Here is a 56,178-nt window from a genome sequence, read left to right on the forward strand (position 1 = left end):
CGAGTCCGTTCCTCCAGGTAGGACCACCAGCCGCTCATGAGCCGAACGTATCCCACCCGCGACCGCCCCGGTGAGCCGGCCGCCCCGGCAGGCGCGGTCCCGGCAGGCGCCGCCCGAAGGCCCCGGTGTCTCAAGGGACTTCACGGTCGCGGGGTCCGGCTCCTCGGCATCGCGCGGCGCGTGCCGGGCAGCGCCGTGGAGGCCGGGGACACCGCCCGGGAGGCCCGGACGCGGTGGTGGAGGGCCGCGGCTCGGCGGTCCGGGTGACGGATCCGCCGAACGGTGCAACCATTCGGCCAAGCGGGCTGTCTCACCTGATAACAGTCACACGCTCCCTCAGGGGTACATCATGGTGCGAACCAGAACCATTTGGGTCACCGCCGCCGTCATGACGGCCACGCTCGGGGCCGCCGCGGTCCCGGCGCAGGCCGCGACGCCGAGCGCCCCGGCCGCCGCCTCGCGGGCGGCCGCCGCCTGTCCCACCGGCTGGGGCAGTCTCGACAAGGCGTACAGCGCCGGCACGGCGACCCCGGTGCGCGACGCGCGGACCGGACGGCACGACTGCTACGACCGGCTCGTCATCGACGTCCCGGGCGCGGCCGCAGGTGAACTCGGGTACTCGGTCCGTTACGTGGACCGCGTGTACCAGGACGGTTCCGGCCGGCTCATCCCGGTGGGCGGCGGGGCGATCCTGGAGGTGCGGGTGAGCGCGCCCGCCTACGACCCCGACACCGGGACCCCGACGTACCCCGCGCGTGTCGCCCAGCCGCTGCCCGGCGTGAACGTCGCCGGCTACCGGACCTTCCGCGACACGCGGTACGCCGGCAGCTTCGAGGGCGTGACGCAGATCGGGCTCGGGGTGCGGGCACGGCTGCCCTTCCGGGTGCAGCGGCTCGACGGCCACCTCGTCGTCGACGTCGCCCACGGCTGGACGGCCGCCCGCTGACGCGGGCCGCGGCCGCCACCGTCGGGGGCGGCCGCGACGGGAGCCGACGACGGGGAACGGGACACGGCAGGGGTGCGCGCCTTCCGGGGCGGGCCGTACGCCCCGGTCCGCTCACGGCGTCGTGCGCGGCTCACACGGGAGTGGTGCCCGGCAGCGCGTACTCGTCCCTGCGGCCGCACATCCCGAAGCCGCCGCGCCGGGCCGGCGCGGTCTCGTACGCGGTCGCGCCGGCGAGGTACGACGGCTCGCCGGCCGCCAGCGCGTCGAGCTGGGCGCCGGTGCGTTCGGCCGCGGCGAGCGCACCGGCCCGCCACAGCTCGCGCCACGCCGGCACCCTCTCGCGCACCAGTGCGGCCGCGGCCCGCTGGAAGGCCAGGAGGGGCCCCGGGTCACCGGCGACGAGGGCCTTCCGGAGGTCGACGTACCCCTCGACCGCGAGGTCCCGGCGCCGGCGCGCGGCCGCGGCCGCCTCCGGGCCGGTGCCGGGCGGGAGCTCCGCGGCGGCCGCGTACCGGCGCGGATCGGCGAGCACCTCGGGCGGGAACGTGAAGACGGCGTCCCCGGCCTCGGGCAGGCCGCCGTTCTGCATCAGCACCGTGACGCGCAGGCCGCCGCCCTGCACCATGCGGTGCACGGTGCCCGGCGTGAACCAGGCCACCGATCCGGGTTCCAGGGGGACGTCCCGGTAGCCGTCGGGGCTCAGGGTCTGCACCGCTCCCCGGCCGCCGGTGACGACGTACGCCTCCGTGCACACCAGGTGCAGGTGCGGGCTGCCGCCGCAGACGCCGTCGGCGGCCTCCCAGTCGTACGCGGTCAGGTGGGACAGGCCGACGGCACCGGGCAGCGGGTACGGCGGTGCGGACCCGGACTCGCTCACCACGACGCACCCTTCATCGAGAAAGCGCTTGCTCGACGGTGAGCCTAGGCCGGGAGGGCGGGCCGGTACAAGGCCGGGCCGCCCGTTAACCGGCGGCGCCCGCCGGCCGGCACGCGTCGGCCGGCACGCGTCGGCCGGCGAGGGTCCGGTGCCCCCGCCGGCCGACGGCGACGGGGTCGCTCAACCGGTCGTGCAGGCGGTGCCGTCGAGGGTGAAGGCGGTCGGCGCCGTGTTCGCGGCGCCCTTGGTGCCGATGAAGCCCACGGTCACCGAACCGCCGACGGGGATCGTCGAGGTGTACGACGCCGCGGCCACGCTCACCCTGCTCCCGCTCTGGGTGGGGGTGCCGCCCCACATGTTCGCCACCGTCTGGCCGTCCGGGAAGGCGAAGGCGAGCGTCCAGCCGTCGACCGCCGCCGTGCCGGTGTTGCGCAGGGCGATCTCGGCCTGGAAACCGCCGGACCACTGCCCCACCACGCGGTAGCCGACCGAGCACGCCGCACCCGGGGTGCCGCCGTCCTCGCCGGTGGTGACGTCCACCGTGGCCGAGCGCGCCGAGCGGTTGCCGGCCGCGTCACGGGCGTAGACGGCGAACGTGTACGCCGTGTCCGGGGTGAGGCCCGTCAGCGTGAGGGTGTTCGCCGTGGACGCGGCGACCTCGGTCTCGGTGCCGCCGCCGATGCGCACGACGTCGTAACCGGTGACGCCGACGTCGTCGGTGGACGCGCCCCAGGTGAGGGTCGCGGAGGTGGCCGAGACGGCGGAGGCCACCGGGGCGCCGGGAGCGGTCGGCGCCCGGGTGTCGCCCGGGGTGCCGCCGAAGACGGTGGCCTCCTTCGCGGTTTGGGCGATGCCGTCGGCGCCGTTGAAGATCCGCTGCCCCCAGGAGCTGAGGCGGGTCGGGTCGAAGTCGGTGGCGAGGTCGAGGACCGGGTCGGTGTTGCCGCTCCAGGACCAGGCCAGATAGCCGAGGCCGAGCCGTTCGGCGGTGGCCATCATGGTGTCCTCGTCGGGGTCGCCCCACTGGTCGGCGGGCCCGCCGAACTCGCCTATGAGCAGGGGGAGTTTCGCGTCGACGAAGGCGTTGAGGTAGTCGGTGACCTCCGCCGCGGTGTCGAAGACGCTGTACATGTGGATGGAGAAGATCAGGTTGCCGGTGGGATCGGCGTCGTAGACGGTCCGGGCGTTGGCCCGCATGACGCCCTGCCAGTCCTGTCCCCAGTTGGGGGCGTCGACCATGATCGTGTGCTGGAGGCCGGCGGCGCGCAGTTTCCTCACGGCGGCGATCGTCGGGTCGGTCCAGCCCTCCGGGGCGGTGTTGCCCCAGGGCTCGTTGCCGATGTTGACGATGACGTAGTCCTCCTGGCCGGCCAGCACGTCCTTCAGGCCGACCCAGTAGTCGGCGGCGTGGTCGAGGGTGCCGGCCGCGCCGTCCTCGCCGTAGCCCGTGGTGTCGTGCACCTCCAGGACGCAGATGAGGCGGTTGGCCTTGCACCGGGCGATGACGGCGGCCACGTCCTCGGGGGTGTTCCGGGTCCAGCGGTGGCCGTCGGAGAGGACGACGCGGACGGTGTTGGCGCCCAGCGCCTTGACGTCGGCGAGGGACTGCGTCTCGCCGGGATACCAGGTGTGGGCGTGGTTGACGCCGCGCATGACGAAATCGTTGCCGTTGCCCTCCAGCAGACGGCCGCCGCTGATGTGCAGGCCGGTGGCGAGGGCGCGCGGGGCGTCGGCGGCCCGCGCGCCGGCCGGGGCGAGGAAGCCCAGGGCGACGGCGAGTGCGAGCAGAGCGGCCAGGACGGGAGCGGGGGCGGGGACGGAGGCGAAGGCGGGCAGGAACCTCTTCCGGGTCGTGCTGCGTGCTCTTCTCACTGCGACTCCAGGAGTGCGCGCCAGGAACTCAGGCATCGGGAGGATGGGGTGGGAGCGCTCCCATGAAGCCATTGCGACAAGTACACGTCAAGACATCGCGCACGGGTCGGGCGCACGGGTCGGGCGCACGGGTCGGGCGCACGGGCCCCACGCACGGGCCGTCGGCACCCGTCGTCTCGACGTGATGCCGACGTGGTGCCGACGGCCCGTCCCCGCGACGGCTCTCCCCGCCGCAGTCCGCCGACGTCCGCCGCAGTCCGCCGACGCCGCGGCGTCCCGGCGTCCCGGCGCGTCCGCGTGCCGACCGCTCAGCGGTTCACGACGTGCCGCTCGTCCGGCACGCAGTGGGTCATGGTGAGGCCCTCCACGTCGCGGGGCGGGTTCTTGCCCAGGTGGGCGAGCCGGTCGCGGTCCTCCTCGGTCAGGTCCTGGCTCGCCAGCGGTTCCAGGTCCGCCACGTCCTCGGGGGTGATGCCGAGCCCCTCGCCGATCCTGAGGCCGAGGTCGTTCTCCACCAGGAGGAAGTGCCACACCATGCGCTCCTGCACCGGCCGGTCGCACTCGGCGAGCGCCCCCGTGAGGTTCTTGACCAGGTCGTCGCGCTCCCACTGCTCCATCAGCAGGTAGCGCTGACCGGCCTGCTGGTAGTCGTTGGTGCGCGGGATGCGCCTGCGGGTCAGCCGGCCGCGGATCTCCGGGCCCTGTTCGTCGTGCGTGGGGTACCGGCCCTCCCGCAGCCCGCCGGTGATCGACGGTTCGTAGTTGACGCTCGGGTTCTCGCCGCCGCCGTCCACGTGGTACGTCATCTGCCCGTCGCGCTGGTTGGTGCGCACGTCGGCGTTCTTCGCGTGGTTCACCGGCAGCTGGAGGTAGTTCGGGCCGACCCGGTGGCGCTGCGTGTCGCTGTAGGAGAAGGTGCGGCCGACGAGCATCTTGTCGTCGGAGAAGTCCAGGCCGTCGACGAGGACTCCAGTGCCGAAGGAGATCTGCTCGTTCTCGGCGAAGAAGTTCTCCGGCATGCGGTTCAGCACCATCTTGCCGACCGCCTTGGGCGGGAAGTCCTGCTCGGGCCAGGTCTTGGTGTCGTCGAGCGGGTCGAAGTCCAGCTCCGGGTGCTCGCCGTCGTCCATCATCTGCACGAGCAGCTCCCACTCGGGGTGCTCACCGCGCGCGACGCTCTCGTAGAGGTCCTTGGTGGCGTGGCCGAGGGAGTCGGCCTGCACGTTGGCGGCGTCCTCCTCGGTCATGCTGCGCACCCCGGCCTTGGGCATCCAGTGGTACTTGACCAGCTTGGTCCCGCCCTCGGCGTCGACCCACTTGTAGGTGTTGACCCCGAAGCCCTGCATGTGGCGGTAGTCGGCGGGGATTCCGCGCGGGCTGAACAGGTTGACCAGCATGTGCATCGCCTCGGGGGTCTGCGACATGAAGTCGAAGATGCGGCGCGGCTGCTGCTCGAAGGTGACCGGGTCGGGCTTGAGGGCGTGGATGACGTCCGGGAACTTGATCGCGTCCCGGATGAAGAAGACGCCGAGGTTGTTGCCGACGAGGTCCCAGTTGCCGTCCTCGGTGTAGAACTTCACGGCGAAGCCGCGCGGGTCGCGGGCGGCCTCGGAGGAGTCGCGCCCGCCGATCACCGTGGAGAAGCGGACCGCCAGGTCGGTGCGCTTGCCGCGCTCCTGGAACAGCTTGGCGCGGGTGTACCGGCTGATCGGCTCGTCCCCCCAGGTGCCGTACGCCTCGAAGTAGCCGTACGCGGTGACGCCGCGGGCGTGGACGACGCGCTCGGGGATGCGTTCGCGGTCGAAGTGGCTGATCTTCTCGAGGAACTGGTAGTTCTCCAGGGTGGCGGGGCCGCGGGCGCCGACGGTGCGCTGGTTCTGGTTGTCGTGGACCGGGTGGCCCTGCCGGTTGGTGAGCACCTTCCGGTCGTCGCCGCGATCGGGCCCCTTGCTCGATACGTCGGTCATGTCCATGCGCTCCTTCGCGTGGGTTCCCCGCGGTCACGGGGCGCGGGGCTGCCGCGCAGCCACCGCCGGGGTCTCGGACGGACGGCCCGGGTACCCGAGGGGCCGGGACGAGTCACACGAGTCAGCTTGGGGCCGGGCGCGGCGGGCTGCATCCGGACACGACGGGGACGCCCGCCCGTGAACCCGCTGGACAGCCGCCGGACCATTCACCTGGAACGAGCGGCAGGTGTGCGGTGAGGATGCGTCCGGACGAGGTCGACGGGGACGCGGCGCTGGTACGGCGGCTCGTCGCCGGGCAGTTCCCGCGGTGGGCGTCGCTGCCGGTGGAGCGGCTGGAGTCCTCGGGGACGGAGAACGCGGTGTTCCGGCTGGGCGCCGACAAGGTGGTGCGGCTGCCCCGGTGTCCGGGGGCGGTGGAGAGCGTGGCCCACGAGCGGCTCTGGCCGGAGCGGCTGGGGCCGCGGCTGTCCGTCGCCGCGCCGGTGCCGCCGCACCGGTGCAGCTGGGACAGGGCGCTCCCGGTGCGGTCGACGCCGAACGGGCGCGCGGCCGGGGGCGGGCGCTGTCGATCTCGCTGATCCAGCTGCCGTTCTCCTGGGACACCGATCCACCCCTGGCGGAGAACTCCCGGCACGTGATCAAGGAGATCCTGGCGGAGGCCGGAGGCCGGAGGCCGGAGGCCGGAGGCCGGAGGCCGGCGGGCGGCGGGCCCCGGGCCGGCGGGTGAGGGGGCCCGGGGCCGCAGGGGGCGGCCCCTCGTCCACCTACTCCCCCTCCCCCTCGTAGGCCTTCCGCAGGGCGGCGATGTCGAGCTTGCCCATGGCGAGCATGGCCTTGGTGGCGCGGGCGGCCTTCTCCTGGTCCGGCGAGGTGAGCATCCGCATCAGTTCGGTGGGCACGACCTGCCAGGACACGCCGTACTTGTCCTTGAGCCAGCCGCAGGGGCCGGGCTCGCCGCCGCCCTCGACGAGCTTGTCCCAGTAGTGGTCGACCTCCTCCTGGTCGGCGCAGTCGATCTGGAACGAGACGGCCTCGTTGAACGTGAAGTGCGGGCCGCCGTTCAAGGCGACGAACTTCTGGCCGTTGGCCGTGAACTCCACGGTGACCACGGAGCCGGCGGGCCCCGGCCCGGCCTCGGTGTAGCGGGTGACGGTGCCGACGCTCGAGTTCTTGAAGATCGACGCGTAGTGGTGGGCGGCTTCCTCCGCCCGGCCGTCGAACCAGAGGCACGTGGTGAATCCGTCGGTGGTCATGCTTCCTCCAGGAGCGCGAGGGTGCGAGGAACGCGGTCATCAGTGTCGACCGGCGCGACGCCCGTGACTCATCGCTCGACGGCACCCCTGTTTCGGTCCGGGCCAGGCCGGTCAGGTCCGCGGCCGTCCGGACCGGTCAGGTCCGCGGCCGTCCGGGAACCGCCCGCGACGGCACCGGCCGAAGGCCTCTGCTGTCGGCGAATCTGCCCAGGGCAGGGGAATCCGCCACGGGGGCGGTCCCGTGCCGAGAGTGGAGTGGCACGGCGGCCGACGCCGCCGCACTCCCCCTCGACAAGGAGCACCCATGTCCCGACACCTCGCCGGTCCCGCGCCGGCCCTGCTGCCACGGGCCCAGGAGGGCGACACCCCTCACAGCGGCTTCGACGACCAGCTCGCGGCCCACCTGTTCGACCGGCGCATCGTGTTGCTCGGCACCCAGGTCGACGAGGTGTCCGCCAACCGGGTCTGCGCGCAGTTGCTGATCCTGTCGGCCGAGGACCCGCGCACCGACATCAGCCTGTACGTCAACAGCCCCGGCGGCTCGGTCCACGCGGGCCTGGCCGTCTACGACACGATGCGGCTCATCCCGAACGACGTCTCGACGCTGGTGATGGGGTTCGCGGCCAGCATGGGCCAGTTCCTGCTGAGCGTCGGCACGGCCGGCAAGCGGTACGCGCTGCCGAACGCGCGCGTCATGATGCACCAGCCGTCGGCCGGTATCGGCGGCACCACCGCGGACATCGAGATCCAGGCCGAGAACCTGGAGTTCACCAAGCGGACCATCGAGCGGATCACCGCCGAGCACACCGGTCAGAGCCCCGAGACCATCTCCCGGGACGGGGACCGCGACCGCTGGTTCACGGCCGAGGAGGCCAGGGAGTACGGCATCGTCGACCGGGTGGTGGAGTCGCTGGCCGACATCCGCCCGGCCGCCTCGAAGCGACGGACGGGGCTCTGACATGGGGACGTACACGATCCCGAACGTGGTGGAGCGCACCCCGCGGGGCGAGCGGTCCTACGACGTCTACAGCCGGCTGCTGGCCGAGCGGATCATCTTCCTCGGCAGCGAGATCGACGACGGCGTCGCCAACGTCGTGATCGCGCAACTGCTCCACCTGGAGTCGTCGGCGCCGGAGAGCGAGATCGCGATCTACATCAACTCCCCCGGCGGCTCGTTCACCTCGCTGATGGCCGTCTACGACACGATGACGTTCGTCCAGGCCCCCCTCGCCACGTTCTGCGTCGGCCAGGCCGCCTCCACCGCGGCCGTGCTGCTGGCGGGCGGGGACCCCGGGCGGCGGTTCGTGCTGGAGCACGCGCGGGTGCTGCTCGGGCAGCCCGCCAGCGGCGGGCGGCAGGGCACGGTGTCGGACCTGGCGCTCCAGGCCAAGGAGATGGTGCGCGTCCGCGCCCAGGTCGAGGAGGTGCTGGCCCGGCACACGCACCACGACACCGCGACCCTGCGCGCGGACATGGACCGCGACAAGGTGTTCACCGCGCGGGAGGCCGTGGCGTACGGCCTGGCCGACGAGGTGCTGAGCCGGCGCCCCGTACGGGGCTGAGGCACCGGCCCGGTCGTGCCGTCAGGCGGCCAGGCAGAGTCCGTCGAGCGAGGACGTGGTCGTCGTCGTACGGCGCGGGTGCGAGGTCCGGGCGGTGAGCCGGACCAACTCGCCCTGGGCGCGCGCCAGCAGGTCGCCGAGGCTCAGGCCGAGCGCGCGGGCGGCGGCCGCCAGGACCTCCGAGGAGGCCTCCTTGCGGCCGCGCTCCACCTCCGACAGGTACGGCATGGAGATACGGGCGGTGTCGGCGACGTCCCGCAGCGTGCGCCCCTGGGACCGGCGTTCGCGGCGCAGGACGTCGCCGACGAGGTCACGCCAGAGGGGTTCTCTGAGGGACTCCCCGGGGGTGGGCGGCCGGTCGGCGGGGCGGGCGGTGGCGGCGCGCTCCGCCGGGGGGCGCAGCGGGATCACGCGGGCGTGGTTCGGCGCTTGGTTGCTCACCGTCCCAGCCTAGGAGGACCGGCCGCCGCGGGAAGACCTCCGGCGTTCCGCCCTCAGGGAAATCACGCCCGGACCCCCGGCGGGGCACGGCGGAAAAAACCGGTACGTTTTCATGTGCATGGGTGCGCCGACTCGGGGTAGTCGCCCTCGCGTGGGCCTGCCGCACCCGGTTCGCTCACACCGTGCGCACAGAGAATGTCGAACCGTGACTTTCGTGGGAGAGGTAATGCACACCGCCGTGATCGGGTCGCAGGCACAGGTCGTCGAGGACACCGCCGGGGCCGGCACGGGTGGTGCGCCACTGCCGGGAATCGAGGACCCCGGGCGCGTGGCCCCCCGCGACGCGCGTCAGCTGTCGCGCCAGTTCTTCCGGCGGCTGACGGAGCTGGAGGAGGGGACGCACGAGTACCAGTACGCGCGCAACACCCTCATCGAGATGAACATGTCGCTGGTGCGGTTCGCGGCCGGCCGGTTCCGGGGCCGCGGCGACGACATGGACGACGTCGTCCAGACCGGGATGATCGGCCTGATCAAGGCGATCGACCGGTTCGAGATCTCGCGCGAGGTCGAGTTCACCTCCTTCGCGCTGCCCTACATCGTGGGGGAGATCAAGCGCTTCTTCCGGGACACGACCTGGGCCGTGCACGTGCCGCGGCGGCTCCAGGAGCTGCGGGTGGAGCTGGCCAAGGCCCGCGACGAGCTCTCCAGCCGCCTCGACCGGGACCCGACCGTCGCCGAGCTGGCCACGCTGATGAACCTCACGGAACCCGAGGTGATCGAGGCGCAGATCGCCTCCAACGGCTACAACTCCTCCTCCCTGGACGCCGCCCTCACCGGCGACGGGCCCGAGGGCGGCGAAGCGGTGCTGGCCGACTTCATCGGGGTGGAGGAGGAGGGCCTGCGGCTCGTCGAGGACTTCCACTCGCTGGCTCCGCTGATGGCGGAGCTGAGCGAGCGCGACCGGCAGATCATCCATCTGCGGTTCGTGGAGGAGGCCACCCAGGCGGAGATCGGGGAGCGGCTCGGCTGCTCCCAGATGCACGTCTCCCGCCTGATCAAGCGGATCATCGTGCGGCTGCGCGAAGGGATGCTGGGCGAGCTCGGCTGCGCCTGAGCACCCGCTGCCGTGGGGCCGCCGGGCACCCGCTGCCGTGGGGCCGCCGGCCCCACGGCGTGTCAGCCGGCGGCGACCCCGAGGACGGCGCGCACGCGCTTGCCGACCGGGACGCGGTCGACGGTGACCTCGGTGGCGATGGCGTGCACGATCTCCAGACCGTGGCGGCCCACCCGGCGGGGATCCTTGGGGAAGCGCAGCGGCAGCCGGTCGCTGCTGTCGTACACGGCGACCGTCACCGAGGTGTCGGTGCCCTCCAGCTCCAGGATGTAGGGGCCGTTGCTGTGCCGGTCGGCGTTGGTGACCAGCTCGCTGACGACCAGCATGACGTCGTCGCCGAAGCGGTCGTCCATGCCCGCGCACCACTCCGTCCTGAGCTGGTCGACGAAGTGGGCGGCGAAGTCCCGGGCCTCGGCGATGGAGCCGGTTTCACCGGTGTAGTGCGCCGCGCGGCGGAGCGGCTCCACGGGTACGTCGAAACCGGTGGGTATCACTGCCCCGTCCAGGTGCTTGATCATGCTGTTCTCTCTCGGAGGCCGGCCTGGCCGGACGCTGCTGCACCAGTGCTGTTACCCCGAAGTGGGCCGTGCAGTCCTCCGGCCCCGGTCCGGCCGCCATGGGCTGCCTCACAGCAGAGGTGAACGGCTCGGGGACCGGTCGGCCGAGGGTGGCTCGGAGCGGGACGCGGTGCCGGCCGCCGCGGAGGACGGGGAGCCGTCGGTCCGCGGTTCGCCCGACGGCCCCGAGTCCTGCGGGGGTGGCGCGGGTTCCGAGGGCCCCGGCGAGGAGGGCGGCTCCTCGGAGCCGGGGGGCGGCGAGGGGCTGGTCGACTCCGGCGGTCCGGGGCTGCGGGAGGCCGGCGGTGAGGTGGACGGCGACGTGGGCGGTGTGGGCGTGGTGACGCTCGCGGACGGTTCGGGCAGGGCCGCCGGGGGCTCGGCGGGCCGGTCCTTGCCGCCGGTGTCGCCCCGCTGCCGGGCGAACCAGCGCTCGGCGCCGGGATCGTACAGGACGAAGACGTCCACCACGGTCGTCGACGGGGTGACCACGACGACGTTCGCGGGCTGGTACGACGGCCAGGAGTCGCCGGTGCGCTTCGGGGTGGTCCGCTGCGCGACGGGCGGGGTCAGCGGGTTGCCGCAGGCGCAGCGCACCCGGGGCACGCCGCGGCCGTCGACGAGGACGGCGGTGCCGGACTGCAGGACGGCCTGGTAGGAGGTGGCGGCGCCGTCGCGGTAGCCGTGGTTGGTGACGCGGGTGTCCATGCGCAGCTGGACGGGGGTGAGGGAGCGGAGGTAGGCGGGGACCTCCGCCGGGTCGATGCCGGGGACGGACGCGAACGCCCGGTTCTTGTCGGGGTCCGCCCCCAGGGCCGTGACCTGCTTCTCCACGTCGCAGACGGTGACGTCCCGGGTACCGCCGTACAGGCCGGGGGCGCCGCCGTCGACGCCCCGTAGGGCGTTGGCGGGTGCGGAGGCGGTCGCCGGGGCCGTGCCGGCGGGTGGGGGCGGGCTGCCGGTGGCGGCGGACTCGGTGAAGGGGTCCGGGCCGGTCGTGCCCGCGGCCTGGAGGAAGACCTCGCTGCCGCCGCCGGAGCCGCCACCGCCGGAGCGGGTGGCCAGGACGATCGCGACGGCGGCCGCGACGACGAGGGCGGTGGCGAGCAGTGCGACGCGCGACGCGGATCTCCACCACGGCCTGTTCGGCCCGGGCGCGCCGCCGGGCGAGGTCGAGCCGCCCGAGGTGCCGCCGGGCGGCGGGGCGGGCGGGCCGGAGGGCGGCTGCGAGGGGCCGGACAGGGGGCCGGAGGGCGGGCCGGAGGGGCGGCCGGAGGAGGGCGGTTCGACACTCACGAGCACTCCCGACGGGATCTCCCGCGACGCCGCCTGCGCAACACCGCACGCCGCTCTGGTCCACTACCTCTTCATTGTGTGCCCTCGTCCTCCTTTCTCCGCAAGTGGACGCGGACGGCCCTCCCGGCAGGCGTGCGGGCCGGGCCCTGCCTAGCGTGGCGGGGGTGAGCCCGAACCTCCCCCCCGGCCAGGCGCCGTCCCGTCACGGCTGGGGGCCGGCGGTCGCCGTGGCGCTGGCCGCGCTGATCACCATGGGGGTCACGGCCGCGCTGGGCCTGTGGGCGGCCGGCGCCACCGACCTGCCCGGCGGGGCCTACCCGAGGGTGGTCGCGGCGACCGTCGTCACCGCGGTCGGGGGCGTGGTCGAACTCTCCGGCGATGCCGGGGGGATCGCCGGCACGCGGGCGGACCTCACGGTGATCCCGCTGTCCGTGACGCTCGTCGGCGTCCTGGTGGCCGCCGCCGGGTTCCTGCGGCCGCTGCGGCACCGGGCGGTCGCCTCGGCCGCCGAACTCGGCGGCTGGGCGGCCCGGATCGCCGTGGTGTGGCTCCTCGGCCTGGCGGCGGTGGCCTTGGCCGCCCGCCGGACGTTCGCGGTGTCGCTGGGCGACGACACGCTGAACGACCTCGGGGAGGTGTTCGGCGTGACCCCGAAGGCCGGTTTCACCACCGATGTGCCGCTGACCCTGCTGTTCGGGCTGCTGTGGCTGGCCGGCGTGCTGGTGCTGGCGCTGCTGGTCTCCCGCGGGGCTCCGCTGCCGCCGCGGCTGCTGCGCTTCCAGGAGTCGGTGCGCCCGGCGGCGTACGCGATGGTCGTGCTGCTGCTCGCGTGCGTCGCGCTGGGGGTGGTCGTCGCGCTGGTGACCGCGGCGGTGCGCGGCCGTGCCGCGCAGACCCTCGCCGTGGTGCTGCTGGGTCTGCCCAACCTGGTGTGGCTCGCGTTCACCGTCGGGCTGGGCGCCACCTGGGAGGGGCGGGTGCGGGGGCCGTTCGGGCTGCCGGTGCCGCACGTGCTGGACGAGGTGCTGCGCGGCTCGGACACCGCCGTGCTGAACCTGCGCACGCTCGGGGAGCAGGACGGCCGGGTGTGGTGGCTGGTCGCCGTGGACGCGGTGCTGCTGCCGGCGGCGGCGTTCGTGACGGCGGCCCGCTCCCCGGCCCGGACGCCGGCCTGGCGGCACGCGGTGCACATGGCGGTGGCCCTGGTGCTGACGGTGCTGACGATCTGCCTCGTCGGCCGGGTCTCCGCGCACTACGGCCTGACGCTGTTCGGCATCAGCGACCTGGGCGGCACGGGCCTGACCGGTGACCTGTTCCTGCGCCCCGAGGTGTGGTCGGCGCTGGGCCTCGCCGCGCTGTGGGGGCTGGTCGCCGGCTTCCTGGTCGGGCTGTGGGCCCGCGGGAGAGCCGGCCGGGGAAGGACGGACCTTCGTTAGGGCACGTCAGGCGCGGTCGTCCCGGGCGCGGTCGTCCCGCGGGGTGAAGACCGGGGCCGCCCACCGGGGCGGGGGTTCGGGGCGGTCCGGCTCCGCCGCCGCGGGTCCGCGGGCCGCCTCCGTCGGCGGGTGCCGGCGGGGTGAGCCGGACAGCAGGGCCGTCCTCAGGGCGGCGACGAACGCGAGGCAGGTGGGGTGGCGGGCGTCGGGGGACTTGGCGAGGGCCCGCGCGAAGACCTCGTCGACGGCGGGCGGCAGGTCGGGGCGGGCGGTGGTGAGCGGGGGCGGCTCGTCGTACTGGTGGGCCCACAGCAGGGCCATGTCGTCGTCGCGGCGGAACGGCGGGTGGCCCGTGAGGGTCTCGTGGACGACGCAGGCCAGCCCGTACACGTCGCAGCGGCCGTCGACGGGGCGGCCGGAGATCTGCTCGGGGGCGACGTAGTCGAGGGTGCCGACGAACTGGCCGACGGTGGTGAAGCCGGTCAGGGACAGCGACTTCTTCGTCAGGCCGAAGTCGGTGAGGTAGACGTGTTCGGGGTGGTCGCTGTCGGTGCCGCGGTCCACGAGGATGTTGCCGGGTTTGACGTCGCGGTGGACGAGGCCGTGCTCGTGGGCGGCGTCGAGGGCGGAGGCGACCTGGGCGGCGATCCGGGTGGCGGTGGCCGGCTGCAGGGGCCCGTGGTCGTCGAGGAGGTGGCGCAGGTCGCCGCCGGGGACGTAGCGCATGGCGATGTAGAGGAGCCCGTCGGTCTCGTCGGCCTCGAAGACCGGCACGATGTGCGGGTGGTCGATCGCGGCGGCGACCCGGGACTCGTGGGTGAAACGCTTGCGGAAGGTGTCGTTGCGGGCCAGTTCGGGGGCGAGCAGCTTGAGCGCGACGGTCCGTTCCAGGCGCAGGTCGCGGGCGCGGTACACGACGGCCATGCCGCCGCGTCCGATCTCCTGCTCGATGCGGTAGCCCGCCACCTGGCGGCCGATCAGCTCGGAGGGCCGGCCGGAGAAGAGGCTCGTCGTCTCGCGGGTCATCGGCGCTCACCGTCGGGCGTCACGACCCGGGTCGGGGCGTGGCCGATGTCGGGGACGCTGTCGGGGCCGGCGTCCGGGCCGGCGTCGGGGCCGCCGTGCGGACCGGCATGCGGACCGGCGTCGGGGCCGCCGTCCCGGACCGCGGCGGGCGGGTCGTCGACGGCGTAGGTGCTCAGCCGGCTGCCGTCGCCGTACACCCAGCGGTGCTGGGCGGGGTCGTAGAGCCAGACGGACTCGCCGTCGACGACCGCGCCGATCCGCAGGCCCCGGGTGCGGCGCCGGAAGGTCTCGCCGTCGAGGCCGCCCGTGGCGAGTTCCTCGACCGCGGCCCGGTAGCGGGCGAGGGCCTGTTCGGTGCGGCCGAGCAGGGGGCGCGGGTCGGCGGTGGTGGCGAGGGGGTCGTCGGGGAGCGGCGGGTCCTGGGGCACGGCGACGAGGCAGCGGCCGTCCACCCAGGCCGACCAGCCGTTGGAGCACAGCACGTGTCCCCAGTCGCCGCGCCGCTCGACGAGCCGGACGGGCAGCAACGGGTCGAGGGGGACGGTGGGCCGGTCCGGGTCGGGGGTCTCCCAGGCGGGCATGCCCTGCTGGGGGACGACGTGCGTGGGCCGGAAGCCGGGGTGCGTCATCGCGGTCCTACTTCCGCATCACGGCGGGTTCGTGCCGGCGCAGCAGCCGGGAGACCGCGAATCCGAAGACGGCCGAGAGCACGACGAGCATGCCCACGTCGAGCAGCCACACTCCCGCCGAGTGGGCGAACAGCGGGTCACCGGTGAGGCCGCCGGGCACGATCCGGGCGAGGTCGAGGGTGCCGGCCATGGCGGCGAACGCCCAGCGGGAGGGGACGAGCCAGGCGAGCTGTTCGAGGCCCGGCACTCCGTCCAGCGACAGCAGGGCGCCGCAGAAGACGACCTGGACGATGGCGAGGAGCACCAGCAGCGGCATGGTGACCTCCTCCTTGCGCACCAGGGCGGAGACCAGCAGGCCGAGCATCATCGCGGTGAAGGAGAGCAGGGCGACCGCGACGGTGATCTCGGCCAGCGGGGGCATCAGCACGCCCTGCCCGCCGGGGGCGCCGAGGTCGACGCCGAGCAGGGCGACGAGCGTGAGCACGACCGCCTGCACGACGGTGACCGCGCCCAGCACGACCACCTTCGACATCAGGTACGCCGATCTGGACAGGCCGACGGCGCGTTCGCGCTGGTAGATCACGCGTTCCTTGACGAGTTCGCGCACGGCGTTGGCGGCGCCGGTGAGGACGCCCCCGACGCACAGGATCAGCAGCGCGTTCATCGCGGTGTCCCGGGTGAGCCGGTCGCCGGCGAGGGCGCGGGCCATGGCCCCCATCACGAACGGCAGGGCGATCATGATGACGAGGAAGGTGCGGTCGGCGCTCAGCGCCGCCGTGTAGCGGCGCACGAGGGTGCCGAGCTGGGCGCCGCGGCTGCGCGGGCGGGGCGGCGCCGGTACGGCGACCGCGTCGGAGTGGGGCAGCAGCGGCTGGGCGCTGGAGTCGACGACGTAACGGCGGTGGAGGGGGGAGGCGGCGTACTCCCCGGCCCAGTCGCGGTCCCGGTCCCGTTCGAAGGCCTCGAAGGCCTCGGGCCAGTCCGCGAACCCGAAGAAGGCGAGGGCGTCGTCGGGCGGACCGTAGTAGGCGATCCGGCCGCCGGGCGCGAGGACGAGGAGACGGTCGCAGACGTCGAGGCTGAGGACGCTGTGGGTGACGACGACGACCGTGCGGCCGTCGTCGGCGAGGCCGCGCAGCATGTGCATCACCGAGCGGTCCATGCCGGGGTCGAGTCCGGAGGTCGGTTCGTCGAGGAAGAGCAGGGACGGCTTGGTCAGCAGTTCCAGGGCGACGCTGACGCGTTTGCGCTGGCCGCCGGAGAGGCTGTGCACGCTCTGGTCGGCGCGCTGTTCGAGGCCCAGTTCGCGGATGACCTCCTCGACGCGCGCCCGGCGTTCGGTCCTGGCGGTGTCCTGGGGGAAGCGCAGTTCGGCGGCGTAGGTCAGCGCGGCGCGGACGGTGAGCTGGGCGTGCAGGATGTCGTCCTGCGGGACCAGGCCGACGCGCTGCCGCAGTTCGGCGTAGTCGTGGTAGAGGTCGCGGCCGTCGTAGACGACGGTGCCGTGGTCGGCGGGACGCTGTCCGGTGAGGGCGCCGAGCAGGGTGGACTTGCCGGCGCCGCTGGGGCCGACGACCGCGAGCAGGCACTTCTCCCCCACCGGGAAGGACACGTGGTCGAGGAGGACCTTGCGGCCGCGGTCGACGGCGACGGTGAGGTCCTGCACGTCCAGGGAGACCTCTCCGGTGTCGACGTACTCCTGGAGTTCGTCGCCGATCAGGCAGAACGCCGAGTGGCCGATGCCGACGATGTCCCCGGCCCCGAGGGGGGCGGCGGTGACGGGCAGGCCGTTGAGGTAGGTGCCGTTGTGGCTGCCGAGGTCGGCGATCTCGTAGGTGCCGTCGGGCAGGGCGCGCAGCTCGGCGTGGTGGCGGGAGACGACGAGGTCGTCGAGGACCAGGTCGTTGTCGGGGGCGCGGCCGACGCGGACGGTGCGGGTGGGCAGCGGGCGGACGGTGGTGGGCCGGCGGAACGTCCCCGTCACGGCGGGGTCGGCCACCGCGGAGGGGCGTGGCGGTGCGGGCGGCGGGCGGCCGGTCAGGACGGCGCACGGGCCGTCGTCCGGGCTGCCGAAGCGGATGACGCTGCCGGGGCCGATGCTCCGCTCCCGGACCCGGCGGCCGTCGGTGTAGGTGCCGTTGGTGCTGTGCTCGTCCGCGAGGGTCCAGTGGTCGCCGTCCGGCCGCAGGACCGCGTGGTGCCAGGAGACGCGGGCGTCGTCGAGGACGATGTCGCTGAGCGGGTCGCGGCCGACGTGGTAGTCGTGGCTCGGGATCATCACCGTGGTGCCCGTCTCGGTCTCCAGCACGAGTTCGGGCGCGGTGGACGTGATCGGCGACTCCGCCATGCCGGAATTCTATCGATTCGCACCCTCGTGCGCCGTGCGGGAGATCCGGCGGGAAGCCCGGTGGAAGGCCCGGCGGGAAGTCCGGTGGGAGGTCCCGCGGCGGATCCGGCCGCGGGCCGCGGACCGGCGGCGCGGGGTCCGGCGCGAGGCCCCGGACCGGCCGGCGGGCACCGGTCAGCCGACCGGCATCACCAGCGGCGGGACGGTGCGCTGCATGCGCAGGGCGTCGACGGACTCGGCGAGCAGTTCGTACTCGGTGGTCTCGTCGCTGGCGGCGACCCGCACCAGCCGGCCCGCCCCCAGTTCGTCGGCGATCAGTTCCTGCCGGCCGACGTCGGCGCACCAGGCCCGCAGCAGGCGGGGGACGTCCGGCGCGGTGTCGGAGACCGGGACGAGGGCGCTGGGCGGGATGCTCGTGCTCTCCGGCTGCGGGTCGAGCCGCTCGGCGATCCAGGAGGCGCGGTCCCTGAGCCACCACAGGGCGAGCGCCAGCGTCGGAGCCCGGTAGGTGCCGAGCGGGACGCCGATGCGGCGCCCGTCGCACACCCCGTACGCGGTGACATGGCACAGGAATTCGTCGTGCACGTCCTTCTCCCCGTCGCTCGCTGCCGGTGCGGGCCTCGCTTTCCGTGCGGCTCCTGCGGGGTGAACTGCCCCATACGTTTGAGTATGTTGACTACTGAAACAGTGTCACCATGCTTTTTTGGCCAGTCTCCTGGCATATTCCCCGCTGTTCATGGCCGAAATGCGGCGGGGCCTGCCCGGCGCCGCCATCACCCGCCGGGCGATCGACCGGCCGGGCGGGCGCGGGCAAGGCGGTCACACCGGATCGGTGAAGTCCGCATCCGGTTCCTGACCAGGATCGACGACCTGTCGGGGGCTGATTTCCCCTGTCCGCGCAGACCGGGCAGACCGGGCAGACCCAGCAGACCGATCGCCACGAGAACGCCGCGGTCCGCCGCCCGGAAAGCGGGGGCGGAAAAGCGGGGGCGGAAAAGCGGGGCCGGAATTCACCGCCGTCCCGTGCGGGAGATCCGGGAAGGAGCGGGCGGATCCGCCGCCGTCCGGCCGGTGGAGCGGCTCAGCCGTTGATCACCGCGTCGATGCGGGCCAGTTCGTCCGCCTCGAACTCCAGGTTGTCCAGGGCGCCGACACTGTCCTCGATCTGCCGGGCGCTGCTCGCGCCGACCAGCGCGGAGGTGACCCGGCCGCCGCGCAGCACCCAGGCCAGGGCGAGCTGGGCCAGCGACTGGCCGCGGGACCTGGCGATCTCGTCGAGGGCGCGGAGCTTGCCCACCAGTTCCCCGGTGAGGGCGTCGGAGTTCAGGAAGGGGCTGTCGCTCGCGGCCCGCGAGTCCTCCGGGATGCCGTCGAGGTAGCGGGCGGTGAGCACGCCCTGCTCCAGCGGGGAGAAGACGATGGAGCCGACCTGGAGCTCGTCCAGCGCGTCCAGCAGGCCCTCGCTCTCGGGCCGCCGGTCGAGCATCGAGTAGCGCGGCTGGTGGATGAGCAGCGGGGTGCCCAGTTCGCCCAGGATGCGGGCGGCCTCACGGGTCTGCTCGGCCGAGTAGTTGGAGACGCCGACGTACAGCGCCTTGCCCTGCTGGACCGCGGAGTGCAGGGCGCCCATCGTCTCCTCCAGCGGAGTCTCCGGGTCGGGGCGGTGCGAGTAGAAGACGTCGACGTGGTCCAGGCCCATCCGCCGCAGGCTCTGGTCCAGCGAGGACAGCACGTACTTGCGCGAGCCCCACTCGCCGTAGGGGCCCGGCCACATCAGATAGCCGGCCTTCGTGGAGATCACCAGTTCGTCGCGGTACGGCGCGAAGTCGGTCTTCAGGAAACCGCCCAGGGCGGACTCGGCGGCGCCGGGCGGCGGGCCGTAGTTGTTCGCCAGGTCGAAGTGGGTGATGCCGAGGTCGAAGGCGCGGCGCAGGATGGCCCGCTGGGTCTCCACGGGACGGTCGGGCCCGAAGTTGTGCCACAGTCCGAGCGACAGCGCGGGGAGCTTCAGGCCACTGCGTCCGGTGCGCCGGTAGGGCATGTGCGCGTAGCGGTCGGGGTGTGCGGTGTACAACGCGACTCCAGGAGGGGGTTGGCTCGGAGGACCGGTCCCGGCAACCGTAGGCCGGTCAGGGGACCGTCACCCACTCTCGCCCCGCCCGCGGGCAGTGGTCCAACAGAAGAATCCGATGGAATTCAGCGGATAGGCTTCTCAATCATGGAACTGCGCCACCTCCAGCACTTCGTCGCGGTCGCCGAGGACCAGCACTTCACCCGGGCCGCCGAGCGCCTGATGGTCTCCCAGTCGGGGCTGTCGGCGTCCATCCGCGCGCTCGAACGGGAGCTGCGGGCGCCCCTGTTCGTCCGTACGACCCGCCGGGTGACGCTGACCGAGGCGGGCCGCGCGCTGCTGGCGGAGGCGGAACGGATCCTGGTGCAGGTGCGCGCCGCGCACGAGGCGGTGGCGGCCGTGCAGGGCGTGGTGCGCGGCACCCTGTCGGTGGGCACCGAGCAGTGCATCGCCGGGGTGCACGTGGCGGGGCTGCTGGCCGCGTTCCGGCGGCGTCACCCGGACGTGGAGATCCGGCTCCGGCAGTCCGGTTCGGGCGCGCTCGCCGAGGAGGTGGCCGCCGGGCGGCTGGACCTGGCCTTCGCCTACCGCACGCAGGCGGACAGCGACCAGCTGCGTTCCGCCTCGCTCACCGGTGAGCCGATGTACGTGCTGTGCCATCCCGACCACCGGCTCGCCGGCGCCGCGGCCGCGCCGGCCCCGGCCGACGTCGCCGACGAGGTGTTCGTCGACTTCCACCCCGACTGGGGCCCGCGCCGCGCCACCGACGCGGCCTTCGCGGCGGCCGGGGTCCGCCGGACGGTCGCGCTGGAGGTCAACGACGTGCACAGCCTGCTGGACCTGGTGGACGAGAACCTCGGCGTCGCCGTCGTACCGCGCCACTTCCGGCACAAGCGGGAGGCGCTCACCGCGCTGCCCCTGAAGGGGACGGGCGAGGTGGTGTACGAGACGGTCGCCCTGCTGCCGCCCGCCCGGGCGACCAGCCCGGCGGCACGCGCCCTGATGGCCCTGCTGGAGACGGAACGCGGCGGGTAGGACCCGCCGGGCGGGCCGTACCGGACGGGCCCGGGGCGAGGGAGGGGGGCGGCGGGGCGACGGGTGCGCGATGGTGGACGTATGCATGCCAAAGACATCCTCATCGACGGCTACGGCCGCGTCCGGGAAGAGGTCCACGCCGCCGTCGCGGACCTCGGCTCGGACGACCTCGCCGCCCGGCCGGCCGCGGGGGCGAACACGGTCGCCTGGCTGGTCTGGCACCTCACCCGCGTCCAGGACGACCATGTGGCCGACGCCTTCGGGCTCGACCAGGTGTGGCTCTCACAGGACTGGGAGGAACGGTTCGGTCTGCGTCTGCCGCGCCGGGACACCGGGTACGGGCACAGCGCGGCGCAGGTCGCCGAGGTGCGGGTCGCCGACGGCGGCCTGCTGACCGGGTACCACGACGCCGTCCACGCGCAGACCCTGCGGGCGCTGCGCGGGGTGGGCGCGGCGGACCTGGAGCGCGTCGTGGACGAGCGCTGGGACCCGCCGGTCACGCTCGGCGTGCGCCTGGTCAGCGTCCTGTCCGACGACCTCCAGCACGTCGGACAGGCCGCCTACGTGCGCGGGCTGCTTCAGAGCGCGGCCGCGTAGCCCGGCAGGACGACGTCCTCGATGAGGGCCTCGCGCTCGTCGAACGGGAGGAAGGCGCTCTTGAGGGCGTTCACGGTGACGGTGCGCAGGTCCTCGACCGTCCAGCCGGCCTCCTCGACCAGCAGCGACATCTCGCGCGTCATCGTCGTCCCCGAGACCAGACGGTTGTCGGTGTTGAGGGTGACGCGGAAGCCGAGGTCCTTCAGCGCGGTGATCGGGTGCTCGGCGATGGAGGTGGCGGCGCCGGTCTGGAGGTTGGACGTCGGGCACATCTCCAGCGCGACGCGGCGGTCCCGCACCCAGCCGGCCAGGCGGCCGAGCTTGCCGTCGACGATGTCGTCGGTGATGCGCACGCCGTGGCCGATGCGCTGGGCGCCGCAGACCTGGAGGGCCTGGTGGATGCTGGGCAGGCCGTGCGCCTCGCCGGCGTGGATGGTGAAGGGGACGTTCTCGCGGCGCAGGTGCGCGAAGGCGTCCAGGTGGTCGGCGGGCGGGAAGCCGTCCTCGGCGCCGGCGATGTCGAAGCCGACGACGCCGGCGTCCCGGAAGGCGACCGCGAGGTCGGCGGTGGCACGGGTCCGGTCGAACATCCGCATGCCGCACAGCAGGGTGCCGACGCGGACCGGGGTGCCGGCGGCGGCCGCCCTGGCCATGCCGGCCGCGAGGCCCTCCTGGACGGTCTCGACGACCTCGGCCAGGGTGAGGCCGCCGTCGAGCATCAGCTCGGGGGCGTAGCGCACCTCGCCGTAGACGACGCCGTCCGCGGCCAGGTCGAGGACGTACTCCTCCGCCGTGCGCAGCAGGCCCTCGCGGGTCTGCATGACGGCGAGGGTGTGCTCGAAGGTCGCTATGTACCGGACCAGGTCACCGGAGTCGGCGGCCTCGACGTACCAGGCGGCCAGTTCCTCCGGGTCCGTGGTCGGCAGGGCGTGGCCGAGCTCGGCCGCCAGCTCGACGACGGTGGCGGGGCGCAGACCGCCGTCGAGGTGGTCGTGCAGGACGGCCTTGGGGAGCCGACGGAGGGTGGCGGATTCTACGCGCGTAGCGGTCATGGTGGATCTTTCCTCGGGCGGGGGTGAGCGGGTTTCCGGGTGCGGGGTGGGGGGCCGTGGGGCCGCGGGAGGGGCCGGCGGGCCGGTCGGGTCAGCCCGGCAGGTCGGCGGGCTGGAGCAGGTCCCAGCGGTTCCCGTACAGGTCCCGGAAGACGGCGACGGAGCCGTACGGCTCGTGGCGGGGCTCCTCCAGGAAGGTCACGCCGGCGGCGCGCATCCGGGCGTGGTCCCCCGCGAAGTCGTCGGTGTACAGGAAGAAGCCGACCCGTCCGCCGGTCTGGTCGCCGATCCGGGAGCGCTGGGCGTCGCCCTTGGCCCTGGCCAGCAGCAGGCCGGTGCCGTCCTGGTGGTCGCCGGGCCGCACGACGACCCAGCGCGATCCGTCGGGACGCGCCGCGTCCTCGGCGAGGCGGAAACCGACGGCCTCGGTGTAGAAGCGGATCGCCTCGTCGTAGTCGTCGACGACGAGGGTGACCAGCGCGATGCGGCTCATCGGGACCTTTCGGGAGAGCTGATTAGCGGGAGAGGTTATACGTAAAACTTGATGGACGCCAGTCGCTCCCCCGCGTTCCTCGCCCTCCCCGGGTTCCACCCGCGCCCCAGTCCGTCGGCCTTCCGCACCGGACGGGCCGGCGCGGGCAGCGCGGGTCACGCGGAGGGCGCGGGCGGTGCCCGCCCGGGATGCGGCGGGGGCGCGGCAGGGGTGGGACTCGGGGGATACGGCGGGGTCGGGACTCGGAGCCCTGGCCGGTGACGGCGACGGCGTGTGCGACGTGGGCGGCCCTGCTGCCGCCGGTGGTGCGCGGGGCCGGCCGTCGGCATGGGTGCGGCAGGCGTCCTGGCCGCCGGTCATGAGCACGGGTTCGACGGCGGGGGCCGGGCCGTGGCGCAGGGGGAGGCGGTGCCCGGCATCCGGACCCGGTGGCGGCCCGGCCCGGCCCGACTTCTGCCGGCTCGTACGACCGGCGGACGCCGCGGACGCCGGAGACGAGGGACACGTCAGCGTGATTCCGCGGACCGGTTCGCAGGGGTTGCCCGTGAGGGGCCCTGCGAACCGGTCCGGCCCTTCAGGCAGGCCGCGGACTCCCCTGGAACGTCTTCGGGGTGTCGTGCGCGGGTGTGTGCAGGTGCGCCTGGACGGCCTGGGCGACTTCCTCCGGGTGGGTCAGTTGGGGATGGTGGCCGGCGTCGGCGACGACCGTCACGGTGGCCCGCGGCAGCGCGTCCAGCAGGGCCCGGCCCTCGGGGGTGAGGGGATCGCGGGAGCCCACGATGACGTGCACACGCCCCTCGTACCGCCGAAGCCCGGCCCGGAGCTTCTCCCGTTCCCGCGGATCGGCCGTCACGGCCAGGAGCCGGGCGGTGGCGGCGGCGCTGCCGCGGCGGAGGTCTGCGGCGCTGGTGCGGAGCGCGGTCGCGGGCGCCGCGTCGCCGGCGAGCCGCCGGGCCAGCGCCCCGGGCGGTACGCGGCGCAGGTACCCGCGGGTCAGGGGCGTCCACCGGACGGCGCGAGGGGGACGTGCCTGCAGGAAGAACGGCGCCACGAGGGTGAGCCGCTCGACCTCGCCGGGATGGGCGGCGGCGGCCTCCACGGCGGCCGCGGCGCCGATGGAGTGGCCCACGAGGTGCCTGGCACCCGTCCCGGTCACCAGCGCGGAGAGCCAGGACGGCCAGTCCTCGCGGCGCCCCGCGCTCATGCCGAGTCCGGGCAGGTCGACGGCGCGGGCGTGGCCCAGGGCCGCGACCACCGGTGCCCAGGTGTCGGCGTTGGCCGGCAGCCCCGGCAGCACCACCGTGGGCGCGTCCGGTGCGCCGAGCTCGAAGGTCCGCACCCCGGCCGGCGAGGTGAACCGTCTGCGGCCGGCCGGGGCATCGCCGAAGCGGTGCGCCGCCAGGTGGTCGGCCCAGCGGCGGACCGCCGTGACGGTGTCCGGCGCGACCAGCCCGTGGCGGGCGGCGAAAGCGTGCGCGGACCCGGTCGGATAGCGGTCGCTCGACAGGAACGTCAAGGTCTCCGGGTCGGCCCTGGTGAGCCACCGGGGCAGGCGCTTGAGCAGCGGCACCGGGATTCTCGCGCCGGGAGCTCCGACCTGCCAGTGGTCCGCGACGAGGGAGAGCAGGTCGGGCAGCGCGGGCGTGTCGTCGTCCAGCAGCCAGTACGCGGCGCGCTCGGCGGAGTCGTCCACCGGAAGCCGCGTCATGAAGCGGGCGAGGTGATCGACCGTGACCACGGGGACGAACGTGCGCGCGTTCCCCGGCAGGGCGGGGAGAGCGCCGCGCCAGAGGTCCTTCAGGCTCGACGCGAGGCCCAGGTACTGGTCGGACTCGCCGGTGGCGCTGTCGCCGATGACGGTGGCCGGGTTGACGACGGACCAGGGAACTCCCAGCCGTTCCGCTTCCGCCCGGAACACCCCGTCCGCTTCGACCTTGGACGCCTCGTAGGCGCCAAGGGTCCGGTAGGTCTCCCGCCTGCGCTCTTCGCTCCAGGGAGCGGTGTCCTGGCCGCTCACGCGGTACCCGGAGACCTGGACGAGGCGGCGCAGGCGTGGCAGCCGCGCCGCGAAGGCGACGACCGAGCGGACGCTGTCGACGTTGGCGTGCCGGGCCTCCCGCGGCGACATCCCGAACCGGAAGGCGCCGGCGCTGTTGTAGACCTCGGTGACGTCGTCACAGTCCTCCTCGATCAGTGCCGGCGAGGAGAAGTCGACCCGCAGGCCGGCCGGAACCCCGTCGCTCCCCCGGTCGGCCAGCCACCGGGCGAGCCGCCGGTGGGACTCGGGTGTCCGGGTGGCCGCGCTCACCCGGACGCCGGCCCGGCCGAGTTCCAGAACCAGGTGCCGTCCGATGAAGCCGGTCGCGCCGAACACCAGCGCGTGGCGCTCCCCGGCGCTCATGCCGAGGCCTCCGCGCCCTCGTCCAGCAGCGTGGTGAGGGCCTGGGCCGCACATCGCAGCGGTTCGGTCGACCGCTGGGCACGCGACACGATGACCGCTCCCTCCACCATGCTGACCACGGCCGTCGCCAGGGCACGGGCGGCGGGTCCGGGACGGCCGTGCGCGACGAGGTACTCGGTCACCGGCGTGATCCACGAGTCGAAGGCGTTCGCGCAGGCCCCGCGCAGCCGCTCGCTCTGCGCGCCCATCTCCAACGTCACGACCGAGACCGGGCACCCCAGTTCGAAGTCGCTGTCGGTGAGCATGCCGGCCAGTACGTCGACGACGCGGCCCACGACTTCACCGGGCGCCGCCGACTCCCGTGCGGACGCGGTGACGAGAGAGCTGAATCTCGCCGCCGCGAGTTCGACGGCCCTCTCCCCGAGCGCCTCCTTCCCCTCGGGGAAGTGGAAGTACAACGACCCCTTGGGGGCGCCCGCGTGCTCCACCACCGTGTTGAGGCCGGTACCGCTGTAGCCGCGCCTCTGGATCAGCTCGACCATCGACTCCACCAGGCGCGCACTGGTCCTGGCCCCCTTGTTTCCCGTCATGGGGAGAAAATAGACCGGTCTATATATTCTTGGCAAGCGTGCGGCCCGCGCCGGGCCGCGAGGCCGCCCGCCGGGGCCGCATCGCGCCGAAGCCGATGCGGCCCGGCCGACGGGCGTGACGGTCGACCGCCGCGCCACCGGCTTCCGGGGGCCCGTGCCGTCCGCGGGGTCCGGGCCCGCGGACGCCGGTGGAACACCGCACGGGCCCCCGCGGCTTCAGCAGTAGAGGTTGCCGCCCGGGGAGACGCCCAGGATCTGGGCGAACTGCTGGTACTTGGTCACCCGGCTCTGCACCTGCGCCGGGTTCCTGCCGTCGCACTCCAGGGAGCCGTTGATGGAGCGTATGGTCTGGCCGAATCCGGCACCGTTGACCATGGCGTTGTGCGGGGTCATGGTGCCGGGGCCGCTCTGGGTGTTCCAGTACCACAGGGCCGTCTTCCAGGCCACGGCCGCGTCGTTCTGCACCAGCCAGGGGTTGTTGAGGAGGTCGATGCCGAGCGCGTCGCCCGCGGCCTTGTAGTTGAAGTTCCAGCTGAGCTGGATGGGGCCGCGCCCGTAGTAGGCGGCCTGGCCGGCCGGGCAGCCGTACCACTGGCTCCAGTCGCAGTAGTGCGGGTAGTTGGCGGTGTTCTGCTCGACGACGTGCACCAGACCGCCGGTCTCGTGACTGACGTTGGCGAGGAACGCCGCCGCCTCCTGCTTCTTGGTGGTGTCGCTGCCGGTGGTGGTGAAGCCGGGGTAGGCGCTGAGGGCGGCGGTGAGGCCGCTGTAGGAGTAGAAGGAGTTGCGGCCCGGGAACATCTGGTTGAACTGCGCCTCGGTGACCACGAAGCTGCCGACCGGCGTTCCGGGGCCGGTGTCGCAGGCGTACGGCTCCCAGTACCAGGTGCTGATGACGGGGTCGTAGCCCGGGTTGTCGTGCTCGGCCACGTAGGCCCTGCCGTCGGTGTAGCGGACGATGTCGCCGGTGCGGTAGGCCTTGCCGGCCACCCAGCCGGGATAGCTCGAACAGGCTGCGGCGGACGCGCTCGTGGCCGGCAGGAGCACCGGCACGGCAGCGGAGAGGACGAGTGCGGTCACGACCGCGGAGATACGGCGCCTCGACACGGGATCAACTCCTTCACGGAGCACGGCCGTCCCCGGCGCGGGGCAGGGCGGAGCCGGCCTCGTGCGCGTACCGGAGGAGCCGGTCGCGGCTCGGGGGCGGCCGTGGTGGGGGGTGTGGAGGCACACTCAACCGCTTTGGTCTGTACCAGTCAAGGGTGTAGACCAGTCGTTCCGGCCGGGCCGCGGCCGGGACGACTGCCCGAGGCGTCGCTGTCGACCGTCCGAGGTGTCACCGCCGACCGCCAGGGGGCGTCGTCGGTCGCCGGGGGTGCCCCGCCGGCCGTCCGGGTCCCCGTCGGATGCCCGCCGGGGACCCTTGCCCCCCGGCCCCCCACCACCGGCGAGGACGGCCCCGTTCGGCCGCCCCGTTCGGCGGCTCAGCCCAGCGGCTTCTCCAGCACCGCCTTGCGGTGGCTGAAGGTCTCCATCGAGTAGCGGCCGTGGTAGCTGCCCATGCCGCTCTCCCCCACTCCGCCGAACGGCAGGTCGGAGACGGTGAGATGGGCGAGCGGCAGGCCGTGGCCGAGGCCGCCGGAGGAGGTCTCGGCGGCGATGCGCGCGCGGGTCTCCTCGGAGCCGGAGAAGACGTACAGAGCGAGGGGCTTGTCGCGGTCGTTGACGAACGCGATCGCCGCGTCGAGGTCGTCGACGGTCACGATCGGCAGGATCGGGCCGAAGATCTCCTCCCCCATGACGGGCGAGGCGGGGTCGACGTCGGCCAGGACGGTCGGCGCGATGTACTTGTCCGCGCGGTCGCTGCCGCCGCCGACCACGACGCGGCCGGAGCCGAGCAGGCCGGTGAGCCGGTCGAAGTGGCGCTCGTTGACGATCCGGCCGTACTCGCCGGAGCTCTGCGGGTCGGCGCCGTAGACCTTCTCGACGGCCCGGGCGAGGAGGGGCTCCAGGGCGGCGGCGGTCGCGGGGTCGGTGAGGACGTAGTCGGGGGCGACGCAGGTCTGGCCGGCGTTGAGGAACTTGCCGCGGGCCAGCCGGTCGGCGACGACGGCGAGGTCGGTGTCGCGGTCGACGAACGCCGGTGACTTGCCGCCGAGTTCGAGGGTGACCGGGGTGAGGTGCTCGGCGGCGGCCCGCATCACGACGCGGCCGACGGTGCCGTTGCCGGTGTAGAAGATGTGGTCGAACCGTTCGGCCAGCAGGGCCGTGGTCTCCGGGACGCCGCCCTCGACGACGGCGACCGCGTCGGTGTCGAGGTGGGCGGGCAGCAGCCGGGCCAGCGCGGCGGAGGTGGCCGGGGCCAGTTCGCTGGGCTTGACGACGACGGCGTTGCCCGCGGCGAGGGCGCCGACGAGCGGGGCGAGCAGCAGCTGGGCGGGGTAGTTCCAGGGCGCGATGACGAGGACGACGCCGAGCGGGTCGTACTGGGTCCAGGCACGGGCGTCGGCGCCGAGGTGGGCGGGGGCCGGGGCGGGCTCGGGGCGCAGCCAGTCGTCGAGGTGGTCGAGGGTGTGGTCGATCTCGCGGACCGTGAAGTCGATCTCGGTGCGGTAGGCCTCCGTGGTGCTCTTGCCGAGGTCGGCGCGGAGGGCGGCGGCCAGCTCCTCGCCCCGTCCGGTGAGCATCTCGCGCAGGCGTCGCAGCTGTCCGGTACGCCAGGCGACGGGCTTGGTGCGGCCGGTGCGGAAGGTGGCGCGCAGCCGGGCGACGACGTCGGCGGGCTGCTCGGGGGTGGCGGTGGTCACGGTGCCTCGCTGGTGGTGCGCGGGCTTCTCAGCCCTGGGTGCGGATGGCGAGCGGTCAGCTCGGTGTATATGCCAACCTTTCATGCACCAAAACATATTCCCCGCCCCCGGCCGTTCTCCCCACGGGTCCCGCGGCCGGGACCGGCGGGTCGGTTCGCCGCGGCACCGGCCGGGGTGGACCCGCTCGGCCGGGCCGTCGGTGAGCGCGAGCGCGCGCTGCGTCCCCGGTGGGGCGCGCACGGGGACGGCCGGTGCCCACCCCGCGGGGTGGGCACCGGCCGTCCTTCTCGCCTCAGTCCTCGTCGCCCGCCTGCACCACGACGAGGAAGGCGTCCGACTTCAGGTCCATCACCACGGTGGCGGGCTCCCCCTCGGCCCGCCGCCTGGCCGCGGACTCCTCCGCCGGCCACGATCCGCGCGGGGCTCCCGCGGGGAAACGCTCCAACACCTTCGCGCCCATAGCGGCAGACACCTCCCGATTCGATACGAACACGTCCGTCACCTACGCCTGCCCGCTGCCGGCCGAAGCATGTTCAGGACGCGTCCACCCGGGCGACATCCCGGTCCCGGTCGCCGGTCCGGTCGTGGTCGTGGTCACGGCTGAGCCGTCCCGGCCACCAGGCGCGGGCGCCGAGGTCCCGCACCAGGGCGGGCACCAGCAGCGAACGCACCACGAGCGTGTCGAGCAGCACGCCGAAGGCGACGATGAAGGCGATCTGCACGAGGAAGGCCAGCGGAATCACGCCGAGCGCGGCGAAGGTGGCGGCCAGCACCACCCCGGCGGAGGTGATGACGCCGCCGGTGGTGATCACGCCGCGCAGCACACCCTCGCGGACCCCGTGCCGCAGGGACTCCTCACGCACCCGGGACATGAGGAAGATGTTGTAGTCGACGCCCAGCGCCACAAGGAAGACGAACCCGTACAGCGGTACGGACGGATCCGTGCCGGTGAAGCCGAAGACGTGCTCGAAGACGAGGCCGGAGACCCCCAGGGTGGCGAGGAAGTTCAGTCCCACGGTGGCGACCAGCAGGGCGGGCGTGAGCAGGGAGCGCAGCAGCACGGTCAGGATGAGGAAGATGATGGCGAGGACCACCGGCACGATCAGGGTGCGGTCGCGCTCGGCGGTGCGCAGGGTGTCGTACTGCTGGGCCGTGTAGCCGCCCACCAGGGCGTCCGCGCCGGGGACGGCGTGCAGCGCGGTGCGCAGCCGTGCCACCGTGTCCTTGGCCGCGTCGCTGTCCGCCGCCGCCTTCAGGGTGACGTCGACACGGGTCCGTCCGTCGACGACGAGCGGTTCCCCGCCGGGCGCTCCGGACGCGCTCACCGCGGCGGCCGCGGCCACGCCGTCGGTCGTGCGGGACGCCTCGACCACCTTCGTCAGCCGGTCGGCGTCGGCGATGACCACCACCGGGTTGCCCGCACCGCCGGGGAAGTGCCGGGCGAGCGTCTGCTGGGCCGCCACGGACGGGGCGTCGTTGACGAAGGTCTCGTCCAGCGGGACGCCCTTGGAGGTGAGGCCGGGCGCGAACGCGGCGCAGGCGAGCAGCGCGGCCAGCGACACGGCCCACACCTTGCGGGGGGCCCGGTCCACCAGGGCCGCGACGCGGTGCCAGATCCGGCCGCCGGCCCCCTGGTCGTCGGCGGGCCGGGGCTTGGCGGGCCAGTAGGCGGCGCGACCGAGGAGCACCAGGACGGCGGGCAGGAACGTCAGCGTGCTCACCACGGCGGCGATGATGCCGATGGCCCCGACGGGCCCCAGCGCCCGGTTGTTGGTGAGGTCGCTGAGCAGCAGCGCGAGCAGCCCCAGGGCGACGGTCGCGGCACTGGCCACCACGGTGCTCCAGGACCGGCCCAGCGCGGCCCGCATGGCCGCGAACCGGTCCGTGCGGGAGGCGAGTTCCTCGCGGTAGCGGGCGGTCAGGAGCAGGGCGTAGTCGGTGGCCGCGCCGATGACGAGGATCGACAGGATGCCCTGGACCTGCCCGTCCACGCGCACCACGTCGTGGTCGGCGAGCACGTAGACGACGGCGCAGGCGAGGCCGAGCGCGAGGACGGCGCCGACGATGATCACCAGGGGGAGCAGCACACTGCGGTAGACGAGCAGCAGGATCACCAGGACGGTCACCAGCGCGACGGCGAGGAGCAGGCCGTCGATGCCGGCGAACGCGTCGGAGAGGTCGGCCTGTGTCGCGGCCGGTCCGGCGAGTTCGACGGTGGTGCCGGGGACCCGCTCGGCCGCGGCGCGGATCCGCTCCAGGGCCGGGGCCAGTTCCTCCCCGAGGTCGGGGCGCAGCGGCACCACGCCCTCCAGGGCCTCGCCGTCCTCGGAGAGCAGCGCGGGCGAGACCCGGCCCGCCACCCCCGGGGCGTCGGCGAGCGAGGTGAGGGCCCGTGCGGCGGCCTCGCGCCGGTCCGCCACGCCGGTGCCCCCGTCCGACGTCCACACGACGATGGCGGGCAGGGTCTCCTCCTGGCGGAAGGCCCGCTGGGCGCTGATGACCTCGGTCGATTCGGCGCTGCGCGGCAGGAAGGCGGCCTGGTCGTTGGTGGCGACCTCGCCCAGGCGCCCGGCGAACGGCCCGAGGACGCCGCCGAGGACGAGCCAGACGGCGACGAGCAGGACCGGGACGAGCCGGCGGGCCCGTCGAAGGGTGGTGGACATCGTTCTCCTGCTGCGAAGGGACGGATGTCTCGATGACTGACAATCTCAATCATCGAGTAATCGTGGACGGGGGGATCCTAGACTGCGTTCCTTCTTCTGCCCCCACGGGGGCGGCGGATGCGCCGGATCGCGGCCGTTCCCGGGCCCGCTCCCAGGCCCGTCCTCAGCGGCCGTCCTCAGCGGCCGTCCTCAGCGGCCGTCCTCAGCGGCCGTCCTCAGCGGCCGAGGGTGGCTATCCCCGAGAGTTCCTCGTTCATCGCCGTCAGGAAGCGCAGCACCACCGACAGCTCCTCCTCGGTGAAACGGGACCGGGCGGCCTGCGTGGCCTCGGCCAGGGGCCGGAAATGGGCCCGCGCCGCGGACCGGGCGTCCGGCGCGTAGTGCAGGTGCACCACTCTGCGGTCGGCGCTCTCGCGGACCCGCCGGACGTGGCCGGCGCGCTCCAGCCGGTCGACGCACGCGGTGACGGCGCCGGAGGTCAGCCCGAGGTGCTCGCGCAACCGCTTGGGGGTCATGGGCTCCTCCGCGTCGAGGATCGCCGCCAGCGCCTGGACGTCCGTGGCGTGCAGTCCGTGGTCGCCCGCGAACCCGTGCACCAGCCGGTTGATCTCGCCGTTCATCCGCCGCAGCCCGACCGCGAAGGCGTACAGGTCGGCCGGTGGCGCGGGCGCCTGGGTGTCCCGTCCCCGTTCGTGCTGCGCGCGCTCGTTCCCTGTGGCCACGCGATCAGCGTAGCCGCTGCCCGCGATCACCCGATCGTGCCCTCGGAGCCCGTCGCGCATCCGCCGCCCGCCCCCACGGGGAAGACACCCGGGGAAGGCACACCGGGTGGGGGCGTCGACGCGAAGGACCGAGGACTCATGACCGCACAGGGCCAAGGCCACGACCGGGAACCCCTCCGCTGCCTGGTCACCGGCGCCACGGGCTACATCGGCGGCCGGCTCGTCCCGGAGCTGCTGGCGGCCGGGCACCGGGTGCGCTGCCTGGCCCGTTCCCCGGAACGGCTGCGCGACCACCCGTGGGCCGGGGAGGTGGAGGTGGCGCGCGGGGACGTCACGGACGCCGCGTCGGTCGCGGAGGCGATGCGCGACGTCGACGTCGCCTACTACCTGGTGCACGCCCTGGGCTCGGGCCGGGACTTCGAGGAGACCGACCGGCGGGCGGCGCGGATCTTCGGCGAGCGGGCCCGCGCCGCCGGGGTGCGCCGCATCGTCTACCTCGGGGGCCTCACCCCGGCCGGGGTCCCCGAGCGGGAGCTGTCGCCGCATCTGCGCTCGCGCGCCGAGGTCGGCCGCATCCTGCTGGACTCGGGGGTGCCGACCACCGTGCTGCGGGCGGCCGTGGTCATCGGCTCGGGCTCGGTCTCCTTCGAGATGCTGCGCTACCTCACCGAACGCCTGCCCGTCATGGTCACGCCGAGCTGGGTGCGCACCAGGATCCAGCCCGTCGCCGTCCGGGACGTGCTGCGCGCCCTGGTCGGCAGCGCCCGGATGCCCGGGGAGGTCAACCGGTCCTTCGACATCGGCGGGCCGGAGGTGCTGACGTACCGGGAGATGATGATCCGCTACGCCGCGGTGGCGGGTCTGCCGCGCCGGATCATCGTCCCGGTGCCCGTGCTCACCCCCCGGCTCTCCAGTCACTGGGTGGGCCTCGTGACGCCCGTGCCCGCCTCCATCGCGCGGCCGCTCACCGAGTCGCTGCGCCACGAGGTGGTGTGCCGTGAGCACGACATCGCCCGGTACGTGCCGGACCCGCCCGGACATCCGGTGGGCTTCGACGAGGCGGTACGGCTGGCGCTGCGGCGGGTCCGCGACGCGGAGGTCGTCACCCGCTGGTCCTCCGCCTCCCTGCCCGGCGCTCCCAGCGACCCGCTGCCGACCGACCCCGACTGGGCGGGCGGCAGCCTGTACACCGACTGCCGGGAGGTGCCCGTGCGGGCCTCCAAGGAGGCGCTGTGGCGGGTGATCGAGGGCGTGGGCGGCGACAACGGCTGGTACTCCTTCCCGCTGGCCTGGGCCGTGCGCGGATGGCTGGACCGGCTGGTCGGCGGGGTGGGACTGCGCCGGGGCCGGCGCGACGCGGCGCGTCTGCGGGTGGGCGACTCGCTGGACTTCTGGCGGGTCGAGGAGATCGAGCCCGGACGCCTGCTCCGGCTGCGGGCCGAGATGCGGCTGCCCGGTCTGGCCTGGCTGGAGATGTCCGTGGAGACGGACGGGGCGGGCGGCACCCGCTACCGCCAGCGCGCCCTGTTCCATCCGCACGGGCTGCTCGGCCAGGCCTACTGGTGGAGCGTCTCCCCCTTCCACGCGGTGGTGTTCGGCGGCATGGCCCGCAACATCGCCAAGGCCTCGGCGGCCGAGGCTCCCGGCCGGGCGTCCGCCGCGTGAAGGCGCATCCGCCGGGCGCCCCGCCGCGGAAGCACCCGGTGGCCCCTCACCCCCGTCGGAAGCCGGCTCCATGAACGTGTCCGTCGTCCTGTTCACCTCCGATCTGCGGCTGCACGACCATCCGCCGCTGCGGGCGGCCCTGGACGGGGCCCGGGAGGTGGTCCCGCTGTTCGTGCGCGACCGGGGCGTCGACGCCGCCGGGTTCGCCGCGTCCAACCGGCTGGCCTTCCTCTCCGACTGCCTGCGGGACCTGGACGCGGGGCTGCGCGAACGGGGCGGACGGCTCGTGCTCCGCTCGGGGGACGTGGTCGAGGAGGTGTGCCGGGTCGCCGGCGAGGCGGGCGCCGACGAGGTCCATCTGGCCGCCGACGTCAGCCGGTACGCGCGGCACCGCGAGGAGCGGCTGCGGCACGCCCTGGAGGCGAGGGGCGTACGGCTGCACGTGCACGACGCCGTGACGGCCGCCGTCGCGCCGGGGGCGGTGACGCCGGCCGGGTCGGACCGCTTCGCCGTGTTCACGCCGTACTTCCGGCGCTGGTCGGGGGAGCGGCTGCGGGAGGTGCTGGACGCGCCGCGCGCCGTCACCGTCCCGGACGGCGTCGGCTCGGAGGGACTCCCGGCGCACGAGGGCGTGTCCGAGGGGCTGGCGGCGGGCGGCGAGCGTGAGGGGCGGGCCCGGCTGGCGGCCTGGCTGCGCCACGGGATCGCCGCGTACGAGGACCGGCACGACGACCTGGCCGGCGACGCCACCTCCCGGCTGTCGCCCCATCTGCACTTCGGCACCCTCTCCCCCGTCGAACTCGTGCGCCGGTCGCGCGCGACGGGCGGTGCGGGCGCCGAGGCATTCGTACGGCAGGTCGCCTGGCGCGACTTCCACCGGCAGGTGCTGGCGGCCCGCCCGGCCGCCGCCGTCGCCGACTACCGGCCCCGGCACGACGACTGGCGCACCGAGCGGACCGCCCGCGACGACATCGAGGCGTGGCGGGAGGGCCGTACCGGCTATCCGGTCGTGGACGCGGCGATGCGGCAGTTGCGCCACGAGGGCTGGATGCACAACCGGGGCCGGCTGCTGACGGCGAGCTTCCTCACCAAGACGCTGTACGTCGACTGGCGGATCGGCGCGCGCCACTTCCTGGAGCTGCTCGTCGACGGGGACCTGGCGAACAACCAGCTCAACTGGCAGTGGGTCGCGGGCACCGGCACCGACAGCCGCCCCAACCGGGTCCTCAACCCGGTCACCCAGGCGAAGCGGTACGACCCGGACGGGGCCTACGTGCGGCGCTGGGTGCCGGAGCTGGCGGGGATCGGGGGCCGGGCGGTGCACGAGCCGTGGAAGCTGCGCGGCCCGGACCGGGCGGCCGGCTACCCCGACCCGGTGGTCGAGCTGTCCGAGGGCCTGGCGCGCTTCCGGCGGGCGCGCGGGCTCGACTGAGGTGCGGGCAGTGCCGGTGGAAGGGCGGCGACGCGGGGCGGTACGCCGTACGGCCGTCGCCGGACGTGCGGCCCGCCGGTCACGGGGGTGCCGGTCCGCGTGGCCGTCCGTCCCCCGCCCGTGCGCGCGGGCCCGTTCACCACGTGCGGCCCGCGTCCAGCAGCAGCTCGCGGACGCGGGTGACGTCCGCGTTCTCCACCGCTCCGGGCCGCTGGACGAGGAAGGCCGTGTTGATCGGCGGGTCCTCCGGCTCGTGCAGGGCGACGAGGACTCCCGAGGCCAGCTCGTCGCGGCAGAGGTAGCGCGGCAGGACGGTGAAACCGGCGCCCGCGACGACCGCGGCGAGCACGCCGCGCAGGTCGGGCACGGTCACGGCGGCGGGACCGGACAGCCGCCGGTTGAAGACGTGCCGCCAGTAGCGGCGGGCGATCGGCAGGTCCTGCGCGTAGGTGACCAGCGGGACCGGGTGCAGGGCCGCCGGCAGTTCGGCCGCCGGCCGGTCCCCGAGCCGCTCGGCCCAGACGGGTGCGGCGACCAGGACGAACTCCTCGTCCATGAAGGGGGTCGAGTTCAGGGTGCGGCCGCGCGGGCGGGTCGTGGCGATGACCAGGTCGTGCCGTCCGGCCCGCAGTTCGTCGAGCAGCGGCTCGGTCAGGCCCGGCGCCACGCGCAGCCGGACGCCCTCGGCCGCCAGCGGCGCGAGTGCGGGCAGGACGCGCAGGCACAGCAGTTCCGCGGGACCGGCGAGGTGCACGGGTTCGGCGCGCCCCGGCGCGGCGGGGCCGGGGCCGGCCACCACGGCCAGCTCGTCGAGCGGCTCCGCGATCCGCGCGGCGAGCGCCTCGGCGACGGCGGTGGGGGTGACGCCGCGCGGAAGCCGCTCGAACAGCTCCCGTCCGGCCTGCCGCTCCAGGGTCCGCATCTGTGTCGTCACGGTCGGCTGCGACAGTCCGAGCAGTTGGGCGGCGCCGGTGAACGACCCCGAGCGGTAGACCGCGAGGAAGGTCCGCAGCAGGTTCAGGTCCAGGTGATGGCTTGGTTCCACCGTCGGCAGTATTCCGTGTGGGCCATCGGGATTCCCATACCTGGCATTGGAATTCTCATTGGTTGCCTATGGCTTGACGGCTTAGGTTCGGGGCATCGACACACCGACGTCCCACACCCGGGACGTCAGGCACGACCCTCTGGAGAGAGCACCATGGCAAAGATCCTTTTCGTGATGACCGGCGCGGACCACTGGACGCTCGCCGACGGCAGCCGGCACCCCACCGGCTTCTGGGCCGAGGAGGCCGTCGCCCCGTACGAGGCGTTCCGCGCGGCGGGCCACGAGGTGGTCGTCGCCACGCCGGGCGGTGTGGTCCCGCCGGTGGACAAGGGCAGTCTCGCCGCCGAGTCGAACGGCGGCCAGGAGGAGGCCGACCGCGTCGCGGCCGGCCTCGAGAAGATGACCGAGCTGCGGCGTCCGGTGCGCCTGGAGGACGTGGACCTCGCCGACTACGCGGCCGTCTTCTACCCCGGCGGGCACGGCCCGATGGAGGACCTGGCCGTCGACACCACCTCCGGCCGGATCCTCGCGACGGCCCTGGAGTCCGGCACGCCGCTCGGCGTCGTCTGCCACGGCCCGGCCGCCCTGCTGGCCGCCGTGAAGGAGGACGGCACCAACGTCTTCGCCGGCCGCCGCGTCGCCGCCTTCACCAACGACGAGGAGACGCAGGCCGGCCTCGCCGACAAGGCCAAGTGGCTCCTCCAGGACCGGCTGACCGAGGCGGGCGTCGACGTGCAGATCGGCGAGCCGTGGGCGCCGTACGTGATCGTGGACGGCAACCTCGTCACCGGCCAGAACCCGGCCTCCTCGGCTCCGCTCGCCGCCGAGCTGCTGAAGAAGCTGGCCTGAGCCCGTCGGCCGGCCGGCTCCGCGAGTCCCCGGACGCCGTCTCCGGGTGCCCCGCGCCGGCCGGGTCCGGCCCTTTCCCCCAGCGGCTCGCGGGCGACCCCGCGCGCCCCGTGAGCCGCCGAAGTAAAGGGCCGCTGAAGCAAAAGGGCCGCCGAGGCGAAAAGGGCCGCCGGACCGGACGGGGCCGCCCTTCCGGCACGGTCTCCGGCACGGAGGACGCGCCGGACGCCCACCGCCCGCCGGACCGGACGGGGACGCGCCGGCCCAGCCGGCCCGCGGCGGCCTGCGGCGGTCCATACCGGTCCAGCCCGCCCGTGTCGGTACAGCCCGCCGGCCCGCCCGCGCCCGTCCAGCCCGCCCGCGGTGGTCCGGCCGGCTCGCGGTGGTGCAGTCGGCCCGCGGCACACCTCACCTGCCCGACAGCAGGGTCAGGGCCTCCTTCAGTCCCGCCGGTCGCGGCAGTCCCCGCGCGGAGCGCCCCGCCCACCCGGGGCCGCCGAGCACCACCGTCGGTCCGCGCCGCGCGCCGCTGACGCCCCACCGCATGTCCGCGACCTGCCGGGCGAGGGCCGGGCTCGCCGTGGAGCGGGCCTGCGCCCACAGGACCACGGCGACCGGGCCCAGCCGGCCGACCGCCGCGGCGAGCGCCTCGGCCGGGACGGCCGCCCCGAACATGCGGGTGGCCGTGCCGCGTTCGAGCAGGGCCGCGTTGAGCGCCTCCAGCGGCAGGGTGTGCTGCTCCCCCGGCACGCAGGCCAGCATCACGGGCCCGGCGCCCTCCGTGCGCCGGCCCGCCGCGGGCGGACCGGTGACACGGCGCAGGGTGGTCGAGACGTGCCAGGACAGCAGATGCTCGACCTCCACGTACCGGTCGCCGGACGACTCCCACTTGCGTCCCACGGCGTGCAGGGCCGGCACCATCACCTCCTCCCAGGCGACGGGCAGTCCGTGCCGTTCGACGGCTTCGGCCAGCAGTTCCTCCACGGCGGGCGCGTCCAGCCGTACCGCGGCACGGGCCAGGCCCCGGCACTCCTGGCGGACGTCGGCGCCCAGGGGCAGCGCACCGGCGGCGCGGGAGCGCTCCGGCGGGACCTCGGCCGTGCGGGGCGGCGTGTCGGCGCCCGCTCGCGCGGCCCTGGCCGCCTCCGCGGGCGGCACACCGGCCGACGTCAGCCGGCACATGGCCTCCACCACGGCCACGTCGTCCGGGCGCCAGCGGCGGTGCCGTCCGCCGTCGCGCTCCACCGGTCCGAGGCCGTAGCGGCGGTCCCAGGAACGCAACGTGGTGGGGGCCACGCCCAGCCGACGGGCCAGCGTGCCGGTCGTCAGGCCGACGTCGTCGGGGTTCGGGGACTCGCGCATGAGCCGACGATACGACGCCGGAACGACACGGGGTGCGGCGCACCCGCGGACGCAGCCGGCGCGGGGCGGGGCGGGGTGCGAGGGGCTGCGACCGGGTGCGGGACGACCGATCCGAGACTCTACACATAAAGGGAAAATAAGCGCAGAATGGGATAGCGCGGCGGATACCGCACACCGCATCGACGCGGTCAGGCCTGCAAGTCGAAGGAGATGAGTCATGGCCAACGTCTCGCACTCCAGGGGCGACATGTCGACTCACCCGGATGTTTCCGAGATGCGGACTCGGTACGACCGCATGCTCGGTGGTCGCGATGTGGCGCTCGTGGACGGACCGGTGTTCCTGCTCGGTCTGTACTGCGCCGTGTCCCCGTGGATACTCCACTACACCGTCAGCCAGCCCGCGCTCGTGACGCACAACCTGATCGTCGGCACAGCGATCGGCCTGCTCGCGCTCGGGTTCACCGCGGCTCCGGCCCGTATGTACGGACTGAGCTGGGCCATGTGCGCGCTCGGCATATGGATGATCGTCGCCCCGTGGGTCGTGGGCGACGGCCCGGACGCCGGTGTCATCGTCAACAACATCATCATCGGGGCGCTGGCGCTGGTCCTCGGACTGGTGTGTGCCGGTACGGCGGCGAAGAGCATCCCCCGCGCGTGACCCCGTGGTACGACAGGAGGCAGGAAGGCGGTCCGGCCGGGCCGCCTTCCGCCGTCCGCGCGGCGGTCGGCGGTCGGCGGTCGGCGGTCGGCGGTCGGCGGGGCGACGACCGCGGGTCAGCGGCGGCCTGCCTCCGCCGCGGCGTGCGGCGGCGGCAGCAGGCCCGAGACGACCTCCGGCGGCCAGACGCCGTACGCCGGCAGCACCGGCACCGCCGGGCCCACCGGCGGCCCGGTCCGCGTCGGCGTACCGGCCGAGGCGGACGGCGCCGTGGGCTCCGGGACCCGCTCCACGAACGGCGGGAGGTCCTGGGTGCAGCGCGCGCCCGCCGGCGGCAGCGCGCCGGTCAGGAAGTAGCGCACCACGTACCGCCCCACGCAGGCGCTGGGGTTGTCCAGTGCGGTGTGCCCGTACCCGTCGAGCGTCAGCAGGCGCGCGTTCGCCAGCTCCGCGGCCGTCGCGCGGCCCGACCGGTACGGGGTCGAGGGGTCGTAGGTCGAGTTGACCACCAGTACCGGGTGGGCGGTCGGGCGGTTCCACGGACCGGTGTACGGCCGCGCCGCCCGGGCCGGCCATCCGGCGCACGGCTCGTTGGCCCAGGCCCACCAGCTGCCGAGCGCACCGGCCTCCGCCACGGCCCGTCGCTCCAGGGCGGGGTAGCGCTCCGGCGAGCGCGGGTTGGGGCTCTCCGCGCACAGCACCGCGATCGACTGCTCGGAGCCCGGGTACCGCGCCGGTTCCGCCACCGCGGTACCGGGGTCGACGGGCGCCCGGCCGTCCCACAGCCCCTGGAGCGTGTCCGCGATCCCGGCCCAGCCGGGGTGCACGGTGTAGAGCCCGCCCCGCACCTCGCTCACCGTCCGCGCGTACGTCCACCCCCCGACCGGCCGCTTCTCCAGACGCCGCAGCAGGGAGCGGTACTTGGCCCGGGTGGCCGCCGGGCCGCCCGCCGAGAACACGCACTCCGTCACGGGCACCCGGCCGCAGTGGTCGAGGAACTGCTCCAGCGTCTCGGCCGAGCCCAGGTGGGAGCCGAGCCGCAGGAAGGTGTTCAGCCCGGGCTCGCCGGTCGCGCCCCGGTTCATCCACGCCTGCGGGTCCACGTTCCCGTCGAGCACCAGACGCCCGACCCGCTCGGGGAACAGGTTCGCGTAGGTCGCGCCGAGCAGGGTGCCGTAGGAGATGCCCCAGTAGTCCAGCCGTTCCTGCCCCGTCGCGCGGCGCAGCAGCTCCAGGTCGCGGGCGGTGTCGGCGGTGGAGATGTGGCGCAGCAGCTCCGGGTCGCGCCGCTCGCAGCGCCGCGCGAGGTCGGCGTAGGCGGCGGTGAACGCGCGCTGTTCCCGCTCCCCCACCGGGAACGGGGGCACCGCGGCCTGCCAGGCGGTGGCCTCCCGGGCGGTGGTGAAGCAGCGCACGGCCGTGCTCTCGCCGACGCCTCGCGGGTCCCAGCTGACGATGTCGTAGCGGTCGCGCAGGGCGCGGGGGAACTTCTCGTACAGTTCCGGCAGTCCGACGGTGCCCGGACCGCCCGGACCGCCGGGGTTGAAGAACAGCGTGCGGGCCCGCCCGGCCGGTTTCGCGGCGCGGTGCCGGATGACGGCCAGCTCGACGGTGCGGTGCTCGGGGCGGGCGTGGTCGAGCGGCACGTTCGCCACCGCGCACTCGAACCCGGTCTGCGTCTCGCCCTCGCAGGGCTTCCACCGCAGGACGACGCCGGCGTCACCGCCCGGACCGCCCGCGGACGCCGGGCCGGTCGTTCCCAGCAGCATCACCGACGCCGCGGCCGCCGCGACGGCCCCTCTGAGCGGCATCCGTACGACGGTCCGTGGCATGTGCGGGCCCTTCCCTGGCGACTGACGGGAGCCGGGCCCTGCGACAGCGGCCCCGCGGCCATACCACCGGCGACGCGGCTTCCGGGCAACCGACACGCGTCCGAACGGGCGGTACCGCGTCGCGGACGTCCGCCGGACGGGTGGTCCCGCCCGGGCGGACGGCCCTACGGGGTGTACACGTACGGCGTCGTCGTGGTCAGGGGCGCGAAGCCGAGGCGCTGGAGGATGGGCCGGCTCTGGTCGGAGGCGTCGACCTGGAGGTAGCGGTAGCCGCGGTCGGCGGCGATGCGGGCCCGGTGGGCGACCAGGGCCCGGTAGACGCCCCGGCCGCGCCAGGCCGGGGAGGTGCCGCCGCCCCACAGACCGGCGAACCGGGTGCCGGGGACGAGTTCCATGCGGGCCGAGCCGACCGGTTCGTCGCCGGCGAGGACGACGAGGGCGACGACGTTGTCCGGGTCCGTGGCGAGGCGCTCACGCATCAGGTCCCGCAGCCGGCCGGCGTCCTTGCCGAACGCCCTCTCGTTCGCCTCGGCCATGAGGTCGACGCCCGCCCGGTCGGTGACGGGCACGATGCGCAATCCCCCCGGGAGTCCGGCCGGTCCGGCCGGTCCGGCGTCGACGAGCTGTCCGGCGGTCTCGGCGATCATCAGGGTCTCCTCCGGCTCGGGCACGAACCCGGCGTCGAGGAGCCTGCGACCGAGGTCGGCGGGCCGGTCGTGCCCGTAGAGCTTCCACTCGAAGTCCCGGCCGAGTCCGCCGAAGTGCGCGACCTGCCCGGCGATCGCCGCGTCGGCGTCCGCGGCCTCCAGGTCGGACCACACGACGCCGTTCCAGCCGCCCTCGGAGCCGACGTGGCGGACCACCCGCCCGACGCGTTCGACGCGTGCGCCGGGGCTCTCGGGGAGCGCGCCGCGGCGCATCTCCCGGTCGTACAGGGCGAGTACCGCGGCGTTGTCCATGGGGACACTCCAGCAGCAGGCCCCGGTGTGATCAACGGATTTACCGGGGCCCACGGTCCTGCCCCGGAGGCCGGAGATCCGTACGGGACGGGGGCGAGGACGGCGACGGGGAGGGCGACGGGACGGGCGGGGTGGGCAGCGGGTCGTGCCGGAGGACGACGGGTTCCCGCGTCCGCGCCGCTGCGTCGCGCTCGCCGTGGAGGCGTCGCGGGCCGGAGCGGCCGTGGGTCCACGGGCCCACGGGGCCCACGGCCGTGCGGTGGGGGCCGGTCAGCGCTCCGTGCCGGGGCGGAACCGGCGGTAGAGGACGGCTCCGCCGAGGATCAGCGCCGCGGCGCCCGTGAGGGCGGGGGCGGTGGCGTCGGCGCCCGTGTGCGCGAGGGCGGACGTGGTGGGGGGCGCCGGGGCGGACGGCACCGCCCCCGGTTCCGGGTGGGGCGCGGCCGGCGGGGCGTGCCGCGTCGGCGGCTCGGCGGGGGGCGCCGGCTCCTCGTCCGAGACGTCGACGGACGTGTTGCCGAACGCCGGGTCGGCGATGCCGACGACGTCGACGCTGTTGCCGCTCACGTTCGCCGGGAGCCGCACCGGCAGCTGGACGCCGTTGCCGGAGACGACGCCGGGCGAGTCCTGCGCCCCGCCGTGGGCGCCCGCGCCGCCGCCGTCGCGCGCGGGTGCGGCGGCCGAGCCCTTGTCGGCGCACGCGTTGCCGGCGGCGGGGTTGAGCAGTCCCACCACGTTCACGGTGTTCCCGCACAGGTTCAGCGGGACGTGCACCGGCAGCTGGACGCCGTTGCCGGAGATCAGCCCGGGCGAGTTCGCCGCGGTCGCGTCCGCGGCGGAGTCGGCGGACGCGGGGGCGGCTACGGCCAGCGCGCCCGAGGCGGCGGCGACGGCGATCACACCGTTTCGGGTAACCCGTCTCATGGGTCCCTGCCTTCCGGACATGGTCGCGGGCGCTCGCCCGCCACCCCGTAGAACGCGACGGAACCATGCGGGTTATGGCCGAACGGTCTTTCACCCCATCGGGTGTCACTCTTCTCGAACTGACGGCACGGCGTGCCGTGCCGTCGCCGTCCGCACGGGACCCGGGCGGTACGGCGCCCCCGCGCTGCCCCCGCCCGGCGGGTCCCGGCAGGGGCCCGCGCGGGACCGCCCGGCGTCCGGAAGGCGGGTCCCGGGGAGCCCGCCTATCGTGGGCCGGGGCGCCGCTCCCCCGTCCGCTGCGAGGCGCCCGGGAGGCATTGATGCTGGCCAAGCTGTCGACGCGACCCGCACTGCGCCGCGGCGCGCTCGCCGCCGTCGCCGCCCTGACACTGCTCGGCACGGGCCTGCCCGCGGCGACCACGGACAAAGACGGCGGCCGCCCCGCGGACCTGTCCCGGTTCCACGACCAGAAGATCACGTGGGGGAAGTGCACGGGCGACGGCATGCCGGACGATCTCCAGTGCGCCAAGGCGACCGTCCCCGTCGACTACGCGCGCCCCGGCGGCGCCACCCTCGACCTGGCGCTCGCCCGTTACCGCGCCACCGGCGACAAGCGCGGTTCCGTCCTGCTGAACTTCGGCGGGCCCGGCGGCCCCGGGGTCCCCGAACTCGCCTATGGCGGAAAGGAGTTCATGGGCCTCACCGACGGCTACGACGTGGTGACCTTCGACCCGCGGGGCGTCGGCCGGTCCTCCCCGGTCAGCTGCGGGGACGCCGAGGACGACGCGTACGCGGCCGTCGACGACGATCCGGACGACCTCGGCGATCCGCGGGCGCTGCTGGCACGGCTGAAGAAGGCCGCCGCCGCGTGCGCCGCGCACTCCGGCCCGGTCCTGCCGCACATCGGCACGGTGGACGCGGCCCGGGACATGGACGTGATCCGCGCGGCCCTCGGCGACCGGAAGCTCAACTACCTGGGCTTCTCCTACGGCACCCGGCTCGGCGCGGTGTACGCCGCCCAGTTCCCCGACCGGGTGGGACGGCTCGTCCTGGACGGCGTGGACACGCTCACCGAGCCGCTGGCGGAGCAGGGCATCGCGGGCGCCCGGGGCCAGCAGGTGGCGCTGGACGACTTCGTGGACTGGTGCGTGAAGGACATCGCCTGTCCGTTCGGGCAGGACGCGCGCACCGCCCGCGAGGAGGTGCGGCGGCTCGTGCGGTCGATGGACGAGGACCCGGTGCCGACCGACTTCGGCGAGGCGTTCACGGGACAGGACCTGGTGGGCGCCATCGGACAGGGGCTGTACAGCAAGCAGTTGTGGCCGTCCCTGGAGCGGGCGCTGGCCCAGCTCGTCGAGAACGGGGACACCAGCGGCGTCATGGCGTTCGCGACCGGCGGCCTGTCCCTGCCGGTGCGCGGTCCGGCGCGGGATCCCGGCGGCGGGGACCCGGGGGGCGGTGATCCGAGCGGGGGGCTGGTCGACGAGGAGGAGATCCCCCTGGACAACCTGCCGGCGGCCCTGATGGCGATCAACTGCGCCGACGACCCCGACCGCCCGACCGCCCGGCGGATCACCGCCGACCTCAAGCGGCTGCGCGCCGCCTACGAGGAGGCGTCGCCGGTCTTCGGGCGGTACCGGCTCACCCAGGTCCTGATGTGCTACGGCCGCCCCAGGGGCACGGACTACATACGCGACGAGGTGAAGGACCTCGACACCCCGAGGATGCTGCTCGTCGGCACCCGCGGGGACCCGGCGACGCCGTACCGCTGGACCGTGGAGACGGCGGAGCGGCTCGGGTCGTCGGCCGTGGTGCTGGACAACCGCGGCGAGGGGCACACGGGGTACGGCTCGTCGAAGTGCGTGCACCGCAAGGTCGACGACTTCCTCCTGTACGGCTCCCTCCCGCCGAGCAGCAGCTCCTGCGGGGCCGACGAGGACGGCTGAGTGGGCCGCTATCTGCCCCTGCTGCTGGCCGTCGCCGGCGCGGTGGGGGCGGTGTTCGCCGCGTGCGCCGTCTCGGTGTGGTGGTGGCCGGCGGCCGGGCCGCTGCTGCTGCTCGCCTGCGTCGGGGTGCGCGACCTGGTGCAGCGCCGGGACTCGCTGCTGCGGGCGTACCCCCTGACCGGGCGCCTGCCGTGGGTGCCCCGGCGCGCCGCCGCCGAGCCGGCCGGCGCCGTGCGCGAGTTCCTCGTGTCGTCCCTCGGCCCGGTCGAACCGCCCGAGGAGCCGCCCGTGGTGCGGGTGGGCGGCCCCGAGTGCCGGCTGCCGTACGACATGGCGCTGCTGAACGTGTCCGCGATGAGCTTCGGGGCGCTCTCGTCCCGGGCGGTGCACGCCCTCAGCCGGGGCGCCGCGCTGGGCGGGTTCGCGCAGGACACCGGCGAGGGCGGGCTGACCGAACACCATCTGCGCGGCGGCGGCGACCTCGTCTGGGAGATCGGGACGGGCTACTTCGGCTGCCGGACCGACGACGGGGCGTTCGACGCGCGGGAGTTCGCGGACAAGGCGGCGCTGCCCGAGGTGCGGTGCGTGTCGCTGAAGCTGTCGCAGGGGACCGCGCCGGGCGGCGGCGCGCTGCTGCCCGGCGGGAAGGTGAGCGCCTCGGTGGCGCGGGAGCGCCGGGTGCCGGTGGGCGAACCGGTCGTGTCGCCACCGGGGCACCGGGAGTTCGCCACGCCGCGGGAGCTGGTGCTGTTCCTGGCGCGGCTGCGGGAGCTGGCGGGCGGCAAGCCGACCGGGTTCAAGCTGTGCGTGGGCTCGCGCCGGGAGTTCCTCGCGGTGTGCCGGGCGATGGTCGCGGAGGGCGTCGCGCCGGACTTCGTGGTGGTGGACGGGTCGGAGGGCGGCTCCGGCGCGGCACCGCCGTACGCCGGTGAGGTCGGGCTGCCGCTCACCGAGGGGCTGGTCACCGTGCACAACGCGCTGGTCGGCGTCGGGCTGCGGGACCGGGTCCGGATCGGGGCGAGCGGGCGGGTGGCCACGGGCACGGACGTGGTCCGGCGGCTCGCCCAGGGCGCCGACTTCACCAACGCGGCGCGCGCGATGATGCGGGCCGTCGGCTGCGTGGAGGCCGGCCGGTGCGCCGCCGGCACCTGCCCGGTCGGCGTCGCGACGCAGGACCCGCTGCGGGTGCGCGCCCTCGACGTGGCCGACAAGGCCCGGCGGGTGCAGCGCTACCAGCGCGAGACGGTCCGCGACGCCGTGCGGGTCATGGCCGCGCTGGGCGTCCGGGAGCCGGCCGGGCTCACGCCCGCCCACCTGGTGCGGCGCACGGCCCCGGGGACGCTCCGGTCGTACGCGGAGCTGTACGAGTGGCTGGCGCCGGGAGCGCTGCTGTCCGGGCCGCCGGAGTCCTGGGCGGCGGACTGGAAGGCGGCGGACCCGGACGCCTTCAGCTAGGGGGTGTTTCGAAAGTGGCGTCGTCTGCCCGAAGGGCAGGCCCGGCGGCGTCTGGTGCGTGCGATCGCAAGGCGGAGGGTCGCCCCGATACTGGTTGTATCGGGGTGATCCCGACAACGCGGCTGGGGGTGCCCCCTCTGGGGGAGTGCGTGCCAGGCGTCGCCGGGCTGGGGGCACCCCCTCTGGGGGAGGCACTTTCGAAACACCCCCTAGCGGTGGCCGCCGGTGCCGACGGGACGGTCACGAAGGCGTCGAGGGCCGCGGTCAGTTCGGCCGGCTTCTCCACGGGCAGTTCGTGGCCCGCGTCGAGGACGCGGACGGTGGCGTCCGGACAGGCCTTCGCCAGCCGCAGCATCTGCTTCACCGGGAGCTGGACGTCGTGGTAGCCGTGGATCATCAGGGTCGGCGTGCGGATCTCCGCGGCCCGGTCCAGGACGTCGAACGCCCGCATGGCCCCGTACAGCGTCATGACCACCTCGCGCGGGGTGGCCGCGGAGGACCTGATGTGGGCGCGGACCTCCTCGCGCGGGTGGCCGGGGGCGAAGGCGCGCTGGATGTTGGCGGCGACGAACAGCTTGTACGGCACGAGGGTGGAGGCGGCCATCAGCAGGCCCCTGCCCCGGTTGTACGCCATCCGGCCGATGGAGTTCACCAGCACCAGGCGTTCGACGCGCTCGGGACGGTCGAGGACGACGGTCTGCGCGATCATGCCGCCCATGGAGTGGCCGATCAGTACGCACCGCCCGACCTCCAGGTGGTCGAGGAGGGCGAGGACGTCGTCGGCCAGGTGCCGGATCGTGCGCACGCCCGCCCCGGTGCTGTCGCCGTGTCCGCGCAGGTCGAGCCGGATCACCCGGCGCGACGCCGAGAAGTGCGCCACCTGGTGGTCCCAGCGGTGCCGGTTCGCCGTCCAGCCGTGGACGAACACCAAAGGCGCCCCGCCGCCTTCGCGGGGCCCCTCGTCGTCGTACGTCAGTGTTGCGCCGTCGACTTCGAGCTGCGGCATGGGCGTCTCCCCGCGGGTGTGTCCGGTCCTCCGGTTACTGACGCGTACCGTAACCGGCCGACGGGGGCGGCGTCACCGTCGGCCGCCGGGGAGGCCGGGCCGCCGGGGAAGCCGAGGACGGGTCCGGGCACGGCGAGGAGGGCGCCCCGGCGGGGGAACGCGTCCGGGCCGACACCCCGGTCCCCGTGCCGTTCCGTCCCGCTTCGGCGCCCCAAATGCCTTACTCCCGATTCGGCCCTATCGTGCTCGTATGGAGCACGAACTGAGCCCCGCGACCCTCTCCGAACTGCGCCGCCCGCGGCCCTATCCCGCGGTGTCCGTGCTGACGCCGACGCATCGCCGTGAGCCCTACAACAGCCAGGACCGGGTCCGGCTGCGCAACGTCGTGGCCGAGGCCAAGAAGCAGCTGGAGGCCGATCCGGCGGTCACCCGGGAGCGGCGCACGGACGTCGAGGAGCAGCTCGACCGGGCCCTCGCGGAGGTCGACCTGACGTACACCGAGGACGGCCTGGTGATCTTCGCCGCACCGGGCGAGCACCAGGTGTGGTCGCTGGCCCGCCCGGTCCCGGAGCGCGTCGTCCTCTCGGACACCTTCCTCACCCGCAACCTCGTCTCGGCGCAGGCCGCCGAGCGGCCGTTCTGGGTGCTGTCGGTCTCCGCCGACCGCGTCACCCTGTGGAGCGGCGGCGCCGGCCGGGTCACCGAGGAGCACTCCCACGGCTTCCCGCTGGTCAGGAGCCGGGAGAACTTCGACGCCGAGCGGATGGAACGCACCGGCGACCTGCCGAGCACCTTCCGCGACGAGGACACCCGCCACTTCCTGCGCGACGCCGACACCACGATGGGCCGGCTGCTGCGCGAGGCGCCGCGCCGGCTCTACGTCACCGGCGAGACGGCGGCGCTGTCCCTTCTGGAGGAGATCGGCGGGGGCGTCCGCGACGCCGTGCACGTGCCGCACGGCGGTCTCACCAACGCCACCCCGGAGACGGTGTGGGAGGCGGTCCGGCCGGTGCACGAGGCCGAGGCCCGCCGGGAGACCGCCGCCGTGGCCGAGGAACTGGACTCCGCCCGCGGCCGGCGCACCTTCGCCGCCGGGGTCGACGAGCTGTGGCAGAACGCCCGGGAGGGCCGGGTCCGCCTGCTCGCCGTGGAGGAGAACTACCGTGTCACCGTCCGCGACGACGGCGACCACCTGGTCCCGGCCGAGAGCACCGACCTCGACTCCCGCGACGACATCGTGGACGAGATCGTCGAGCAGTGCCTGGAGACGGGCGCCGAGGTCCGCTTCGTCCCGGACGGCACCCTGACCGACGCCGACGGCATCGCGGGCGTGCTGCGCTACTGAGCCCCCCACCCGGTCGGCGTACGCTACGCGTGATCGTCGGCCGGGAGGGAGCGCGTACGTGGGTGAACTGCTGGGCGTGGCGGTGTTGGGTGCCGGACACATGGGCGCCGACCACATACGCCGTCTGGACCGGGTGGTGAGCGGGGCCAGGGTGGTCGCCGTGGCCGATCCGGATGCCGCCCGCGCGGAGGAAGCCGTCGCCGACGTCGAGGGGGTCTCGGTGCACACCGCGGCCGAGGCCGCGCTGGACGCGCCCGGCGTGGACGCCGTCCTGATCGCCTCGCCGGGTCCCGCACACGAGGAGGCGCTGCTGGCGGCGTTCGCCCGCGGCCTCCCGGTGCTGTGCGAGAAGCCCATGGTGCCGGACCCGGCCGGGGCGCTGCGGGTGGTGGAGGCGGAGGCCCGGCTCGGCCGGCGGCTCGCGCAGATCGGGTTCATGCGGCGCTACGACGCCGAGTACCTCGGGCTCAAGGCGCTGCTGGAGGACGGGCGGCTCGGCCGGCCCCTGATGCTGCACTGCACCCACCGCAACGTCTCCTCTCCGCCCGGCTTCACCAGCGCCATGCTGATCGACAGCTCGGTGTCGCACGAGATCGACGCGGCCCGCTGGCTGCTCGGCCAGGAGCTGACCGCGGTCACCGTGCTGCGGCCCCGCCCGTCGTCCGGCGCGCCCCAGGGCCTGGTGGACCCCCAGTTCGTGGTCTTCGAGACCGCCGGTGGCGTCCTGGTCGACGTGGAGGTCTTCGTCAACTGCGGCTTCGGCTACCAGGTGCGCTGCGAGGCCGTGTGCGAGGCGGGCAGCGCGCGCATCGGCGACGACCGCGGCCCGCTGGTCACCGCGCGCGGCTCGGCCGGCACGCAGGTGCCGCGGGACTACCTCGTCCGGTTCGCCGACGCCTACGACCGCGAGGTGCAGGCCTGGGTCGACGCCACCCGGCGGGGCCGGGTCACCGGCCCGACCGCCTGGGACGGCTACGCGGCCTCCGTCGCCGCCGAGGCCGGGGTGCGGGCGCTCGGCAACGGCACGGGCGGCACGGGCGGCACGCGCGTGGCCGTCGACCTCGCCCCGCGCCCGGCGCTGTACGGCTGAGGCCGGCGGGCACCGTGCGGGGCCGGCGCCGGGGCGGCCTCAGACGTTGCCGAGCAGTGCGTGCAGGCTCTCGTCGACCGCCGCTCCGACGTCCTCCCCGCCCGCGGGGACCACGGCGTAGCTGCGCAGCAGGAAGCGGCGCAGCGCGGCCGTGTCGAACTGCAGCAGGGCGAGCCCGAACGGCGAGTGGAACTCGACGACCGTACGGGTCCGGCCGCACGGCCAGATGTGCACGTCACCGCCGCCGGCCGGTCCGTCGAGCCCTTCCTCCAGCAGCGCGCGGCCGAACGTCCAGGTGACCGCCTCGCCCTGGAGGGAGACCTCCGGCGGGAAGTCGAGGTGCACGGCGAGCGGGTCGGCGCAGGTGTAGCGGAGCGTCGCGGGGACGGGCAGCTCCTGCTCCTCGGCGGTGATGAGCCGGGCGCGGGCGGGCTGTTCGACGGTGACGTGGGTGGGATCCATGGGCGGTCTCCGCGACGGTGAGTGGTCGGCCGTTTCCGGTGTGGTGCTTGTAGGACTTCGCAAGGGCCGATCGCATTACGGGAAAGCCGCGTGAATTATTGTGACCTGCGTCACGACGAACCGCCTCGTCGCCGTTCACCCGCCCCGCGCGGGTCCCCCGCACGGAACAGGTGGCCGTCGAACAGTCGAGTGATCGTCTCCAGGTGCCCCCCGGAAGTCGTCCGACTCGCGTACGACGTCTACGACTCGAACCGGCGGGGGCCTACGTCATCGGTACCCCCGGAGCTGCCCGTGAAGACGCTGGCATATGCCGGGAGCATCACCGGATCGTGTGTTGCCAAATCCCTTACACCGCGTCGCGGGCTGTGCCACAGTCGTCACGGCCCCTTCGTCAGTCCGGCCGTCCCGTCCCCCATCGGAGTGCGTCATGCCGTCCCCCCTCTCCGCGGACCGCCCGGCCGCCCGGACTCCCGGACGCGGCAGGGTCGACGCGCTGATCACGCAGACGCGGCGGCTCATCGGCGACATGGACGCCGTGCGGCGGGACACGCAGGACGACACTTCGGACCCGCGGGGACGCTGGCAGCGCGCGCTGTGCGACCTGGCGCTGCACCAACTCGAGGACCTCGACGCGCACCTGGCGCAACTGCGGGACGGCCCGCCGCCCCCTCCCCCGCGCGAGTCGCCGCTCGGCCGCGTCGGCAGCGCAGAGTGGAACCTGTTGACCGACGAGGCCTTCTGGTCCCCCGAACTGCACGGCATCGTCGGCCGCGACCCGGCCGCTCCGCCGCTCACCCTCGACGAACTCCCCTCCCTCGTCCTCGAGGAGGACCGCCCGTACCTGACCTCCCTGGTCACCGGCTGCCTCGTCGACGCGAAGCCCATCGACGGCGAGTTCCGGGTCGTCAGGCCGGACGGCGAGGTCAGGACCGTGCACATGATGGGCGAGCCCGTGCTCGACGCCCGCGGCAGCACCACCTCGATGTGGGCCGTGCTGCGGGACGTCAGCGAACTGCGCCGCAGCCGGCGCGCGGTGGGCGCGACCCGTGACTCGCTCCACCTGCGCGACCCGCTCCCCCCGCGACGGCACCCGGCACCGGCCGGGCACCGGCCCGCGGCCGGGCCGCGGGAGGCCGCGCCGTCCTCCCGGCACGGCTCCCCGCGCCCCCCGCGCACCACCGGCCCGCTCGACGTCGCCGTCCGGCACCTGCCCGCCACGACGAGTTCCCCGCTCGACGGCGGCTGGTACGACGTCCTGGAACTGCCGGACGGCGACACGCTGTTGGGCACCGGCACACTCACCGGGCACGGCCCGGACGCCACCGCCACCCCGGCGACGACGCTCGGCGCCCTGCGCGGCATGGCGATGTCCGGCGCCGGTCCGGCGCAACTGCTGTCCTGGCTGGAGCAGTTACTGAGCGCCGACGATCCGCCGCCCCGGTGCTCCACCGTGTACTGCCGCTACCGGCCCGCCACCCGCACCCTGGCATGGGCACGGACCGGACACCCCGCCCCGCTGCTGTTCCGCGGCGGAAGGGCGTTCCGGCTGGACGCACCGGGCTGCGTCCTCCCCGGCACCGGCCCGGCCGCGGCCCGTGGGCAGGCCGAGACGGCCCTGGAGGAGGGCGACGTGCTCGTCCTGCACACCGACGGGCTGGTCCCCGTCGGCGGACCGGACGGCCCCGACCCGCTCCTGGACCTGGCCCCGCGCCTCGCAGGTCGGCGCACGGCACAGGACTGCGCGCGGCTGATCGCGCGGGAGTGCGGCCACGGCGGCCGCACGGACGACGCCCGCGTGCTCGTCGCCCGGATCACCGGGTGACCGACAGGAGCGGCAGTACCGGCCAGGACCGGCAGACGGACAGGACCCGCGGTCAGGCAGGACCGGCGGTCAGGCAGGAGGCGGACCGGCGGACCGGTGACTGTCGACCCGGTCACGCCTGCCCGGTGTTGTTCTTGCCTCCCCTCGGCTTCGGCAGCGCCAGCCGGATCTCCTCGCGCAGTTCGCTGATCCGCGGGTAGTTCGCGTACTCGGCGGTGAGCCGGTACATCTCGCGCAGCCTGTCCCAGGTACGCCGGGAGGAGTTCGACCCCATCGACATCAGGGCCAACCGCGCGTACCGGTCGGCCTGTTCGGGGTCGTCCGCGATGAAGCAGGCCGAGGCCATGGACAGATGGTCGAAGATCTTCGACCGCTCCCGTCCGTCGATCCGCAGGGAGAGGGCCTTCTCCGCGTAGTACTGGGCGTGCACGGCCGCCCCCGGCTCGAACTCGGCGAGCGTGCGGTAGGCCAGGGCCTGCATGCCGTACAGGTCCTCGTCCTTGAAGGTCTGCATCCAGGACGGCGTCTCCGCGTCGATCCGGCCGGAGACGAACAGGTCCTCCGCCCGCCCGAGCGTGCGGCGCATCGCCTGCCCCTTGCCCATCGAGGCCTGTGCCCAGGCCTCGATGGTGTGGAACATCGCCCGCGTGCGCGGCAGCACCGCGTCACCGGAGCCGGACTGGGCGAGCTTCATGAGGTCCAGGGCCTCGTCGGGCCGGCCGAGGTGCACCATCTGACGGGCCGCCCTGGAGAGGGCCTCCCCCGCCCGGGGCCGGTCGCCGCCCTCCCGCGCGGCATGGGCGGCGATCACGAAGTACTTCTGGGCCGTGGGTTCCAGGCCGACGTCGTGCGACATCCAGCCCGCGAGCACGGCGAGGTTGGCGGCGACGCCCCACAGGCGCCGCTGGAGATGGGGTGGGTGCCGGTAGGCGAGCATGCCGCCCACCTCGTTGAGCTGGCCCACCACGGCCTTGCGCTGGAGCCCGCCGCCGCGGGCGGCGTCCCAGGCCCGGAACACCTCCACCGAGCGCTCCAGTTCGTCGACCTCCTCCGTGCCGACGGGGGCGGCCTCGTAACGGTCGAACCCGGCGGAGTCGGCGTGCAGGAGGGGGTGATCGACGACGGAAGCGTCGGCGGAGAGGGTGGGGTCGGTGTGCAGCCAGTCGTACATGGCGCTGCTGAGTGCTGATCCCGCGGCGAGCGCGGCACCCGCGCCCACCAAGCCGCGTCGGTTGAGCATGAGGTCCATTCCCGTGAATTCGGTGAGGACCGCGGCAGTCCGTTCGGGCGCCCACGGCACGCCGTCGGGATGCTGCGCACTCCCGTCGCGTGGCCGTTTCCCCGTACGCCCGTGCCGGACCAGACCGAGGTCCTCGATGGTCACGACACGGCCGAGACGCTCGGTGAACAGAGCCGCCAGCACCCGCGGCACGGGATCGCGCGGGATCTCTCCCATGTCGATCCACCGGCGCACCCGGGAGGTGTCGGTCGACAGCTGGGGGTGGCCCATGGCCGCCGCCTGCCGGTTGACCAGCCTCGCGAGTTCCCCTTTGGACCAGCCGGCCAGGCCGAACAGGTCCGCCAGGCGGGTGTTGGGTTGTCCGCTCACGTAAGCCCCCAGGTTCTCGGCTGAGTTGACAGTAGCCCCGTGCAGGTTGCCGGGCGACTATTCGCCAGGGTTCGCCAGGGTGCGCCAGATGGTGTGCCACTGGGCGACAGGTGTCAGGTAGGAGTGCGCCACCCCGACCCGGTCGCCGAGGGACATTCCCCAGGGTGTATCCGGGAGGCCGGGCCGGGCGGCGCATCGATGTCGCAGGCACACGAAGGGATCTGTTTCGCCCATGTACACAGCATCGTCCTCCGTGTCCGCCCCGCCCCGGTCGCCGCACCCCCGCCCCGGCGGCGGCGGCCCCTACCTCGACCCCGTCCGGCCGGCTCCCGCCGTGCTCGGCGCGGGCCGCGGCGCCCGGCGCCCCGCGGGGCTCGGCACGCAGCCCCTCAGCGGGAGGCTCGACCTGTCCGGCCCGCAGGGCGCCCAACTGCGCGCGGCGATCGCGTCGGTGCACCGGATCTGCCCGGAGTTCGCCCCCGTGCAGGTACTGCGCCGCAGCGGGCGCTCCGTGCTCCTGGTCGGCACGACCGGACGCAGCACGGCCGTCGCCAAGTGTTTACTGGACCACTCCCCCGCGTGGGCCGAGCGGATCCGGCACGAGATAGCCGCGTACCGCACGTTCGTCCGGCACCGCCCCCCTGTGCGGGCGCCGAGGCTGATCGCGGCGGACCCGGACAACTGCACCCTCGTCATCGAACGGATGCCGGGACGCGTGGCGGCCCTGCAACGGCACCCCGCGGAGGCCCCGTCCGGCGCGGACGTCCGGGCGGCGCTCGGCGCGGTCTGCCGGCTCAACGCCTGGCGGCCCGCGGCCGGCACCTTCGACGCCCCCCTGGACTACGCGGCCCGGATCTCCCGCTACCACGAGCTGGGACTGCTGACCGACCGGGATCTGGGGGACCTCCAGAAGCTGCTGCACGGCATCGCGGCGACCGCGGGCCGGCAGGGCATGGGCCAGTTCTGCCACGGTGACGCCCTGCTGTCCAACATGCTCCTGTCACCGGCCGGTCCCGTACTGGTGGACTGGGAGCACGCGGGCTGGTACCTGCCGGGCTACGACCTGGCGACCCTGTGGGCGGTCCTCGGTGAGGCGCCGGCGGCGCGCCGCCAGATCAGCCAGATCGCCCAGTCGGCGGGCCCGGCCTCGCGCGACGCCTTCCTGGTCAACCTGATGCTGGTGCTGACCCGGGAGATCCGCACCTACGAGATGGCCGTGCAGCGTTCGATGCACGACGCGGCCCCCGCGACCGGGGGAGCCCCCCATCCGGGTGCCGTGCCGTCCGGCGAGGAGCAGCGGTTGCTGCTGCGCCGGCTGCACGACGACTGCCAGACGGCCCGCCGGGCCGTCCGCGCGGCGGTCGGCACCCGCTGACCGGTGCGGGCGGGCCGGCGCGAGCCGGCCCGCCCGCCGAGGGGCGAGGGTCCGTGGTGCGCCGGAGCGTCGGCGCGCCACGGACCCTCGCGTGCCGGGACCTTCGCGCCGGAGCCGTCGGTGTACGCCGGTGCCGGACCGCGGGCGGCACGACCGCCCGCCACGAAACTCGCCCGCCCCTCGCTGACATGGGAAAGCGCCCTGCCGTGGGCATGATTGACGGATCGTCGGCGAGCCGGTACCACTGAGCCACGTCCGGCCCCGCACGCCACGCCCCGCCCGTCCGTCCCAGGAGGCCGCATTGCGAGGATCCCTCACCCGCCCCGGACCCGCGCGCACCCCCGTTCCCCCGCGCACCCGCAGAGCCGCCGGCGCCGTCGCCTCGGCGGCTCTGCTGTTCCCGCTGCTCGCCGCGTCCCCCTCACCCGGCTCACCCGGCTCACCCGGCTCACCGGGCTCGTCCGTCGTCGCGGAGCGGTCGGCGACGGGGCTGCAGCAGGCCTTCGCCGCCGCGGCCGCCGAGTACGACGTGCCGCAGAGCGTGCTGCTGGGCGTCTCCTACCTCCAGTCCCGCTGGGACGCGCACGGCGGCGCGCCGAGCGTGACCGGCGGCTACGGTCCGATGCACCTCACGGACGCCCGCACCGCCCTGGCCGGCGCCCCGCACCACGGCGAGGGCACGGAGGACCCGCGCGGCGACGACGCCCGCCCCGCCCTGCGCCCGAAGGCCCCGCTCCCGGCCGGCACCGGGATCCCGGCCCGCCTCAGGACGCTTCCCGAGGCGGCGGAGCTGACCGGTCTGAGCCCTGGGGAACTGCGCACCGACCCGGCCGCCAACGTGGCCGGCGGCGCCGCCCTGCTCGCCGCCGCGCAGCGCGACCTGGGCCGGCCGCCGACCGACGATCCGGCCGACTGGTACGGCGCCGTGGCACGCTTCTCCGGCGCCGACGACACCGCGACGGCCGCCGCGTACGCCGACGACGTGTACGACGTGATCCGCACCGGGCAGGAGCGGACCACGGACGCCGGCCAGCGGGTGGCGCTGGCCGCGCGGCCGGGACTGGCGCCCGACCGGGGGCAACTGCGGCGGACCGGTCTGCGCACGGCGTCCGCGGCCGGCACCGAGTGCCCGGCGTCGGTCTCCTGCGAGTGGATCCCGGCGCCGTACGAGCAGTTCGGCGAGAACGACTACGGCAACCACGACCTGGGGAACCGACCGGCGTCACAGTCCGTCAAGTACATCGTCGTGCACGACACCGAGGGCGCCTGGGAGGGGGTCCTGGACCTGGTCCAGGACCCCACCTACGTGTCCTGGCAGTACTCGCTGCGCTCCACCGACGGCCACGTCGCCCAGCACGTGAAGGCGAAGGACGTGGCCTGGCACGCGGGCAACTGGTACGTCAACGCCACGTCGATCGGTCTGGAGCACGAGGGCTTCCTCGCCTCGCCGGACTCCTGGTACACGGAGGCGATGTACCGGTCGTCGGCGCGCCTGGTGAGGTACCTGGCGAAGAAGTACGGCATTCCGCTGGACCGGCAGCACATCCTGGGGCACGACACCGTGCCCGGCCCGACCGCGGCGACCGTG

Annotated in this window: 48 protein-coding genes and 1 pseudogene (2 of these 49 only partly in view); 19 read left to right on the forward strand and 30 right to left on the reverse strand. The window is 74.5% G+C overall.

What is annotated here, in order from left to right; genetic code table 11:
• Positions 1–38, reverse strand: the 5' end (the start) of a protein-coding gene (locus ACF09K_RS17350) for a hypothetical protein (protein ID WP_392244392.1). 466 nt of this gene lie to the left of the window's left edge; 38 of the gene's 504 nt are visible here — the first part of the coding sequence; it begins with the start codon at positions 36–38; its stop codon lies off the left edge, out of view.
• A 311-nt stretch (positions 39–349) separates the two neighbouring features.
• On the opposite strand from ACF09K_RS17350, the gene ACF09K_RS17355 reads away from it, so the two are divergent.
• Complete coding sequence (locus ACF09K_RS17355; RefSeq protein WP_392244394.1) at positions 350–946, forward strand: hypothetical protein; 597 nt, start codon at positions 350–352, stop codon at positions 944–946.
• A 130-nt stretch (positions 947–1,076) separates the two neighbouring features.
• Here ACF09K_RS17355 and ACF09K_RS17360 read toward each other — a convergent pair whose 3' ends face one another.
• From ACF09K_RS17360 to ACF09K_RS17370, 3 genes are all read right to left on the reverse strand, one after another.
• Positions 1,077–1,826 carry a cupin domain-containing protein gene (locus ACF09K_RS17360; RefSeq protein ID WP_392244396.1) on the reverse strand — a complete coding sequence of 250 codons (750 nt, stop codon included), beginning with the start codon at positions 1,824–1,826 and terminating at the stop codon, positions 1,077–1,079.
• 177 nt (positions 1,827–2,003) lie between these two features.
• A complete protein-coding gene (locus tag ACF09K_RS17365; RefSeq protein WP_392244548.1) occupies positions 2,004–3,659 on the reverse strand; it encodes a cellulase family glycosylhydrolase in 1,656 nt (551 codons plus the stop codon).
• Between the two features lie 344 nt (positions 3,660–4,003).
• A complete protein-coding gene (locus ACF09K_RS17370; protein WP_392244398.1) occupies positions 4,004–5,662 on the reverse strand; it encodes a catalase in 1,659 nt (552 codons plus the stop codon).
• Positions 5,663–5,901: 239 nt separating this feature from the next.
• On the opposite strand from ACF09K_RS17370, the gene ACF09K_RS17375 reads away from it, so the two are divergent.
• On the forward strand, positions 5,902–6,240 hold the full coding sequence (locus tag ACF09K_RS17375; RefSeq protein WP_392244400.1) for a hypothetical protein: 339 nt from the start codon (positions 5,902–5,904) through the stop codon (positions 6,238–6,240).
• A gap of 186 nt (positions 6,241–6,426) precedes the next feature.
• Here the strand turns inward: ACF09K_RS17375 and ACF09K_RS17380 are convergent, their stop codons facing one another.
• Entirely contained in the window at positions 6,427–6,915 is a 489-nt protein-coding gene (locus tag ACF09K_RS17380) for a VOC family protein (RefSeq protein WP_392244401.1), read from the reverse strand.
• Positions 6,916–7,219: 304 nt separating this feature from the next.
• Between ACF09K_RS17380 and ACF09K_RS17385 the strand changes: the two genes are divergently transcribed.
• Together ACF09K_RS17385 and ACF09K_RS17390 are read left to right on the forward strand one after the other, a co-directional pair.
• The gene (locus ACF09K_RS17385; RefSeq protein WP_392244402.1) at positions 7,220–7,873 is read left to right on the forward strand and encodes an ATP-dependent Clp protease proteolytic subunit; all 654 of its coding nucleotides are present in this window, start codon (positions 7,220–7,222) and stop codon (positions 7,871–7,873) included.
• Between the two features lies 1 nt (position 7,874).
• Entirely contained in the window at positions 7,875–8,477 is a 603-nt protein-coding gene (locus ACF09K_RS17390) for a ClpP family protease (RefSeq protein WP_392244403.1), read from the forward strand.
• Positions 8,478–8,498: 21 nt separating this feature from the next.
• Here the strand turns inward: ACF09K_RS17390 and ACF09K_RS17395 are convergent, their stop codons facing one another.
• Positions 8,499–8,918, reverse strand: a complete 420-nt coding sequence (locus tag ACF09K_RS17395; RefSeq protein WP_392244405.1) for a helix-turn-helix domain-containing protein — start codon at positions 8,916–8,918, stop codon at positions 8,499–8,501.
• 226 nt (positions 8,919–9,144) lie between these two features.
• On the opposite strand from ACF09K_RS17395, the gene ACF09K_RS17400 reads away from it, so the two are divergent.
• The gene (locus ACF09K_RS17400; protein ID WP_392244549.1) at positions 9,145–10,032 is read left to right on the forward strand and encodes an RNA polymerase sigma factor SigF; all 888 of its coding nucleotides are present in this window, start codon (positions 9,145–9,147) and stop codon (positions 10,030–10,032) included.
• A 62-nt stretch (positions 10,033–10,094) separates the two neighbouring features.
• Here ACF09K_RS17400 and ACF09K_RS17405 read toward each other — a convergent pair whose 3' ends face one another.
• On the reverse strand, positions 10,095–10,550 hold the full coding sequence (locus ACF09K_RS17405) for an ATP-binding protein (protein ID WP_392244407.1): 456 nt from the start codon (positions 10,548–10,550) through the stop codon (positions 10,095–10,097).
• Between the two features lie 108 nt (positions 10,551–10,658).
• Entirely contained in the window at positions 10,659–11,885 is a 1,227-nt protein-coding gene (locus ACF09K_RS17410; RefSeq protein WP_392244409.1) for a DUF6777 domain-containing protein, read from the reverse strand.
• A gap of 164 nt (positions 11,886–12,049) precedes the next feature.
• Between ACF09K_RS17410 and ACF09K_RS17415 the strand changes: the two genes are divergently transcribed.
• Positions 12,050–13,321 carry a streptophobe family protein gene (locus ACF09K_RS17415; RefSeq protein WP_392244410.1) on the forward strand — a complete coding sequence of 424 codons (1,272 nt, stop codon included), beginning with the start codon at positions 12,050–12,052 and terminating at the stop codon, positions 13,319–13,321.
• A 6-nt stretch (positions 13,322–13,327) separates the two neighbouring features.
• Here the strand turns inward: ACF09K_RS17415 and ACF09K_RS17420 are convergent, their stop codons facing one another.
• The 5 genes from ACF09K_RS17420 to mgrA all read right to left on the reverse strand — a co-directional run bounded on the left by ACF09K_RS17420 (position 13,328) and on the right by mgrA (position 19,397).
• Positions 13,328–14,347: a serine/threonine-protein kinase gene (locus ACF09K_RS17420; protein ID WP_392244413.1), complete on the reverse strand. Its 1,020-nt coding sequence runs from the start codon at positions 14,345–14,347 to the stop codon at positions 13,328–13,330.
• The gene (locus ACF09K_RS17425) at positions 14,344–14,976 is read right to left on the reverse strand and encodes a hypothetical protein (protein ID WP_392244415.1); all 633 of its coding nucleotides are present in this window, start codon (positions 14,974–14,976) and stop codon (positions 14,344–14,346) included. Before ACF09K_RS17425 ends, ACF09K_RS17420 begins: the two co-directional genes overlap by 4 nt.
• Positions 14,977–14,983: 7 nt before the next feature.
• Positions 14,984–17,323, reverse strand: coding sequence for an FHA domain-containing protein (locus ACF09K_RS17430; RefSeq protein ID WP_392244417.1), 2,340 nt, complete (start codon positions 17,321–17,323; stop codon positions 14,984–14,986).
• 174 nt (positions 17,324–17,497) lie between these two features.
• Entirely contained in the window at positions 17,498–17,908 is a 411-nt protein-coding gene (locus ACF09K_RS17435; protein WP_392244418.1) for a hypothetical protein, read from the reverse strand.
• A 496-nt stretch (positions 17,909–18,404) separates the two neighbouring features.
• Positions 18,405–19,397: an L-glyceraldehyde 3-phosphate reductase gene (mgrA, locus tag ACF09K_RS17440; protein WP_392244419.1), complete on the reverse strand. Its 993-nt coding sequence runs from the start codon at positions 19,395–19,397 to the stop codon at positions 18,405–18,407.
• Positions 19,398–19,541: 144 nt separating this feature from the next.
• Between mgrA and ACF09K_RS17445 the strand changes: the two genes are divergently transcribed.
• Together ACF09K_RS17445 and ACF09K_RS17450 are read left to right on the forward strand one after the other, a co-directional pair.
• On the forward strand, positions 19,542–20,429 hold the full coding sequence (locus ACF09K_RS17445; protein ID WP_392244421.1) for a LysR family transcriptional regulator: 888 nt from the start codon (positions 19,542–19,544) through the stop codon (positions 20,427–20,429).
• A gap of 81 nt (positions 20,430–20,510) precedes the next feature.
• On the forward strand, positions 20,511–21,026 hold the full coding sequence (locus ACF09K_RS17450; RefSeq protein WP_392244422.1) for a DUF664 domain-containing protein: 516 nt from the start codon (positions 20,511–20,513) through the stop codon (positions 21,024–21,026).
• On the opposite strand, the gene ACF09K_RS17455 is transcribed toward ACF09K_RS17450, so the two are convergent.
• From ACF09K_RS17455 to ACF09K_RS17495, 9 genes are all read right to left on the reverse strand, one after another.
• On the reverse strand, positions 21,008–22,078 hold the full coding sequence (locus ACF09K_RS17455; protein ID WP_392244423.1) for an adenosine deaminase: 1,071 nt from the start codon (positions 22,076–22,078) through the stop codon (positions 21,008–21,010). The two genes, ACF09K_RS17450 and ACF09K_RS17455, sit on opposite strands and share 19 nt — an antisense overlap.
• Before the next feature lie 91 nt (positions 22,079–22,169).
• Positions 22,170–22,571 carry a VOC family protein gene (locus ACF09K_RS17460; protein WP_392244425.1) on the reverse strand — a complete coding sequence of 134 codons (402 nt, stop codon included), beginning with the start codon at positions 22,569–22,571 and terminating at the stop codon, positions 22,170–22,172.
• 574 nt (positions 22,572–23,145) lie between these two features.
• Complete coding sequence (locus ACF09K_RS17465) at positions 23,146–24,972, reverse strand: alpha/beta fold hydrolase (protein ID WP_392244427.1); 1,827 nt, start codon at positions 24,970–24,972, stop codon at positions 23,146–23,148.
• Positions 24,969–25,562, reverse strand: a complete 594-nt coding sequence (locus tag ACF09K_RS17470; RefSeq protein ID WP_392244429.1) for a TetR/AcrR family transcriptional regulator — start codon at positions 25,560–25,562, stop codon at positions 24,969–24,971. The genes ACF09K_RS17465 and ACF09K_RS17470 overlap by 4 nt, the downstream gene beginning before the upstream one ends.
• Positions 25,563–25,778: 216 nt before the next feature.
• Complete coding sequence (locus tag ACF09K_RS17475; RefSeq protein ID WP_392244431.1) at positions 25,779–26,669, reverse strand: glycoside hydrolase family 19 protein; 891 nt, start codon at positions 26,667–26,669, stop codon at positions 25,779–25,781.
• 377 nt (positions 26,670–27,046) lie between these two features.
• Complete coding sequence (locus tag ACF09K_RS17480) at positions 27,047–28,465, reverse strand: aldehyde dehydrogenase family protein (protein ID WP_392244433.1); 1,419 nt, start codon at positions 28,463–28,465, stop codon at positions 27,047–27,049.
• A 196-nt stretch (positions 28,466–28,661) separates the two neighbouring features.
• Entirely contained in the window at positions 28,662–28,829 is a 168-nt protein-coding gene (locus ACF09K_RS17485) for a hypothetical protein (RefSeq protein ID WP_363089407.1), read from the reverse strand.
• Between the two features lie 73 nt (positions 28,830–28,902).
• Positions 28,903–31,032, reverse strand: coding sequence for an MMPL family transporter (locus ACF09K_RS17490; RefSeq protein WP_392244435.1), 2,130 nt, complete (start codon positions 31,030–31,032; stop codon positions 28,903–28,905).
• Between the two features lie 215 nt (positions 31,033–31,247).
• Positions 31,248–31,754: a MarR family winged helix-turn-helix transcriptional regulator gene (locus ACF09K_RS17495; protein ID WP_392244436.1), complete on the reverse strand. Its 507-nt coding sequence runs from the start codon at positions 31,752–31,754 to the stop codon at positions 31,248–31,250.
• A gap of 138 nt (positions 31,755–31,892) precedes the next feature.
• On the opposite strand from ACF09K_RS17495, the gene ACF09K_RS17500 reads away from it, so the two are divergent.
• A complete protein-coding gene (locus ACF09K_RS17500; protein ID WP_392244438.1) occupies positions 31,893–33,419 on the forward strand; it encodes an SDR family oxidoreductase in 1,527 nt (508 codons plus the stop codon).
• Between the two features lie 70 nt (positions 33,420–33,489).
• On the forward strand, positions 33,490–34,851 hold the full coding sequence (locus ACF09K_RS17505; RefSeq protein ID WP_392244440.1) for a cryptochrome/photolyase family protein: 1,362 nt from the start codon (positions 33,490–33,492) through the stop codon (positions 34,849–34,851).
• Positions 34,852–34,987: 136 nt separating this feature from the next.
• On the opposite strand, the gene ACF09K_RS17510 is transcribed toward ACF09K_RS17505, so the two are convergent.
• Complete coding sequence (locus ACF09K_RS17510) at positions 34,988–35,896, reverse strand: LysR family transcriptional regulator (RefSeq protein WP_392244441.1); 909 nt, start codon at positions 35,894–35,896, stop codon at positions 34,988–34,990.
• Positions 35,897–36,049: 153 nt separating this feature from the next.
• Here ACF09K_RS17510 and ACF09K_RS17515 point away from each other — a divergent pair, with 153 nt between their 5' ends.
• Positions 36,050–36,745 (forward strand): type 1 glutamine amidotransferase domain-containing protein, encoded by a 696-nt coding sequence (locus ACF09K_RS17515; RefSeq protein ID WP_392244442.1) that lies wholly within the window; start codon positions 36,050–36,052, stop codon positions 36,743–36,745.
• Between the two features lie 408 nt (positions 36,746–37,153).
• Here the strand turns inward: ACF09K_RS17515 and ACF09K_RS17520 are convergent, their stop codons facing one another.
• The gene (locus ACF09K_RS17520; protein WP_392244443.1) at positions 37,154–38,107 is read right to left on the reverse strand and encodes a MerR family transcriptional regulator; all 954 of its coding nucleotides are present in this window, start codon (positions 38,105–38,107) and stop codon (positions 37,154–37,156) included.
• 217 nt (positions 38,108–38,324) lie between these two features.
• On the opposite strand from ACF09K_RS17520, the gene ACF09K_RS17525 reads away from it, so the two are divergent.
• A complete protein-coding gene (locus tag ACF09K_RS17525) occupies positions 38,325–38,765 on the forward strand; it encodes an SPW repeat protein (protein WP_392244444.1) in 441 nt (146 codons plus the stop codon).
• Positions 38,766–38,881: 116 nt separating this feature from the next.
• On the opposite strand, the gene ACF09K_RS17530 is transcribed toward ACF09K_RS17525, so the two are convergent.
• The 3 genes from ACF09K_RS17530 to ACF09K_RS17540 all read right to left on the reverse strand — a co-directional run bounded on the left by ACF09K_RS17530 (position 38,882) and on the right by ACF09K_RS17540 (position 42,453).
• A complete protein-coding gene (locus ACF09K_RS17530; protein WP_392244446.1) occupies positions 38,882–40,576 on the reverse strand; it encodes an alpha/beta fold hydrolase in 1,695 nt (564 codons plus the stop codon).
• 185 nt (positions 40,577–40,761) lie between these two features.
• Positions 40,762–41,556, reverse strand: coding sequence for a GNAT family N-acetyltransferase (locus ACF09K_RS17535; protein WP_392244447.1), 795 nt, complete (start codon positions 41,554–41,556; stop codon positions 40,762–40,764).
• Between the two features lie 270 nt (positions 41,557–41,826).
• The gene (locus ACF09K_RS17540) at positions 41,827–42,453 is read right to left on the reverse strand and encodes a chaplin (RefSeq protein ID WP_392244550.1); all 627 of its coding nucleotides are present in this window, start codon (positions 42,451–42,453) and stop codon (positions 41,827–41,829) included.
• A 347-nt stretch (positions 42,454–42,800) separates the two neighbouring features.
• Here ACF09K_RS17540 and ACF09K_RS17545 point away from each other — a divergent pair, with 347 nt between their 5' ends.
• Positions 42,801–44,426 carry an alpha/beta hydrolase gene (locus tag ACF09K_RS17545; protein WP_392244449.1) on the forward strand — a complete coding sequence of 542 codons (1,626 nt, stop codon included), beginning with the start codon at positions 42,801–42,803 and terminating at the stop codon, positions 44,424–44,426.
• A complete protein-coding gene (locus tag ACF09K_RS17550) occupies positions 44,427–45,881 on the forward strand; it encodes a glutamate synthase-related protein (RefSeq protein WP_392244450.1) in 1,455 nt (484 codons plus the stop codon).
• A 238-nt stretch (positions 45,882–46,119) separates the two neighbouring features.
• Here ACF09K_RS17550 and ACF09K_RS17555 read toward each other — a convergent pair.
• Positions 46,120–46,887 (reverse strand): annotated as a pseudogene (locus ACF09K_RS17555) (alpha/beta fold hydrolase); the annotation flags it as partial.
• A 250-nt stretch (positions 46,888–47,137) separates the two neighbouring features.
• Here ACF09K_RS17555 and ACF09K_RS17560 point away from each other — a divergent pair.
• Both ACF09K_RS17560 and ACF09K_RS17565 read left to right on the forward strand, forming a co-directional pair.
• Complete coding sequence (locus ACF09K_RS17560; protein WP_392244452.1) at positions 47,138–48,232, forward strand: chemotaxis protein; 1,095 nt, start codon at positions 47,138–47,140, stop codon at positions 48,230–48,232.
• 58 nt (positions 48,233–48,290) lie between these two features.
• Positions 48,291–49,322 (forward strand): Gfo/Idh/MocA family protein, encoded by a 1,032-nt coding sequence (locus tag ACF09K_RS17565; protein ID WP_392244454.1) that lies wholly within the window; start codon positions 48,291–48,293, stop codon positions 49,320–49,322.
• A gap of 39 nt (positions 49,323–49,361) precedes the next feature.
• On the opposite strand, the gene ACF09K_RS17570 is transcribed toward ACF09K_RS17565, so the two are convergent.
• A complete protein-coding gene (locus ACF09K_RS17570; RefSeq protein ID WP_392244456.1) occupies positions 49,362–49,784 on the reverse strand; it encodes an SsgA family sporulation/cell division regulator in 423 nt (140 codons plus the stop codon).
• 427 nt (positions 49,785–50,211) lie between these two features.
• Here ACF09K_RS17570 and ACF09K_RS17575 point away from each other — a divergent pair, with 427 nt between their 5' ends.
• Positions 50,212–51,606 (forward strand): SpoIIE family protein phosphatase, encoded by a 1,395-nt coding sequence (locus tag ACF09K_RS17575; RefSeq protein ID WP_392244458.1) that lies wholly within the window; start codon positions 50,212–50,214, stop codon positions 51,604–51,606.
• A 112-nt stretch (positions 51,607–51,718) separates the two neighbouring features.
• On the opposite strand, the gene ACF09K_RS17580 is transcribed toward ACF09K_RS17575, so the two are convergent.
• Entirely contained in the window at positions 51,719–53,215 is a 1,497-nt protein-coding gene (locus tag ACF09K_RS17580) for a hypothetical protein (protein ID WP_392244460.1), read from the reverse strand.
• A gap of 232 nt (positions 53,216–53,447) precedes the next feature.
• On the opposite strand from ACF09K_RS17580, the gene ACF09K_RS17585 reads away from it, so the two are divergent.
• Both ACF09K_RS17585 and ACF09K_RS17590 read left to right on the forward strand, forming a co-directional pair.
• The gene (locus ACF09K_RS17585; protein ID WP_392244462.1) at positions 53,448–54,590 is read left to right on the forward strand and encodes an aminoglycoside phosphotransferase family protein; all 1,143 of its coding nucleotides are present in this window, start codon (positions 53,448–53,450) and stop codon (positions 54,588–54,590) included.
• Positions 54,591–54,891: 301 nt separating this feature from the next.
• A protein-coding gene (locus tag ACF09K_RS17590; protein WP_392244463.1) for an N-acetylmuramoyl-L-alanine amidase crosses the window boundary here: on the forward strand, positions 54,892–56,178 show its 5' portion. The gene runs 720 nt beyond the window's last position; 1,287 of the gene's 2,007 nt are visible here — the first part of the coding sequence; the start codon lies at positions 54,892–54,894; the stop codon falls past the right edge of the window.

The sequence above is a fragment of the Streptomyces sp. NPDC014882 genome, assembly GCF_043081325.1.
In the GTDB taxonomy this organism is placed as follows: domain Bacteria; phylum Actinomycetota; class Actinomycetes; order Streptomycetales; family Streptomycetaceae; genus Streptomyces.

Excerpts from the sequence above, each read along its gene's own strand:
- ACF09K_RS17355 (WP_392244394.1), top strand. The coding sequence starts at position 350 with ATGGTGCGAACCAGAACCATTTGGGTCACCGCCGCCGTCATGACGGCC.
- ACF09K_RS17370 (WP_392244398.1), bottom strand. The coding sequence starts at position 5,662 with ATGACCGACGTATCGAGCAAGGGGCCCGATCGCGGCGACGACCGGAAG.
- ACF09K_RS17375 (WP_392244400.1), top strand. The coding sequence starts at position 5,902 with ATGCGTCCGGACGAGGTCGACGGGGACGCGGCGCTGGTACGGCGGCTC.
- ACF09K_RS17380 (WP_392244401.1), bottom strand. The coding sequence starts at position 6,915 with ATGACCACCGACGGATTCACCACGTGCCTCTGGTTCGACGGCCGGGCG.
- ACF09K_RS17385 (WP_392244402.1), top strand. The coding sequence starts at position 7,220 with ATGTCCCGACACCTCGCCGGTCCCGCGCCGGCCCTGCTGCCACGGGCC.
- ACF09K_RS17390 (WP_392244403.1), top strand. The coding sequence starts at position 7,875 with ATGGGGACGTACACGATCCCGAACGTGGTGGAGCGCACCCCGCGGGGC.
- ACF09K_RS17400 (WP_392244549.1), top strand. The coding sequence starts at position 9,145 with ATGCACACCGCCGTGATCGGGTCGCAGGCACAGGTCGTCGAGGACACC.
- ACF09K_RS17405 (WP_392244407.1), bottom strand. The coding sequence starts at position 10,550 with ATGATCAAGCACCTGGACGGGGCAGTGATACCCACCGGTTTCGACGTA.
- ACF09K_RS17420 (WP_392244413.1), bottom strand. The coding sequence starts at position 14,347 with ATGACCCGCGAGACGACGAGCCTCTTCTCCGGCCGGCCCTCCGAGCTG.
- ACF09K_RS17425 (WP_392244415.1), bottom strand. The coding sequence starts at position 14,976 with ATGACGCACCCCGGCTTCCGGCCCACGCACGTCGTCCCCCAGCAGGGC.
- ACF09K_RS17430 (WP_392244417.1), bottom strand. The coding sequence starts at position 17,323 with ATGGCGGAGTCGCCGATCACGTCCACCGCGCCCGAACTCGTGCTGGAG.
- ACF09K_RS17445 (WP_392244421.1), top strand. The coding sequence starts at position 19,542 with ATGGAACTGCGCCACCTCCAGCACTTCGTCGCGGTCGCCGAGGACCAG.
- ACF09K_RS17450 (WP_392244422.1), top strand. The coding sequence starts at position 20,511 with ATGCATGCCAAAGACATCCTCATCGACGGCTACGGCCGCGTCCGGGAA.
- ACF09K_RS17455 (WP_392244423.1), bottom strand. The coding sequence starts at position 22,078 with ATGACCGCTACGCGCGTAGAATCCGCCACCCTCCGTCGGCTCCCCAAG.
- ACF09K_RS17460 (WP_392244425.1), bottom strand. The coding sequence starts at position 22,571 with ATGAGCCGCATCGCGCTGGTCACCCTCGTCGTCGACGACTACGACGAG.
- ACF09K_RS17465 (WP_392244427.1), bottom strand. The coding sequence starts at position 24,972 with ATGAGCGCCGGGGAGCGCCACGCGCTGGTGTTCGGCGCGACCGGCTTC.
- ACF09K_RS17470 (WP_392244429.1), bottom strand. The coding sequence starts at position 25,562 with ATGACGGGAAACAAGGGGGCCAGGACCAGTGCGCGCCTGGTGGAGTCG.
- ACF09K_RS17480 (WP_392244433.1), bottom strand. The coding sequence starts at position 28,465 with ATGTTTTGGTGCATGAAAGGTTGGCATATACACCGAGCTGACCGCTCG.
- ACF09K_RS17485 (WP_363089407.1), bottom strand. The coding sequence starts at position 28,829 with ATGGGCGCGAAGGTGTTGGAGCGTTTCCCCGCGGGAGCCCCGCGCGGA.
- ACF09K_RS17490 (WP_392244435.1), bottom strand. The coding sequence starts at position 31,032 with ATGTCCACCACCCTTCGACGGGCCCGCCGGCTCGTCCCGGTCCTGCTC.
- ACF09K_RS17500 (WP_392244438.1), top strand. The coding sequence starts at position 31,893 with ATGACCGCACAGGGCCAAGGCCACGACCGGGAACCCCTCCGCTGCCTG.
- ACF09K_RS17505 (WP_392244440.1), top strand. The coding sequence starts at position 33,490 with ATGAACGTGTCCGTCGTCCTGTTCACCTCCGATCTGCGGCTGCACGAC.
- ACF09K_RS17515 (WP_392244442.1), top strand. The coding sequence starts at position 36,050 with ATGGCAAAGATCCTTTTCGTGATGACCGGCGCGGACCACTGGACGCTC.
- ACF09K_RS17520 (WP_392244443.1), bottom strand. The coding sequence starts at position 38,107 with ATGCGCGAGTCCCCGAACCCCGACGACGTCGGCCTGACGACCGGCACG.
- ACF09K_RS17525 (WP_392244444.1), top strand. The coding sequence starts at position 38,325 with ATGGCCAACGTCTCGCACTCCAGGGGCGACATGTCGACTCACCCGGAT.
- ACF09K_RS17530 (WP_392244446.1), bottom strand. The coding sequence starts at position 40,576 with ATGCCGCTCAGAGGGGCCGTCGCGGCGGCCGCGGCGTCGGTGATGCTG.
- ACF09K_RS17535 (WP_392244447.1), bottom strand. The coding sequence starts at position 41,556 with ATGGACAACGCCGCGGTACTCGCCCTGTACGACCGGGAGATGCGCCGC.
- ACF09K_RS17545 (WP_392244449.1), top strand. The coding sequence starts at position 42,801 with ATGCTGGCCAAGCTGTCGACGCGACCCGCACTGCGCCGCGGCGCGCTC.
- ACF09K_RS17560 (WP_392244452.1), top strand. The coding sequence starts at position 47,138 with ATGGAGCACGAACTGAGCCCCGCGACCCTCTCCGAACTGCGCCGCCCG.
- ACF09K_RS17570 (WP_392244456.1), bottom strand. The coding sequence starts at position 49,784 with ATGGATCCCACCCACGTCACCGTCGAACAGCCCGCCCGCGCCCGGCTC.
- ACF09K_RS17575 (WP_392244458.1), top strand. The coding sequence starts at position 50,212 with ATGCCGTCCCCCCTCTCCGCGGACCGCCCGGCCGCCCGGACTCCCGGA.
- ACF09K_RS17585 (WP_392244462.1), top strand. The coding sequence starts at position 53,448 with ATGTACACAGCATCGTCCTCCGTGTCCGCCCCGCCCCGGTCGCCGCAC.